Origin of the sequence: Hymenobacter amundsenii (assembly GCF_002204745.1) — a bacterium.
GTDB classification, from domain to species: domain Bacteria; phylum Bacteroidota; class Bacteroidia; order Cytophagales; family Hymenobacteraceae; genus Hymenobacter; species Hymenobacter amundsenii.
Window position 1 is genome coordinate 1 of sequence record NZ_NIRR01000019.1, and the last position, 56,943, is coordinate 56,943.

The 56,943-nt window shown below is 58.9% G+C and carries 54 protein-coding genes and 1 tRNA gene (1 of these 55 only partly in view); 27 read left to right on the forward strand and 28 right to left on the reverse strand.

Translation table 11 applies throughout. The annotated features are described in order from the left end of the window. Positions 1–104: 104 nt before the first annotated feature. Both CDA63_RS12025 and glmM read right to left on the reverse strand, forming a co-directional pair. On the reverse strand, positions 105–1,247 hold the full coding sequence (locus tag CDA63_RS12025) for a cysteine desulfurase family protein (RefSeq protein WP_088464707.1): 1,143 nt from the start codon (positions 1,245–1,247) through the stop codon (positions 105–107). Between the two features lie 122 nt (positions 1,248–1,369). Further along, positions 1,370–2,758, reverse strand: coding sequence for a phosphoglucosamine mutase (gene glmM / locus CDA63_RS12030; protein ID WP_088464777.1), 1,389 nt, complete (start codon positions 2,756–2,758; stop codon positions 1,370–1,372). Between the two features lie 169 nt (positions 2,759–2,927). Between glmM and mazG the strand changes: the two genes are divergently transcribed. The 9 genes from mazG (at position 2,928) to CDA63_RS12075 (ending at position 11,153) form a co-directional block, all read left to right on the forward strand. Next, entirely contained in the window at positions 2,928–3,767 is an 840-nt protein-coding gene (gene mazG / locus CDA63_RS12035) for a nucleoside triphosphate pyrophosphohydrolase (RefSeq protein ID WP_088464708.1), read from the forward strand. 299 nt (positions 3,768–4,066) lie between these two features. Then, a complete protein-coding gene (locus CDA63_RS12040) occupies positions 4,067–4,951 on the forward strand; it encodes a MotA/TolQ/ExbB proton channel family protein (RefSeq protein ID WP_088464778.1) in 885 nt (294 codons plus the stop codon). Positions 4,952–5,019: 68 nt separating this feature from the next. Next, positions 5,020–5,646, forward strand: a complete 627-nt coding sequence (locus CDA63_RS12045; RefSeq protein ID WP_088464709.1) for an ExbD/TolR family protein — start codon at positions 5,020–5,022, stop codon at positions 5,644–5,646. 14 nt (positions 5,647–5,660) lie between these two features. Beyond that, positions 5,661–6,182 (forward strand): ExbD/TolR family protein, encoded by a 522-nt coding sequence (locus tag CDA63_RS12050; protein WP_088464710.1) that lies wholly within the window; start codon positions 5,661–5,663, stop codon positions 6,180–6,182. Beyond that, a complete protein-coding gene (locus CDA63_RS12055) occupies positions 6,179–7,009 on the forward strand; it encodes an energy transducer TonB (RefSeq protein ID WP_242434655.1) in 831 nt (276 codons plus the stop codon). The genes CDA63_RS12050 and CDA63_RS12055 overlap by 4 nt, the downstream gene beginning before the upstream one ends. Before the next feature lie 227 nt (positions 7,010–7,236). Beyond that, a complete protein-coding gene (locus CDA63_RS12060; protein ID WP_088464712.1) occupies positions 7,237–8,073 on the forward strand; it encodes an energy transducer TonB in 837 nt (278 codons plus the stop codon). 208 nt (positions 8,074–8,281) lie between these two features. Further along, positions 8,282–8,545 (forward strand): hypothetical protein, encoded by a 264-nt coding sequence (locus CDA63_RS12065; RefSeq protein ID WP_126546842.1) that lies wholly within the window; start codon positions 8,282–8,284, stop codon positions 8,543–8,545. Then, a complete protein-coding gene (locus tag CDA63_RS12070) occupies positions 8,532–9,491 on the forward strand; it encodes a PstS family phosphate ABC transporter substrate-binding protein (RefSeq protein ID WP_088464779.1) in 960 nt (319 codons plus the stop codon). The genes CDA63_RS12065 and CDA63_RS12070 overlap by 14 nt, the downstream gene beginning before the upstream one ends. Before the next feature lie 42 nt (positions 9,492–9,533). Continuing rightward, positions 9,534–11,153: a tetratricopeptide repeat protein gene (locus tag CDA63_RS12075; RefSeq protein WP_088464714.1), complete on the forward strand. Its 1,620-nt coding sequence runs from the start codon at positions 9,534–9,536 to the stop codon at positions 11,151–11,153. A gap of 100 nt (positions 11,154–11,253) precedes the next feature. Here the strand turns inward: CDA63_RS12075 and CDA63_RS12080 are convergent, their stop codons facing one another. The 15 genes from CDA63_RS12080 to CDA63_RS12150 form a co-directional block, all read right to left on the reverse strand. Beyond that, the gene (locus tag CDA63_RS12080) at positions 11,254–12,396 is read right to left on the reverse strand and encodes an RluA family pseudouridine synthase (RefSeq protein ID WP_088464780.1); all 1,143 of its coding nucleotides are present in this window, start codon (positions 12,394–12,396) and stop codon (positions 11,254–11,256) included. 124 nt (positions 12,397–12,520) lie between these two features. Continuing rightward, entirely contained in the window at positions 12,521–13,141 is a 621-nt protein-coding gene (locus tag CDA63_RS12085) for an OmpH family outer membrane protein (protein ID WP_242434656.1), read from the reverse strand. A 45-nt stretch (positions 13,142–13,186) separates the two neighbouring features. Then, complete coding sequence (locus tag CDA63_RS12090; protein ID WP_088464716.1) at positions 13,187–13,879, reverse strand: OmpH family outer membrane protein; 693 nt, start codon at positions 13,877–13,879, stop codon at positions 13,187–13,189. A 49-nt stretch (positions 13,880–13,928) separates the two neighbouring features. Further along, positions 13,929–16,454 carry an outer membrane protein assembly factor BamA gene (gene bamA, locus CDA63_RS12095; protein WP_088464717.1) on the reverse strand — a complete coding sequence of 842 codons (2,526 nt, stop codon included), beginning with the start codon at positions 16,452–16,454 and terminating at the stop codon, positions 13,929–13,931. 9 nt (positions 16,455–16,463) lie between these two features. After that, positions 16,464–17,210: an isoprenyl transferase gene (locus CDA63_RS12100; RefSeq protein ID WP_088464718.1), complete on the reverse strand. Its 747-nt coding sequence runs from the start codon at positions 17,208–17,210 to the stop codon at positions 16,464–16,466. A 156-nt stretch (positions 17,211–17,366) separates the two neighbouring features. After that, a complete protein-coding gene (gene porG / locus CDA63_RS12105) occupies positions 17,367–18,128 on the reverse strand; it encodes a type IX secretion system protein PorG (RefSeq protein ID WP_088464719.1) in 762 nt (253 codons plus the stop codon). Positions 18,129–18,175: 47 nt separating this feature from the next. Next, complete coding sequence (locus CDA63_RS12110; RefSeq protein ID WP_088464720.1) at positions 18,176–19,057, reverse strand: DUF6089 family protein; 882 nt, start codon at positions 19,055–19,057, stop codon at positions 18,176–18,178. 126 nt (positions 19,058–19,183) lie between these two features. After that, positions 19,184–20,077, reverse strand: coding sequence for an NAD kinase (locus tag CDA63_RS12115; protein WP_088464721.1), 894 nt, complete (start codon positions 20,075–20,077; stop codon positions 19,184–19,186). 34 nt (positions 20,078–20,111) lie between these two features. Beyond that, positions 20,112–21,587, reverse strand: coding sequence for a POTRA domain-containing protein (locus CDA63_RS12120; RefSeq protein WP_165768285.1), 1,476 nt, complete (start codon positions 21,585–21,587; stop codon positions 20,112–20,114). A 14-nt stretch (positions 21,588–21,601) separates the two neighbouring features. Continuing rightward, the gene (locus tag CDA63_RS12125; protein ID WP_088464723.1) at positions 21,602–22,279 is read right to left on the reverse strand and encodes a CBS domain-containing protein; all 678 of its coding nucleotides are present in this window, start codon (positions 22,277–22,279) and stop codon (positions 21,602–21,604) included. 153 nt (positions 22,280–22,432) lie between these two features. Further along, entirely contained in the window at positions 22,433–23,209 is a 777-nt protein-coding gene (locus CDA63_RS12130; protein ID WP_088464724.1) for an alpha/beta fold hydrolase, read from the reverse strand. A gap of 5 nt (positions 23,210–23,214) precedes the next feature. Then, positions 23,215–23,832 (reverse strand): anthranilate synthase component II, encoded by a 618-nt coding sequence (locus tag CDA63_RS12135; protein ID WP_088464725.1) that lies wholly within the window; start codon positions 23,830–23,832, stop codon positions 23,215–23,217. A gap of 101 nt (positions 23,833–23,933) precedes the next feature. Then, positions 23,934–24,455 carry a CvpA family protein gene (locus tag CDA63_RS12140; RefSeq protein WP_088464726.1) on the reverse strand — a complete coding sequence of 174 codons (522 nt, stop codon included), beginning with the start codon at positions 24,453–24,455 and terminating at the stop codon, positions 23,934–23,936. 84 nt (positions 24,456–24,539) lie between these two features. Then, positions 24,540–25,004 (reverse strand): GatB/YqeY domain-containing protein, encoded by a 465-nt coding sequence (locus CDA63_RS12145; RefSeq protein ID WP_088464727.1) that lies wholly within the window; start codon positions 25,002–25,004, stop codon positions 24,540–24,542. Between the two features lie 27 nt (positions 25,005–25,031). Further along, positions 25,032–26,087: a hypothetical protein gene (locus tag CDA63_RS12150; RefSeq protein ID WP_088464728.1), complete on the reverse strand. Its 1,056-nt coding sequence runs from the start codon at positions 26,085–26,087 to the stop codon at positions 25,032–25,034. A gap of 81 nt (positions 26,088–26,168) precedes the next feature. Between CDA63_RS12150 and CDA63_RS12155 the strand changes: the two genes are divergently transcribed. From CDA63_RS12155 to CDA63_RS12185, 7 genes are all read left to right on the forward strand, one after another. After that, on the forward strand, positions 26,169–26,894 hold the full coding sequence (locus CDA63_RS12155; RefSeq protein WP_088464729.1) for a pyridoxine 5'-phosphate synthase: 726 nt from the start codon (positions 26,169–26,171) through the stop codon (positions 26,892–26,894). Between the two features lie 86 nt (positions 26,895–26,980). Next, positions 26,981–28,018, forward strand: coding sequence for a tRNA 2-selenouridine(34) synthase MnmH (mnmH, locus tag CDA63_RS12160; protein WP_088464730.1), 1,038 nt, complete (start codon positions 26,981–26,983; stop codon positions 28,016–28,018). A 73-nt stretch (positions 28,019–28,091) separates the two neighbouring features. After that, the gene (selD, locus tag CDA63_RS12165) at positions 28,092–29,141 is read left to right on the forward strand and encodes a selenide, water dikinase SelD (protein WP_088464731.1); all 1,050 of its coding nucleotides are present in this window, start codon (positions 28,092–28,094) and stop codon (positions 29,139–29,141) included. Positions 29,142–29,149: 8 nt separating this feature from the next. Further along, positions 29,150–29,743 (forward strand): hypothetical protein, encoded by a 594-nt coding sequence (locus CDA63_RS12170; RefSeq protein ID WP_088464732.1) that lies wholly within the window; start codon positions 29,150–29,152, stop codon positions 29,741–29,743. A gap of 191 nt (positions 29,744–29,934) precedes the next feature. Then, positions 29,935–31,824: a sensor histidine kinase gene (locus CDA63_RS12175; RefSeq protein ID WP_088464733.1), complete on the forward strand. Its 1,890-nt coding sequence runs from the start codon at positions 29,935–29,937 to the stop codon at positions 31,822–31,824. A gap of 43 nt (positions 31,825–31,867) precedes the next feature. Further along, the gene (locus CDA63_RS12180; RefSeq protein WP_088464734.1) at positions 31,868–32,647 is read left to right on the forward strand and encodes an alpha/beta fold hydrolase; all 780 of its coding nucleotides are present in this window, start codon (positions 31,868–31,870) and stop codon (positions 32,645–32,647) included. Between the two features lie 94 nt (positions 32,648–32,741). After that, entirely contained in the window at positions 32,742–33,449 is a 708-nt protein-coding gene (locus CDA63_RS12185) for an SAM-dependent methyltransferase (RefSeq protein WP_088464735.1), read from the forward strand. A 19-nt stretch (positions 33,450–33,468) separates the two neighbouring features. Here the strand turns inward: CDA63_RS12185 and feoB are convergent, their stop codons facing one another. After that, complete coding sequence (feoB, locus tag CDA63_RS12190; protein ID WP_088464736.1) at positions 33,469–35,652, reverse strand: ferrous iron transport protein B; 2,184 nt, start codon at positions 35,650–35,652, stop codon at positions 33,469–33,471. A gap of 11 nt (positions 35,653–35,663) precedes the next feature. Beyond that, positions 35,664–35,930, reverse strand: a complete 267-nt coding sequence (locus CDA63_RS12195) for a FeoA family protein (RefSeq protein WP_088464781.1) — start codon at positions 35,928–35,930, stop codon at positions 35,664–35,666. A 217-nt stretch (positions 35,931–36,147) separates the two neighbouring features. Between CDA63_RS12195 and CDA63_RS12200 the strand changes: the two genes are divergently transcribed. Next, entirely contained in the window at positions 36,148–37,047 is a 900-nt protein-coding gene (locus CDA63_RS12200; protein WP_088464737.1) for a carboxypeptidase-like regulatory domain-containing protein, read from the forward strand. 189 nt (positions 37,048–37,236) lie between these two features. Here the strand turns inward: CDA63_RS12200 and CDA63_RS12205 are convergent, their stop codons facing one another. After that, positions 37,237–37,866 carry an OmpA family protein gene (locus CDA63_RS12205; RefSeq protein ID WP_088464738.1) on the reverse strand — a complete coding sequence of 210 codons (630 nt, stop codon included), beginning with the start codon at positions 37,864–37,866 and terminating at the stop codon, positions 37,237–37,239. 88 nt (positions 37,867–37,954) lie between these two features. Continuing rightward, on the reverse strand, positions 37,955–40,459 hold the full coding sequence (locus tag CDA63_RS12210; RefSeq protein WP_088464739.1) for a bifunctional UDP-N-acetylmuramoyl-tripeptide:D-alanyl-D-alanine ligase/alanine racemase: 2,505 nt from the start codon (positions 40,457–40,459) through the stop codon (positions 37,955–37,957). Between the two features lie 179 nt (positions 40,460–40,638). On the opposite strand from CDA63_RS12210, the gene CDA63_RS12215 reads away from it, so the two are divergent. From CDA63_RS12215 to CDA63_RS12235, 5 genes are all read left to right on the forward strand, one after another. Then, the gene (locus CDA63_RS12215) at positions 40,639–43,245 is read left to right on the forward strand and encodes a YfhO family protein (RefSeq protein ID WP_088464740.1); all 2,607 of its coding nucleotides are present in this window, start codon (positions 40,639–40,641) and stop codon (positions 43,243–43,245) included. Positions 43,246–43,284: 39 nt separating this feature from the next. Further along, entirely contained in the window at positions 43,285–44,190 is a 906-nt protein-coding gene (locus CDA63_RS12220) for a 1-aminocyclopropane-1-carboxylate deaminase/D-cysteine desulfhydrase (protein ID WP_088464741.1), read from the forward strand. 102 nt (positions 44,191–44,292) lie between these two features. Continuing rightward, positions 44,293–44,922 carry a DUF4230 domain-containing protein gene (locus CDA63_RS12225; protein WP_088464742.1) on the forward strand — a complete coding sequence of 210 codons (630 nt, stop codon included), beginning with the start codon at positions 44,293–44,295 and terminating at the stop codon, positions 44,920–44,922. A 183-nt stretch (positions 44,923–45,105) separates the two neighbouring features. Next, a complete protein-coding gene (locus CDA63_RS12230) occupies positions 45,106–45,573 on the forward strand; it encodes a redoxin domain-containing protein (RefSeq protein WP_088464743.1) in 468 nt (155 codons plus the stop codon). Between the two features lie 3 nt (positions 45,574–45,576). Next, positions 45,577–46,104, forward strand: a complete 528-nt coding sequence (locus CDA63_RS12235; protein ID WP_088464744.1) for a DsbA family protein — start codon at positions 45,577–45,579, stop codon at positions 46,102–46,104. A gap of 69 nt (positions 46,105–46,173) precedes the next feature. Here CDA63_RS12235 and CDA63_RS12240 read toward each other — a convergent pair whose 3' ends face one another. Continuing rightward, the gene (locus CDA63_RS12240) at positions 46,174–46,680 is read right to left on the reverse strand and encodes a regulatory protein RecX (RefSeq protein ID WP_088464745.1); all 507 of its coding nucleotides are present in this window, start codon (positions 46,678–46,680) and stop codon (positions 46,174–46,176) included. A gap of 200 nt (positions 46,681–46,880) precedes the next feature. Between CDA63_RS12240 and CDA63_RS12245 the strand changes: the two genes are divergently transcribed. After that, entirely contained in the window at positions 46,881–49,526 is a 2,646-nt protein-coding gene (locus CDA63_RS12245) for a DUF5686 and carboxypeptidase regulatory-like domain-containing protein (protein WP_088464746.1), read from the forward strand. Positions 49,527–49,646: 120 nt separating this feature from the next. On the opposite strand, the gene CDA63_RS12250 is transcribed toward CDA63_RS12245, so the two are convergent. Next, positions 49,647–49,943 carry a DUF4834 family protein gene (locus CDA63_RS12250; RefSeq protein ID WP_088464747.1) on the reverse strand — a complete coding sequence of 99 codons (297 nt, stop codon included), beginning with the start codon at positions 49,941–49,943 and terminating at the stop codon, positions 49,647–49,649. Positions 49,944–49,966: 23 nt separating this feature from the next. Then, on the reverse strand, positions 49,967–50,725 hold the full coding sequence (locus tag CDA63_RS12255; protein ID WP_088464748.1) for an FkbM family methyltransferase: 759 nt from the start codon (positions 50,723–50,725) through the stop codon (positions 49,967–49,969). 134 nt (positions 50,726–50,859) lie between these two features. Here CDA63_RS12255 and CDA63_RS12260 point away from each other — a divergent pair. Further along, positions 50,860–50,932 (forward strand) — tRNA-Thr (locus tag CDA63_RS12260). Between the two features lie 284 nt (positions 50,933–51,216). Next, positions 51,217–51,825 carry a DUF4142 domain-containing protein gene (locus CDA63_RS12265; protein ID WP_088464749.1) on the forward strand — a complete coding sequence of 203 codons (609 nt, stop codon included), beginning with the start codon at positions 51,217–51,219 and terminating at the stop codon, positions 51,823–51,825. Between the two features lie 102 nt (positions 51,826–51,927). On the opposite strand, the gene CDA63_RS12270 is transcribed toward CDA63_RS12265, so the two are convergent. From CDA63_RS12270 to CDA63_RS12280, 3 genes are all read right to left on the reverse strand, one after another. Continuing rightward, complete coding sequence (locus CDA63_RS12270) at positions 51,928–52,752, reverse strand: OmpA/MotB family protein (RefSeq protein WP_088464782.1); 825 nt, start codon at positions 52,750–52,752, stop codon at positions 51,928–51,930. A gap of 153 nt (positions 52,753–52,905) precedes the next feature. Beyond that, complete coding sequence (locus tag CDA63_RS12275; protein ID WP_088464750.1) at positions 52,906–54,330, reverse strand: DUF389 domain-containing protein; 1,425 nt, start codon at positions 54,328–54,330, stop codon at positions 52,906–52,908. Positions 54,331–54,486: 156 nt separating this feature from the next. After that, positions 54,487–55,092 carry a hypothetical protein gene (locus CDA63_RS12280; RefSeq protein ID WP_088464751.1) on the reverse strand — a complete coding sequence of 202 codons (606 nt, stop codon included), beginning with the start codon at positions 55,090–55,092 and terminating at the stop codon, positions 54,487–54,489. A gap of 189 nt (positions 55,093–55,281) precedes the next feature. Between CDA63_RS12280 and CDA63_RS12285 the strand changes: the two genes are divergently transcribed. Next, on the forward strand, positions 55,282–56,040 hold the full coding sequence (locus CDA63_RS12285) for an SDR family NAD(P)-dependent oxidoreductase (protein ID WP_088464752.1): 759 nt from the start codon (positions 55,282–55,284) through the stop codon (positions 56,038–56,040). Positions 56,041–56,105: 65 nt separating this feature from the next. Here the strand turns inward: CDA63_RS12285 and CDA63_RS12290 are convergent, their stop codons facing one another. After that, entirely contained in the window at positions 56,106–56,465 is a 360-nt protein-coding gene (locus CDA63_RS12290) for a hypothetical protein (protein WP_088464753.1), read from the reverse strand. Between the two features lie 349 nt (positions 56,466–56,814). Between CDA63_RS12290 and CDA63_RS12295 the strand changes: the two genes are divergently transcribed. Next, a protein-coding gene (locus CDA63_RS12295) for a C40 family peptidase (RefSeq protein ID WP_242434657.1) crosses the window boundary here: on the forward strand, positions 56,815–56,943 show its 5' portion. It continues 438 nt past the right edge of the window; the window shows 129 of its 567 coding nt (coding positions 1–129); its start codon is at positions 56,815–56,817; its stop codon lies beyond the right edge, outside the window.

A 56,943-nucleotide genomic window follows, 5' to 3' on the forward strand; every position in this document is an offset into this window, starting at 1 on the left:
GAGCAAAAAGTCCCTGCCGCTTCTGCGGCAGGGACTTTTTGCTCTATGAAGGAGGGTTACGTCAGTTTTGCCTTACCATGATAGCACGACTCCCTGATTCACTTTTAGGCAGTCACCTTGCGGTACATTTTGGCGAGGTGCTCCACGGCGTAATCGACCTCCTCGGCGGTATTGTACTTGCTCATCGAGAAGCGGATGGTTCCGCGGTCGGGGTCGCAGCCCAAGGCGCTAAGCACGTGGGAGCCCGCATTGGCCCCGCTGGTGCAGGCCGAACCGCCCGACACCGAGATGTGGTTGATGTCGAGGTTGAAAAGCAGCATTTCGTTTAGTTCGGAAGGCGGCAGGCTCACACTCAGCACCGTGTACAGGCTCTGCCCCGTCTCCGCCGACGTCCCGTTAAACGCCACGCCCTCAATGTCAGCCTGCAGCTTCGTAATAAACCGGTCTTTGAGGCCCTGAATGTGCTGCTGGTGCTCGGCCATGCCCCGACAGGCAATTTCGAGGGCCTTAGCCATTCCCACGATACCGTACACGTTTTCGGTGCCCGCCCGCTGGTTGCGCTCCTGCGAGCCCCCATAAATCAAGGCATCCACCGTCTGTCCCGAGCGTCGGTAGAGGAAGCCAATACCTTTGGGCCCATGAAACTTGTGGGCCGAGCCCACCAAAAAGTCTACCGGCACTTGCTGTACGTCGTGCTTGTAGTGGCCCATGGTCTGCACCGTATCGGTATGGAACACGGCCTGATGCTGCCGGCAGATTTCGCTGATGGCCGCAATATCGTTGAGGTTGCCGATTTCATTGTTGGCATGCATCAGGCTCACAAACGTGCGCGGACTGCTGACCAGTAGTTCTTCTAGATGCTCCAGATCAAAGCGGCCTTGCTCATCGTGGCGCAGGTAGCTCAGCTCCAGATCATCGGCCTTGGCCAGCGCCTGCATGGGGTGTAGCACCGCGTGGTGCTCCAGCTTGGAAGTGATGCCGTGCTGGAGGCTTAGTGTTCGCACGCTGCCAAACGCGGCATAGTTGTCCGCCTCGGTGCCGCAGGAAGTGAATACGATTTCGGCCGGCGCGGCATTAATGAGGTGGGCTATCGTTTTGCGCGCGTTTTCGATGGCCGCCCGTACCTTCCGCCCGTGGCCGTGGATGCTGCTAGGGTTGCCATAATGGTTCTGCAAAAAAGGCAGCATGGCATCCAGCACCTCGGGGTCCAGCGGCGTAGTAGCGGCGTTATCGAAATACACGTTCATTTTGGAGAGCTGAGAGGTTAGATGCGAGAAGTGAGATGATAGAGCACACGGGGCAACTTGCCAACGGCCGGCAGATGCTGAGCCGCTCGTTCGTGTCACCTCTCACTTCTACTCCAGCAAAATTACTGATTGATAATTTCCTTGATGTCGCCGATGATTTTGTTGGCCAAATGGTCGGCCGTGGCGTTGGATTCCGATTCGGCATAAATGCGGATGATGGGCTCGGTATTCGACTTGCGCAGGTGTACCCACTCCTTATCGAACTCGATTTTCACGCCATCGATGGTATTTACCGGCTGCTTGGCGTAGCGCTTCTCCATCTCGGCCAACACCATATCGGTATCGATGTCGGGCGTCAGCTCAATCTTGTTCTTCGAGATGAAGTAGTTCGGGTACGAAGCCCGCAGGCGCGTCATGGTCAGGCCAGATTGGGCCAGATGGCTCAGAAATAGCGCAATGCCCACCAGCGAATCACGTCCGTAATGCAGCTCGGGATAGATGATACCGCCGTTGCCCTCGCCACCAATGATGGCGTTGGTTTCCTTCATCTTATTCACCACGTTCACCTCGCCCACAGCAGCGGCAGCGTATTGGCCCCCGTGCATTTCGGTTACGTCGCGCAAGGCGCGAGTGCTGCTCAGGTTGCTCACGGAATTGCCGCCGCCGTTCTGGCCCAACACGTAATCGGCCACTGCTACCAGGGTGTATTCCTCCCCGAACATGGTGCCATCCTCGTTCACCAGAGCCAAGCGGTCCACGTCGGGGTCAACTACAATTCCCAGGTCGAAAGAGCCCTTTTCGAGCACCCGGGCAATTTCGCGCAGGTTTTCGGGAAGTGGCTCGGGATTGTGAGCGAAGTCGCCGGTAGGCTCGCAGAACAGCTTCTCAATGGCTTCAACGCCTAACTGCTCCAGTAGCATCGGCACGGCGAAGCCCCCGCAGGAGTTCACAGCATCCACCACCACCCGGAAGTTCTTGGCCTTAATAGCCGCCTTATCAACCAACGGCAAGGCCAGAATAGCGTCGATGTGCTGCTGCAAAAACGAGTCGTCGGTGGTGTAGCTGCCCAGCTTGGTTACGGGGGCGAAGTCGAAGGCTTCGGAGTCGCCGAGGGCCAACACCTGCTTTCCGTCTTCATCCGAAATAAACTCGCCTTTGCTGTTGAGTAGCTTCAGCGCATTCCACTGCTTAGGGTTGTGCGAGGCCGTGAGAATGATACCGCCGCCGGCCTGCTTGGCGGGCACAGCCATTTCTACGGTGGGCGTGGTACTCAGGCCCAGGTCAATGACGTTAATGCCCAAGCCTTGCAGCGTAGCCGTTACCAGCCGGTTCACCATATCGCCCGAGATGCGGGCGTCGCGGCCAATAACGATGAGGTTGTTCTGGGTCTTGTCAAGCACCCAGGTCCCGAAGGCGGCGGCGTACTTCACAATATCGATGGGCGTCAGGCCGTCGCCGGCCGCGCCGCCAATGGTACCCCGGATGCCCGAGATGGATTTAATTAGAGCCACGATGAGGACTGGTAAAAAGTAGAAGGGCGAAATCACCCGCAACAGGCTGCAAAAGTAGCCAACCTAAGCTGGTTTCCTTACGCAGTAAACCAGCTTGCCAGCTGAAGCAATCCGCAATCTTGCTTTAGTCAGGTTCCTTCCCATTACCCGTTACTGTATATTTGGCCTGATGGAAACCACCGCTACCACCCGCCGAACTGAACAGTTAGCTGCCTTCGGCCGCCTGCTCGACGTACTTGACCGCCTGCGGGCCGAATGCCCCTGGGACCGGAAACAGACCTTCGAAAGCCTGCGCCATCTTACCATCGAGGAAACCTACGAGCTCAGCGACGCCATCATCCGTCACGACCTGCCCGATCTGCAAAAAGAGCTGGGCGACGTGATGTTGCACCTGACGTTTTACGCCAAAATTGCCAGCGAGCAAGGCGCGTTCGATATCGCCGACGTACTAAATGCCCAGTGTGAGAAGCTTATTTTTCGCCACCCCCACATTTACGGCGACGTGCAAGCTGACACCGAGGACGAGGTGAAACGCAACTGGGAGCAACTTAAACTGCGCGAAAAAGGCAACTCCTCGGTTCTGGGTGGCGTACCTGCTTCACTACCGGCCCTCATTAAGGCAATGCGCATTCAGGAAAAAGCCCGGGGCGCAGGCTTCGATTGGGACCAACCCGAGCAGGTATGGGCGAAAGTGCAGGAGGAGCTGGCCGAGTTTGGGGCCGAATTCAACCAGCCGCCACCTACAACCGCCGCCAACGATGAAGAGCGCGCTGAACGGGCCGCTGCTGAATTCGGCGACCTGCTCTTTTCCCTCATCAACTTTGCCCGGCACGCCAACATCAACCCGGAGGAAGCATTGGAGCGCACAAACCGTAAGTTCATTGGGCGTTTTCAGTACCTTGAAACGCGGGCGGCCCAGGATGGTCACCAATTATCCGATCTAACGTTGGCACAGATGGACGTTTATTGGGAAGAAGCCAAACGCATCGGAGCCTCCAAAATCAACTGATTTTTTCGAAGAAACCGCTTTTTTTTGCGGTTACTATGGGTTTAAAGCGTTTAAACCCATTTTTCTTTTGGTAGCAGTCAGCTTTTTTAACTAGGTTTGCCAAGGTTAGTCTAGTTTTCGCCGGCTTTTTTCGCTTCCACATCAACCTGTACTACTCCGGCCCCGGTGTCGGCAGCGTGCAGGAAAACAAGAAAAGTCAGAATATCAGACCCACCACTTCTTTCATTTTTTTTTTACAACTGCTCAACCTTTCACCAACAACCCACTAATTCTCCGGACCAATGGAACAAAAGAATGCTATGAATAAGCCCGCGGCCCGGCCCGCCGCTGCTGTTGCTGCGCCAAAAGGCGAATCCCGCGGCAGTGGCTCATCCGCTTTTGCCGTTATTGCCATCATCTCGGCATTCGTTGTGAGCGTGTTGCTCTTCATTTTTGTATTTGGTGACGGTAGCCACTTCCAAGGTGGCAACAACGAAAACAACCCCATCGCGGGCGACTACTTCGGTGTAGTGTACAAAGGTGGTCCGGTAGTACCGGTCCTGATGACCATGTTCCTGCTCGTTCTCATCTTCTCGATTGAGCGGGCCCTGACCCTGAGCCGCGCTAAAGGCTCGAAGAGCATCGAATCGTTTGTTCGTAACGTCCGTCAAAAGCTGAACGTGAATGACATCACGGGTGCTATTGCCGCCTGCGACCAGCAGAAAGGTTCGGTAGCTAACGTTGTTCGCGCCGGTCTGGTGAAATACCAGGAGATGTCGCGCGACCGTTACCTGGAGAAAGACCAGAAAGTATTGGCTATCCAGAAGGAAATCGAGGAATCGACTGCTTTGGAGCTGCCGATGCTGGAGAAAAACCTCGTTATCATCTCTACCTTGGCTTCTATTGCCACGCTGGTAGGTCTGATTGGTACGGTACTGGGTATGATCAAGGCCTTCTCGGCTCTGGCCCAGGGTGGTGCTCCTGACGCAGTTGGCTTGGCCAACGGTATTTCGGAAGCCCTCATCAACACGGCCCTCGGTATTACCGGTTCGGCCCTGGCTATCGTTGCCTACAACTTTTTCACCAGCAAAATTGACGAGCTGACCTACAGCATCGACGAAGCTGGCTTCAGCATCATTCAGACCTTCTCGGCCCAGCACGGCGCAACCGACCACTCGGCCCCGGTTACCACGACCACCATCTAGTTTTAGCGCCTTGCGCACTAAAACCGTGAGTTGTTCGTTTCTGAATCACGCGTTTAATTACACCAGCAATGCCTAAAGTAAAGCCTCACAGAACATCGCCGTCGTTGGATATGACTCCGATGGTAGACCTGGCCTTCCTGCTGGTGACTTTCTTCATGCTCACCACCAAGTTTGCCCCGGAAGAGGCCGTAGTGGTGGAAACGCCTTCCTCGACTTCCGAAATCCGGCTGCCCGATGCCCACGTGGTAACGGTTGCTATTGATAAGGACAAGCGTATATTCTTTGGTATCGGCGACGATGAAATCAAAGATGAGGTGCTTAAGCAGGTAGGCGCTAAGTATGGCATCAGCTTTACGCCTAAGCAGGTGCAGGCTTTTCGCGGTGCAGGTGCCAGCTTTGGTACTCCCATCGAGAAGCTGCCCGCTTTGCTTAACCTCGACCCCGAGAAGCGCAAGGAGGTAACCCAGGACGGTATTCCGGCCGACTCGACCAACAACCAGCTCATGGAGTGGGTAGTAACGGCCCGGTCGCTTAGCCAGAAGCAGTTCAACGCGGCTCCGTATATCGCCATTAAGGGCGATGGACAAGCCGATGTGCCGACGGTGAAGAAAGTCATCAAACTGATGCAGGAGAAGAACATTAACCGGTTCAATCTCATTACCGACCTCGAAACCAAACCGGTGGCCGGTAAGTAACCCGCACAGAGACCATGGCAGAAATACAACAAAATAGCGGCGGCGGCGGAAAAGGCGGCAAAAAGCGGGCGAAAAAGATGTCGACCAAAATCGATATGACCCCGATGGTTGACCTTGCCTTCCTGCTGCTGACCTTCTTCATGCTCACGACCACCTTCAGCAAACCCACCGTGATGCAAGTCACGATGCCGGTGAAGCCGAAGGACAAAACCGAACAGTCGGAGATCAAAGCATCCAATGCTTTCACCATTCTGCTCGGGGAGAACAACAAGGTTTATTATTACGACGGCCTACTATCGGCTGACACCAAGCCGGAACTGAAGCTGTCGAGCTACGATGCGAATGGCATCCGCAAGGAGCTACTCTCGCGCCGTAGCAATAAAGACCTTGTCGTGCTGATTAAGCCGGACGACAAGTCCAACTACAAAAACATGGTCGACATCCTCGACGAAATGAACATCACCGACCAGCGTAAATACGCCTTGGTGGATATTTCGAAGGCCGATGTAGACCTGATTAAATCCTCTGAATTATGATGGACAACGCACAGTTGGCCAACGCTTCGCTCGACGACATCGTCTTCGAGGGGCGTAATAAGGCCTACGGGGCTTATCTAATTCGGCGGGTATACGGCAAGCACGTAACTCGGGCAGTTCTGATTTCTATTGCCATTTTCGCTCTTCTGGTTGCGTTCCCACTTGTGGCGCGCATGCTGAAGAAAGACGAAGTGGTAGTGGAGGATCAGATGCTCAAGATCAACGAGCTGATGGAAGCCCCGCCATTGGATAAGGTAGCCCCTCCTCCGCCCCCGCCACCACCACCGGAGGCCCCGCCACCGCCACCACCGAAGCTCTCCACCATCAAGTTCACTCCACCCGTCGTGAAAAAGGACGAGGAGGTACGGAAGGAAGAAATTCCTGACCAGAAGGAGTTGGAGGAGAAAACGGTAGCTGCCGTGACGATTAAGGGCAATACTGACAACCCTGCCGACCTGAAAGGGCTGGAGCCCGGTGAGGGCACCAAGGCAGTGGAAGAAGTGGTGAAAGCAACGCCTTATACCTATGTGGAGCAGATGCCGGTTTTCCCCGGCGGACAGGAAGCATTGCTCAAGTACATTGGTAGCAATATCAAATACCCGGCAATGGCTTTGCGCAACCAGGTAGAAGGCCGCGTGTTTATCAAGTTCGTAGTGGGCCCCGATGGGTCGGTTTCGAATGTGGAAGTGCAGAAAGGTATTGGTGCCGGTTGCGACGAAGAGTCGGTCCGGGTTATCAAGAACCTGCCACGCTTCACGCCTGGTAAGCAGAATGGTCGGGCAGTATCCGTGTACTTCACGGTTCCCGTAACCTTCGCCATCAAGTAAATACCAGTTGGCCGATTTATTTTGGCTCACTGTAAACCCCGAATCAGACGCCCGTCTGGTTCGGGGTTTTATTTTGCGGTTTGAGGAAAGAAAATATAGTAGGCGTGCATACTACCGACCACGCTAAAAGCGTTGATACCCTGAAAGCCAGCGGGTAGGAGAAAGAGTGAGGGTAGCAGGGGCTTGGTAAGCGAACCGTATTTCCGTTCACCTTAACCCCATATACCATGACCACTACCGCTCCCATCTCCCTGCCTTCCCTCGATGATATCGTCTTCGAGGGGCGTAACAAAGCTTACGGAGCCTACGCCCTGCGCCAGCTCTATGGCCGTCATGTGCTTAAAGCCATTGGACTAGCTGGTGCCTTGCTTCTGTTGCTGGTTGCCTTACCTATCGTTGTTCGTACGCTGTGGCCGCCGCTGGTGGTAGCGGTGCCCATCGTACCCGACGGGCCGTATGTCATCATTATGCCACCGCCTACCTTCGTGCAGCCCCCGGTAACGCCGCCGCCCGCTAGCCAAGCGACCATCAGCCTGCGCACTAATGTTGATGATCTACCCCCTAAAGTGGTAAAAGATGAGTTGGTAGAACCTAAGCCAGAGCAGCCGGTAGTGGCTCCGCCCGCCGTTGATGGCCCAGTAGCACGAGGCGACATCAACCTCGACGGCACCGGTGGCCTCAGCACCACGTTAGGACCGAATAAGGGTGGCAACGACACAGCCGCCAGTTCGGCAGCCTCTACCGTAAGCAAGCCTTTCGCTTATGTGGAAGTGATGCCCGAATTCATGGGAGGCAACGCGGCTATGATGCAGTACCTGCAGCGCCACCTCAAGTACCCAACTCAGGCGCTAAAGGCTGGCGTGGAGGGCCGCGTATACATTGCTTTCACCGTAAACCCCGATGGCGCTATCAGTGATGTGGAAGTGCTCAAGGGCTTAGGCTATGGCACCGATGAGGAAGCCAGCCGGGTTATTCGCCAGATGCCGAACTGGAAACCCGGCTACCAGAACCACCGCGCCGTACCGGTGCGCTACAACCTGCCCATCACCTTTCACTATCAGTAACCCTTTCCAACTAGCCTTTTTCGGCCAGACAGCCGTATCTTAAGCTACCTTTCGTCAGCCAATGACCGGGGCAAACCGGCCATTGGCTGACTTTTTTTACGCATTTCCGTTCAGCTTACTAGCACCGCGAACCCTTCCGCCAATTCGTGCCTGAACAAAAACGCGCTATTTTTACGTTAGCCGACCCTACTGCCTTTTTCGCTTCTCTATGCCCGACCTCCCTCCTACCCACGAACGATTGGGCCAGCCTAACCGCCAGCCCGGCCTAATTCGCTACTTCACCCTGTTTATGTCAGTGCTGTATGTGGTGTTGGGCATCTACCTCTGGTTTGTGCCGGCTGGTACGCTGTCGTTGGGCGAAACGCCGCGCCAACTGCTGGCAGCCGTCTTCGTATTTTACGGAATCATTAGATTTGTTCGCACCTACCAATTACACTTCAGCAAGAACCGAGATGAAGATGATGCGCGCTAATTTCACGGGCCTAGTGGCCGGTTTGCTTGGGGCTGCTGCCTTGGCAGGCTGCAATGGCAACGACTCTGGCAGCAAGGCAGCCATCGATACGCCTACCAGCGGCACGATCAACATCGGGGTTGATGAAACGTTTGCGCCCATTCTTAAGTCGCAGGTCGATACGTTTCAAAAGCTCTACCCCACGGCTCACCTACAGGCCCAATATCGGCCCGAGCGCGAGGTGATACAGGCTTTCCTCGATGACAGTGTTAGGCTGGCCGTGGTATCGCGGAAGCTGACTACGGCCGAGCAGGCCCATTTCAAACGCCTGCAACTAGAGCCCCGCGCCATTCGCATCGGCGTAGATGGCGTAGCCATCATCCTACACCCCAGCAACCCCGACTCGCTGCTCACAACGGCCCAGCTACGTGGTATTTTCACGGGCCAACTCCAGCAGTGGAGCCAAGTGAGCCCGAGCAATAAGCGGGGGGAGATTACGGCCGTATTCGACAACAACAACTCCAGCACCGCCCGCTTCGTGCAGGATTCCATTACCCGGGGTGTGGCGCTGGCCAAGGGTATTTTCGCCTCCGAGTCGAACCCGGCACTGCTCGATTACGTTGCAACCCATCCGAACGCAGTGGGCGTAATAGGCGTTAACTGGATAAGTGACCGCGACGATGCGGGCGTGCAGAAGCTATTGCGGCGGGTACGGGTGGCAGGTATCAGTAGCAAGGCCACCGGCAACACTCCCGACGACTTCGTACAGCCCTACCAAGCCTACCTGGCGCAGAAGACTTATCCACTACGGCGGGAGCTTTACATTATCAGCCGCGAGGCGCGTGCAGGTCTTGGCACCGGTTTTGCATCCTTCGTAGCGGGCAACAAGGGTCAGCTCATCATGCTCAAGTCGGGTCTAATGCCCGCAACTGGCCAAGTACGCATCATTGAAGTGAAGCCCAAATAAGTTTTTCCCTTTCCTTTCAGATTTCCACTTAACCTTTTACCTATGAACCTCAAGCCCTGGAAGCTCACGCTCCTCGCTGCGTTGTCTGTTTCTGGCTCGGCCGCCCTGGCTCAAACTACGGGTGTGCAGAAAGCCCTTGAAATGGAGCGTTACAACGAAGCCCGTGCCACATTGCTCCGTCAGGGCCAGTCGAATGAAACCTCGTTCGAACTTGGCCGCCTGTACCAACTGCGCGGTATCAACGACTCGGCCGCGTATTATTTCAGCCGTATTCCCTTCGAGAAGAAGGATGCTCTGACCATGATTGCCGCTGGCCGTGCCGCGCTGGCTAAAGGCAATGCAACCGAAGCTCAGACCCAATTCGACGCCGCAGTAAAGGCCTCCAAGGGGAAAGACCTGAAGGTATTCGCCATGATTGCCCAGGCTTACGCCGAATCTGATGTTAAGGACATCACAAAGGCACTGGAGTATGTTAAGGAAGGTGAGGCCTTTGCCGCTAAAACCGGTAAAGACGATCCGACCCTGATGATTGCCCGTGGCGACCTTTATCAGAAGCGCGAAACTGGCGGCGGTGAGGCCATGAACAGCTACGAGCGTGCCAATACTGCCGATCCTAACAATGTGCAGTCCTATGTGCGCCGTGGCCAGTTGAGCTTGCGCTCCCGTGACTACAACCGGGCCAAAGAGAACTTCGAGAAGGCTATCAGCATCGACCCGAACTACGCGCCAGCCTATAACTCGCTGGCTGAGACCTATTACTTCGCTGGTCGTTACGATGAAGCGTTGGCCCAGTTCCAGAAGTATATGTCGCTGGCCGAGAAATCACCCGAAACGGTGATTAAGAACGCCTCTTTCCTCTATCTGACGGGGAAGTACCCGGAGGCGATGGTGGAAATTGACAAGGTGCTTGCCAATGACCCCAACAATCTGACCATGAATCGGTTGAAGGCTTACTCGCTCTACGAGATGGGCCAGAATGATCAGGCTCTTGCTGCCATGCAGCAGTACATGACCGTAGCCAAAGCCCAGGGTAAGTCGATTCCGGAAGACAACGTGTACTACGGTAAGATGCTTATTAAGGGTGGCAAAACGGCCGAGGGCGCAGCACTTGTGCAGGATGCCATTAAGGCTGACCCTAAGAAAGCTGCTGAACTGCGCAAGGAGTTGGCCAAAGCCTATATGTCGGCTAAGGACTACCCCAAAGCCATTTCCACTTACCGGGCCATGATGAAGGCCAGCGAAGGTGGTGAACTCACCGATAAGGTGTACCTCGCCCGGGCCTACGAGATGAATGAGCAGTACATGCCTGCTGACAGTCTCTACGGCGTATTGCTGAAGGAGCGCCCCGAGTATGTACCCGGCTACCAGATGCGCGCTCGTGCCAACGCCAACCTCGACCCCGATTCCAAGAAGGGTCTGGCGAAGCCTTACTACGAGGAGTACATCAAGATGGCCAACGCCTCCGACAAGCCCGACAGCTACAAATCGGGACTGGTAGAAGCCAACAAGTACCTTGGCTACTATTACTACCAGAAAGGCGATAAGAATGCCTCGTTGCCTTACTGGCAGCAGGCGCTAGTGCTGAACCCAGAAGATGAGCAGGCTAAAACGGCTGTAGAAGCCATTACCAAGCCTACCAAAGCACCAGCCCGTCGTAAGTAAGAGTTGCGCTTCGGCGTCATAAATAAAGGCCCGCTACCATACTGGTAGCGGGCCTTTTTGCTGGTTGCTGTTTTTGCTTGAGGCTTGCCGCCTTACATATTTATTGTCCGCTCTGAGCATATTCTTCCCACATGGCCAGCACTGTCGCGAAATCGGCTGGTAGCTCAACTTCAAACTGCAGGTGTTCGAGGGTAGTAGGATGCTCGAAGCCAAGTGAGCGGGCGTGCAGGGCTTGCCGGGGCAATAGCGCCAGAGCCTTTTCAGCGAAAGCCTTGTAAGCACCGGTTCGCTGCCCGTACACTACCCGGTCGCCGCCATAGGTGGCGTCGCCGAACAACGGGTGGCCGATGTGCTTCATGTGCACCCGGATCTGGTGGGTACGACCGGTTTCAAGGTTGCACTGCACCAGCGCCACCTTCCCGAGCGACTGCAGCACCCGGTAATGCGTCACGGCGTGCTTGCCTAGCTCCTCGCCCTCGGGGAAAACCGCCTGCACCTTGCGGTCTTTGAGGCTGCGCCCAATATTGGTGCGAATGGTACCCGATTCTTCGGCTGGCACGCCCCAAACCAGCGCCAGATAGGTACGCTCGATGGTGTGGTGGAAAAACTGGTTCGAAAGATGGGTCATGGCGTACTCCGACTTACCAATAACCAGCAGTCCCGACGTGTCTTTATCGATGCGGTGGACCAGACCGGGGCGGACCTCGCCGTTGCGGCCGGTGGGTAAATCCTTTAGGTGATGGGCCAACCCATTCACCAACGTCCCCTCCCAGTGCCCGAAAGCCGGATGCACGACCAGCCCGGCCGGCTTATTAACGAGCAGCAATTCGGAGTCCTCGTAGCGGATATCAAGGTCCATCGGCTCGGGACCCACCTTAAACTCGCGGGGCGGTTCGGGCAGCGTCACCGTGATAATGTCGAGGGGCTTGACCCGGTAGTTCGACTTCACCGCCCGATCGTTTACCTGCACTGCTCCGGCCGTGATGGCATGCTGAACGCGCGTGCGCGAGGTTTTTTGAAGACGATTGAGCAGAAACTTATCCAACCTCAACAGCTCCTGCTTGCGGTTGGCCTGAAAGCGGTGGTGCTCGTAGAGCTCGTCGCCACCTTCGCTATCATCGTCGTCGTCCTCTTCTTCTGCGTAGGTTACAGCGTCCAGTACGGAAGGCGCCGCCGGGTGGGGCAACTGCTGCGGGTTGAGGGCCTGATCGGCTGGTTCTGGTGCTTTTTCCAGCTCTGCCATAGAGAAAGTAATTACGTACTGGTAGGGCCGCACCTAGGTAGAAATGACCCGGAAATAAAACAGCAGCAGCCGGAGCAAAAGCCCCGGCTGCGCAGGTGGTTCAGTAAAACAACAGCCGAAGCGGTTACTTCTTGGTCTTGGTTTTGGTTTTGGAAGCGGCCGGTACTACCGACGGAGCAGGAGCGGCTGGCGTAGCGACTTTCGTGTTGTTGGCACCAGGCGTAATGCCCATCTTCTTTAAAATCAGGTCCGATACGTCCCCTTCCTTAGGGCCGTGGAGCAGCACCGGGCTAGCCCCATCAGAATTGAGGATGTAGGTATAGCCGTTTTCCATAGCTACAGCGTCGATGTTTTGCTGGAGCTTATCGAGGGCCGGCTTGAGCAAGGTCTGCTGCTTCTGCTGCAGCGACGTTTCGGCGCTCTGCTGAAACTCCTGAATCGACTGTTGCAGGTTCTGCAGCTCCTTCTGCTTGTCGGCCCGGACGGGGTCGGGCATGGTAGCGGCACCCTTCTGGAAGGCTTCGCCCTTAGTTTGGTATTCGGTGTACTTGGTATCGAGCTGGTTTTTAAGCTGAGTGCTGTAGTCTTTCAGCTGCGACTCAATCTGCTTGCTTTCGGGCATCTGGCTCAGCACATACTCCACGCTGGTGTACCCGATTTTCAGCGGCGCGGTCTGGGCTACCGAAACAGTAGCCGTAGTGAAAGTGAGGGCAGCAGCGGCCAGGGCAACGCGGAATTTGTTCATGGTGGTCATTAAAAAGGGAATTATCAGAGGGTTAGATGCACAAAGTTACTTCTTTCGGCTTGCCGGGCGCGGAGTGCTCCGGGTAGCCGGACGAGCTGGGGCGGGTTCCTCGTCGTCGGTGGCCGATAAAGCCTCGCCGGCAACGGGCGTAGTAGGCGGCGTGACGGTTTTCACCGGCCCCTTCTGGCCAGGCTGGTTGCGCTCGGGCGATGCCAGACCCAACTCCTCAAGTACGAATTCGGTGTAGTCGTGCACGGGGTTGGTGTAGAGCATCGTCAGGTCGCCGGCCTTATCGAACACAATGGCTAGCTGCTTTTTCTTGGCCACTTTAGCAATGGCTTCAAACACCAAGTCCTGCACCGGCTTGGTCAGTTCCTGCCGTTTGCGGAACAGTTGGCCTTCGTAGCCAAAAATTTTGTTGGTGTAGGTCTTGAGCTCCTGTTCCTTGGTCAGAATCTCATCCTGACGCTTTTTCTTCATCGACTCTGTCAGAACCACTTCTTCGGCCTGATAATTCCGATGTAGCTTATCAACGTCTTGCTTCTGAGTTTCAAGATCACGCTGCCAGTTGGCCGACAGCGTATTGAGTTCCTGCTGGGCCTGCGTGTAGGCCGGCATCTTACTCATAATGAACTCCGAATCGACGTAGCCAAACTTCTGGGCCGCTGCCAGCTTAGGGCTGAAGGCCCCAACTACCAGTGCCAGCACGGCGACTACTCGTAAAATCCGGTTGCTCATACGATTTATCTGCAGGGAGAGAAGATGTCGGGCTGCCACGCCGCCGGAGTTAGCGGATTTGCTGACCAATGATGAAGTGGAAGATGCCGGATTTTTGATCAGACCCCGCTACACGCGGAACCTGGTCGAAACCCCAACCGTAGTCGAACCCTAGCAAACCGAATGCCGACATGAAAATCCGGGCTCCAAGGCCGGCCGAACGGTAGAGCTTGTACGGGTTGTAGTTGGTATACTGGTCGAATGAGTTGCCAGCTTCCGCGAAACCCAGCACGTACACCGTAGCCGCCGGGTTAAGGCTAACCGGATAACGCATCTCCATCACGAATTTATTGTACACGACGCCGCCGGCCGCGTTCTGGCGGGAATCTGGTAGCGAGTTGGTATCGTTGGGGTCGGCGTAGCCGCGCAGGCCAATGTACTCGGTGCCCGCAATAAAGTTAGATGAGCCTCCATAGCCCAGGCCAGCGCCACCCAGCTTAAACCGCTCGAACGGCCCGATTGGCCGGCCGCTGTTGTAGCTGCCAATAAAGCCGAAATGAGCCCGGGTGTTGAGCACCAGTTTGCCGATAACCGGCGTAAAAAAGGAAGCATCGAACATCCACTTATGGAATTCAATCCACTCCGTTACGCTCGGGTGGCCGAACAGGGAGTAAGGTGGCGTCAGGTTAACGCTGAGTGCCAGCGAGGAGCCGCGCCGCGTGAAGGTGGGGTTATCGATGCTGTTGCGGGCCAGCGTGGTGTTGAAGGTAATGTTGGTAGCGTTACCGCTGCCGGTCGGGAAAAATTCGCGGCCCAGGTTGCCGTAGTTATTGAGTTTGTACTGGGTCACCGACAGCGCGTTGCTGAGCGTAAAATAGTCGTCGGGCCAGCGGAGGCGACGGCCCAGGCTTATGCTGGCGCCGTTTGTTTTGAGCGAACCCGAATTCACATCGAGGCTGCTACCGTTGCGGTAAATGGTTTTGGTGAGGCTTACCGAAAGCGAGTTAGGCTTGCGCCCGCCCAGCCAAGGCTCCGTAAAAGAGAACGAGTACGCCTGATATTGTAGGCCGTTGGCCTGCACGTTCAGCGCCAAGCGCTGGCCGTCGCCGGATGGCACGGGCGTCCAGTTGTGGAAATCACCCGCCTTACGTAGCGAGAAGTTATTGAACACCAGGCCTACCGTGCCAATAAAGCCGGCGTAGCCACCCCAGCCGCCCGAAAGCGTAATCTGGTCGGACGGCTTCTCCTCTACCGTGTAGTTGATATCGACGGTACCGTCGGCCTGATTAGGGACGGGATTGAGACCGATTTTCTCGGGGTCGAAGTAGCCCAGCGTAGCCAGTTCGCGCTGGCTACGGATCAGGTTTTCGCGGCTGAATTTGTCGCCTGGCAGCGTGTAAAGTGCCCGGCGTACCACGTGGTCAGATGTTTTGGTGTTGCCCGCGACATTCACGTCTTTCACCCGGGCCTGTACGCCCTCACTTACGCGCATCTCAATATCAATTGAGTCGCCTTCCACTCGCGTTTCCACCGGCTCAATCTGGAAGAACAGGTAACCGTCGTTCATGTAGAGCGACGTTACATCCTGGCCGGTGGGGTTATAGTTGAGGCGCTTGTCGAGCGTTTCTTTGCTGTACACGCTACCCTCCTTGATGGCTAGCACCGAAGCCAGTGTCTTATCATCGTAGAGGTAGTTGCCCTTCCAGCTAATGTTGCGGAAGTAGTACTTCGGACCCTCATCCACGCGCACTGTCAGGCGCAGGCCGTCGTCGAAGCGAGCCAGCGAATCCGACACAATGGTAGCGTCGCGGTAGCCCTGGGCGTTGTAGAAGTCGAGTAGCAGTTGTTTGTCGTCGGCAAACTCTTTGGCCTGATATTTTCCCGAGTTGAATAACTTCGGAAACTTCTTCTCCTTGGTCTTCTTGAATTTGCCCTTCAGCTTTCCATCAGTGAAGGCCTCGTTGCCCTCAAACACGATTTCGCGGATTTTCACCTTTGAGCCCCGGTCAACGTTGATGGCCAGCACCACACTGTTGGAAAGCGACGAGTCGGGCTTCTGAGTGATACTGACCTTAGTATCGAGATATCCCTTATTGGTATAAAACTTACGTACCTGAGTCCGTGTGTTGCTCAGCAACGCGTCGGTCACCACCTTGCCCCGGATGAGTTTAATTTTGTTGCGCAACTCCTCCGATTGCCCCTTGCCTATACCCTCGAATACAAACTTCGACAAGCGCGGACGCTCTTTAAGGTTGAAATCGAGGAAAACCTTGCTGCCTTCCACGCGAGCAATGCTTACGCTCACGTCGCCCAGAATACCTTGGTCCCAGAGCTTGCGAATAGCCTGTCCGATTTCCTCACCCGGAATGGTGATAGGGTCGCCGATTTTCAGGCCCGAGAGCCCAATCAGCGTGTTGGGGTCGAGGTAACGGGCTCCACTGATGGTGATACCCCCAAGCGTGTAACGCTGGGGCTCATCGGCAGCGGCCAAATTGGCCGGGGTTTGTACCTGTCCGAAAACCGGGACCAATGGAGCAACTCCCAACGTCAGGGCTAGGGCGGCTACCGGAATAAGCTTATGGTAGGAAGAACTCATGTTCTGCGGTTACGAAACGGTTAGCTGCTCACTGGTTTTCCCGAACCGACGCTCCCGCTGCTGATAGGCACGCAAGGCATCGTACAAATGCTCACGCCGGAAGTCCGGCCAAAGCAAGTCGGTAATAAACAGTTCCGTGTAGGCTAATTGCCACAACAAAAAATTACTGATGCGCTGTTCGCCGCTGGTCCGGATCAACAGCTCGGGATCGGGCATACCAGCCGTCGACAGGAACCCTGCAAGGGTAGCTTCCGTAACCTGCTCGGGTTGGAGCCGCCCAGCAGCCACTTCGGTAGCTACGCGCCGAGCAGCCTGCGCCAAATCCCAGCGGCCACTGTAGCTGAGGGCGAGTACGAGCGTCATACGGGAGCCGTTTTTGGTCAGCTCCATGGCTTCCGCCAGCTCCTTTTGGCAGGAAGTCGGCAAGTTCTCGATCTGCCCAATGGCCTCCAAGCGGATGCTGTTTTTTAGCAGGGTCGGAGTCTCCTTGCGGATAGTGTGCACCAGCAGCTGCATCAGCGCCATTACCTCGTGGGCCGGGCGGGCCCAGTTTTCGGTGGAGAAGGCATAGAGCGTCAGGTAGCGTACGCCGGCTTCGGCAGCACCCTCCACCGTCTCCCGAACCGCCGTAATGGCGCTCTGGTGGCCGAAGATGCGTAAGCCGCCTTTCTGCTTGGCCCAGCGCCCATTGCCATCCATGATGATAGCGACGTGCGCGGGAATATTCTGGGAGTCAATTTCGGACCGGACGGCCATTGGCGCTTTTTGCGTAAAGAGGCCGCAAGTTACGTAAATGGTTGCATTCCGGCCGGTCCAATTACCCTATCCCACCAACTACCTGTACGCCCGCGCCCCCGCTACATTCTTAACGAGGGCGCGGAGGCAAGCTCAGCTATAGCTATCAAGTGGAAATTACCGTTTCTGTTTACCAGTTTCCTGCCCCGTATCCGGACACAGAATTTTATAAAAGGTGTAAGAAACGCTCAGACCGTTGTAGAAATACCAATCTTGGTCGTGTGGGTTGCCCAACAGATCATTCTGCCCCCGGCTTTTACCGTCGATGTGGTCCAGATCGTCAGTAATAGTTTTACGAGCGCCAGCTTCAAACCCCAGGTTCCAGTGCGTGGAAAGAGCATACTTAAAGCCAACTGCCACCGGAATAGCCAAACTAAGTACGCTCCCACTCTTATCGAGTGCTGGAAATGCACTGCTGGCAACCTTTGTGTTAGCATAGAAGCCAGCCAGCCCCACAAATACGTAAGGTGTAAAATGCACCTTATCGTGACGGTCATGATAGTCGAAGAAATTATATTCCATTCCGCCCGACACCTCTAACAACCCGCCCTTGAGATGAGCATCGCGGTATTGGGCCAGAGGTGAGTTGTTGCCATTGAGCCCCTTTACATTCCGGTCATCAGCCCGCAGCATCCCGGCCGTAATACCTGCACGCAATGTAATGGGGGCCGAAATATCCTTACGGTAAAAGCCTGTAATAGCCGGCCGGTTGTTGCGAAACTGGTAGTTTGGCGACAACTCGCCTTTGTAGACAAGCCCGCCAATTCCTAAGCCCACTTCACTAGTGGTCTGGGCAACAGAGGCGAGAGGGGCAAAAAAAACGCTCCCTACCGGCAATAAACCGATAAAGAGCGTTTTGAAAGAGAAATGCTGGGTCATTGAACTTGACTGGCAGTTGAAATTAAATCAGCAGTCAAGAGATTTGACTACCGGAATTTAGGGTTGCGTACACGGGGAGCAAGAATATAGTTGACCGAGACACCCAAAGTAGTGTACCAGTCCTTCTCATTACTCTTGCCGCGCATCTCGCCGCCCTGCTGAGCCTTGGTGTAGGTGCCAGGGAATTCACGGGTTATGTCCCAGCCAAAATACTGAGCATCGCCGGCGGCTAGTACACTACGGTTAGCAACGTAATTGCCGCTCACGTCATCGAGGTAGTCGGTAAAAGTTTTCCGGAAACCGAGCTCCAGACCGATATCAAAGGCTTTGTTGAGTTTGTAACGAGCACCCGCGCCAAAAGGAATGACGAATTGAGTTAGGTTGTAACCACTCGACTGTCCTTCCGTCCTTAACGGTTGCAGGTTTACAATATTGCCACTAGCATTTTCACCCTTAGGGTTGTGATGCATAACAGCAACACCACCAAAGAGATAAGGAACGAAGTCAGGACGTTTGATATAGTTGTTGCGGTTCTCAACTAAATCAAACATACCAACCACAGCAAGTTCAACAATATCATTCCGGAAATTCATGTTCCGGTTATACCGGAACTTATAGTCCTGATCGTTCTGGTCGGCTGCTTTCGAGTCGTCGCCGGTGATGCGGCCATACGACAGGGAAGCGCGACCGGAGATGCGGGGGGCGAAACGATGAGTAATGTTCAACCCTACGTTAGGGCGGCTAGCGCCGGCCCGGAAGCTCGGAATGCTAGGCTTGGGCGTGATGTCGCCAAAGTAGCTCATCGCGTTCAGCGATACACCTACTGAGTTGTACTGCTTACGCTTGCTGAACTGCTGGGCATCAGCTTCCGAAGCCAACAGCGAGAAGGCGAGCAGAGGGGCTACGGCAAGGGTGAAGAATTGCTTCATATTCAAGCGAAATTATGGATATCGGGCTGAAGAAAAGACTGAAAACTAAAAAAAGTACAGTTACAGTCGGATGACAAAAGTACGCGTTGTGAGGAACTAAAAAAAAGAAATATCAAAAAAAGCATGTCAAACTGGAGTACTAACCGGATTTCTTCGGTCGAGCCCCCAATTGAGTTTACTGCGCAAGGTACTCAGGAAGTTAACCTGATTGAGCTTAACTAGCCGAACACGGAAGTTTTCCCGACGAATGGCTATCTGAATTCCGGCTTCAACGGTCCGGGAGCGGGAATCGAGCGAGAGCAAAAAATTATTGCTGCGTCCCTCAATTTCAAAAGAAATCACGCTCCGGTCGGGTACAATGAGTGGCCGGACGTTCAGATTGTGTGGGCATACGGGAGCGATAACAAAATTGTTTGTCTGCGGTAACATTACTGGGCCGCCGCAGCTCAATGAGTAACCGGTTGAGCCAGTTGGCGTGGCAACTATCAGGCCATCGGCCCAGTAGGAATTCAGGTATTCCCCATCAATATAGGTGTGCACCACAATCATCGATGAGGTATCGCGCTTGAGAATGCTGAATTCGTTTAGGCCAAAATTGAGGTCACCAAACGTGTCGGGGTCAGTGTCTACCCGAATCAGGCTGCGGTCTTCGAGCACAAAATGGCCTTTGAAGAGCGCATCAATGGCTGGCGCAATATTTTGGGGCGAGATGGTAGCCAGAAAGCCGAGCCGGCCGGTATTGATGCCCAGAATAGGAATCTCCAGGGCACCGACGTAGGTGACGGTATCGAGCAGAGTACCGTCGCCGCCTATGCTGAGCACGAAACGGTTACCAGCTAGGGAATCGTCGCGGGTAAACGTGGCAAAGGCCTTGGGAAGGTCGAAATGGCGACCAAGGAACTCATAAAAGGTTTGTTCGATGCTAACTTCGGCCTGCCGGTACAGTAAGTCGTCGAGCAGGGCTTGCAGCACCGGCTTCTGCGCTTCATCGAAGGGCTTACCCAGAATGGCAATTTTCATAGTAAAAACGTAACGCGCCCCCAGCCAGCGTGGCTCAAATGGGAAATTGCGTGCGAAAGAAAAAACCACCCTGTCGCTCCCGAGTATGGGCATACTCAAGAGTAAATACCCAATCGTAGTAGGTGACTAAATGCAGACCCAGGCCAGTAGAAGCCAGCAGACGGTTAGGCAACCGATTGGAGGCCGGTGTAGTCCGCTGGCCAACGTAGCCAACATCGGCAAAGGTATTTAAATAAAATACCAGCGGAATATTATTGAAGCGGCTGCCGCCCACCCCACTTAGCCGAAGCTTGCCCAGATCGAAGATGCGGTAGCTTAGGCCCTGCCGCACCAAGGCCAGCTGGCGACCCTCCACCACATAGGCATCGTAGCCGCGCACGAGCAGGTCGTAGCCCAGGGCCCGGCGGTCGGGGTAGGCCAGGGCGCGGGCTACACGTAACTGGCCGGTGGCTCCAACAGCGTAGTACAATGTTCCCCCCAGGGCTACGTAGCGGGCGTATTCGGCCCGTACAGTAAGGTTGTTGGGGGTGCGGTTGCCCACGAAGGCCCGATAGCCGACGAATAACCGAGCGTACTGGCCGGTGAGCGGGTAGGCAAACGTGTTGCGTTGGTTGAGGGTGCTGGTCAGGCTGAACTCCAGAAACTCGCGCCGGGGGCCGTTGAGAAAGTAGCCGGGGTTGTAGTACAGTACGGAATCGGATACCCGCTCGTAGTGGTAAGCCGCGTCGAGGGCCGCCAGGAAACGTACGGTACGCCGCCAGCGCAGGCCTACGGTGGCATATTGGCGCTCAATAGGAAAGGCATCATCCTGGCGCAGGTTGCGCAGGCGGTCATCGACGGTGGCATAGTCGAGGGCGTGGCTGCGGTAGTAAGAGTAGCCGGCCCCGAACCCGACGCGGCGGCGGCGGCCGTAGCCAGGAGCCTCGTAGAACAGTTCGTATTTGCGGTTGAAACCTAACTGCAGATTGCCTAGCAGTTGCTCGTTGCGTCCCCGAAAGTTGCGGCGAACTATGTGCAGTCCATAGTCAACCCGCTTCCAGCGGTCGGGTCGGTCGAGCCACGACTGGAAGTTGCGGTCGGCCAGCGAGAAAATGGGGATGGGGAAAGTGTACCAGCGTTCCTGGAAGCTATAGAGTACGGTCAACTCCCCATCGCGGCACACGGCCTGCACCAGCACCTGATTGAAGAGCTGGAGGTTGAAAAGGCGGAGGCGGTTAGCTTCGAGACGGCGGCCCAGCGTGGCAGCGGCCAGCGTATCGCCCTCCTGCAAATCCAGCTCGGCCCGGAGCACCGTTTCCTTGGTTACCTGATTGCCAACGAACAACACCTGCCTCACGCGCAGCCGCACGTAGCCGGGACATTGTGCCTGCACCAGGCTATCGGGGCCGGTGCGCGTCAAGGTGTCAGGAAGGGTGGCGGCCGATACCAGCTGCTCCGGCCCGGGCACAGCGGCGGGCGCAGCAACCGGAGCGGGCAGCCAGCTCAGCAGAAACGTCAGCAGCGTAATCAACACCCCCTACTGGCTCAGACGTTGAGGTAGCGTAGCAACGCGTCGTAACGCTCCTGTTCGTCCTCGCTGGGCTCGCCGACTCCGCTGAACTGGGCCGTAATGGAGTAGTTGAACCGTTCCAGGGTGGCAATGACGCGGGCGATGTTAGGCGTATTGAGTTTCAGGGTGAGCCGGATGCGGTAGGGGTCGTGCTCGTCCTGGGCCACGTGGGCACTCAGGATTTTAGCATCATTTTCTTCTACGTACCGGCTGATCTGGGTGAGCGAATAGTCGCGTTCCTCCATCGTAAGCACGATGATACCATACTGGCCGCTGGCCACCGGAATTTTACCGAACGCGGCCAGCGTGTCGCTCACCGTGACCACGCCCAAATATTCGTGCTGGTCGTCGAGCACGGGCACGAGCTGGATGTTGTTCTGGACGGCCAACTCGATGATGTTATAGAAGTGCTGGTTGTGCTGCACGTGTACGTCGGCGTACTGGAGCTGGAGGCTACCGAGCAGGCGCCCCTCCCCTTCCTGGTCGATCAGGTCGGCTTCCGTAACGAGGCCCCGGTAAAGGCGGTCGTCGAGTACCGGCAACTGGCCGACATGGAACTCCTCCAGCCAGCGGGCAGCCTTCTCCGTGGAGTCCGTCACCTTCAGCGGCGGCACCATCTGGTTCAGTAAATCTTCGGCGAGGATGGAATTCATCAGGATTCGGGCAGAAAAGCGGGCGGATACCCGGAAGCTTTAGTAAGCGGGCGACCCGGCAGAAGGTTTAAGCACCAATCAGCATTGCATAGGGAGTTCCTGAACCAGAGAGCCCGACGACAACCGGGGGGTTGCACCCAAGTTTCTGGAAGTTTACGAAGCCACGGGCCCCGCAGTTTGGTTCAGGAACTCAGTTAATAGCGCATTGAACTCGGCGGAGCGCTCCATCATAGGGGCGTGGCCGCAGTGGTCGAGGAAACGCAACGTGGAATTCGGCAGCAGCCGATGAAACTCGTGGGCTACAATGGGCGGCGTAATGGTGTCGTTGAGGCCCCAAACGAGGAGCGTAGGCACGGTTATCTTGCCCAGCTCCTTGGCCAGATTGTGGCGCTGGGCCGAACGGGCGATGCTGATGATGCGCAGACACTTGACATTGGAATTCGTGACGCTGAACACTTCATCGACCAGCTCCTGGGTAGCCACGGCGGGGTCGTAGAAGGTGTAAGCCACCCGCTCCTGCACGTAGGTGTAGTTGCCGCGCTTCGGAAACGACCCCCCCATACCGTCCTCGAACAGGCCGCTGCTGCCAGTGAGCACCAGCCGCGCCACCCGGGTTGGGTTCTGGAGCGTGTACACCAGCGCAATGTGGCCTCCTAAAGAGTTGCCTAGCACCGTGCAAGGCTCCGTGAGGCCGATTTCAGCCACGAAATCCTCCACGAAGCTCATGAGGCCGGGCACGCTGGCCCGTAGCAGGGGCATATCGTAGATGGGCAGCAGCGGGATAATAACCCGGTAGCGGGGGCGGAATTCGGCAATAACATCCTCCCAGTTGCTGAGCGCGCCGAACAGGCCATGCAGCAGTAGCAGCACCTCGCCGGAACCTTCATCTACATACCGAAAATTGTTCTTTTCCTGAATCTGCAACGCCATCTTCGCTATAAAATAAGCCGGCCGGCCGGGGCTGCCGGGGCGGTGTCTGCAATGATACAACTCTTGACCCAATTGCCGAGCAGCGCCAGGCCCTGGGGCGTGAGCAGGGCTTCGGGATGAAACTGCACCCCGTGCAAAGGTAGCGTGCGGTGGCGGAGGGCCATAATTTCGGCCGACGCGTCGGCCGTGACGGCCAGCGTTTCCAGCTCCGGCGGCAGGTCGCGCAGCACCAGCGAGTGGTAGCGCGTAACGGACATGCGGGCCGGCAGGCCCTGCCAGAGCATATCGGGCACCGTCCAGGCTATTTCCGACACCTTGCCGTGCATGGGCCGCTGCCCGCGCCCCACTTCGGCCCCAAAAAACTCGCCCAGCGCCTGGTGGCCCAGGCATACGCCCAGCATCGGGAGCCGCGCCTGAAACGCCCCGATAACGGCCAGCAGATTGCCCGCCCCCGCCGGCGTGCCTGGCCCCGGCGACAATACCACCGCCTCGGGCTTTAGGGCCCGCAACTCGTCCAGCGGCGCATCGTTGCGGCGCACGATTACCTCGCACCCCAGCTGCCGCAAATAGTCGAGCAGGTTGTAGGTAAAGGAATCGAAGTTGTCGAGCAGCAGCAGGCGCATTTTTCAGGGCTTAGGAACTTATGATTTAGGGGTTGTCAAGTAAGAGTAGAGTATGAGTCCTGTTAACCTGATTCTCAAACTAAAAATCCCTGACTCTTACCCTAAAACACTTCCCGTACCCGGGTCAGCAGGGTGCTGGCAAAGGGCATAACGAAGCCCACCACGCGCAGAGCAACGGGCGTGGCCTGCCGCACAAAGGGTAGTACCTGCGAACCGGAGGCCAATTGGGGCGAAATCAGGGGGATGCTGGTCGATTCGATGCCGTAGAGCAGCAGGCTCAGGCCCAGCACCCACTTGAGCATTCCGCCCACGGCCCCGCCCACATTATCCAGAAAGCCCAGCGGGGTGAGATGGACGGCCGTTTTGAGCAGCCCGCTGAGCAGGTGTACGCCCCAGCCGATAACGGCAAACACGAGCACAAACGATACCAGCGGCAGCAGCCCAAACGCTTCGCCCACGTACTGCCGCACTAGCGGAATAGCGTCGTTGAGCAGGGCCAGCCCGCCCACCACGCCCAGCACGAAGGCCAGCAGCGTAGCCACCTCCAGCACCAACCCCCGCCGGTAGCCCTGCACGGCCCCGATACCCAACGGAATCAGCAGCAGTAAGTCGAAGGTGGTCATGGCAATTAGTAGAACTGGCGTTTAAGAAGTTGGGGGAGTGGGTTAACGCACGGTCAGCCCACTCCCCCAATTCCATCACCCGTATTAGATATTCGTGTTGTTGAGCAGGTTGCTGACGGTCTGGGAAATCAGGCGGCCATCGGCCAGGCCGGCCAGCTCGCGGGCGGCCACGCCCATTACCTTGCCCAGGTCGGAGGGGCCAGTAGCGCCCACCCGCTGGATGATGTGAACCAGCTTTTCGACCAAAGCCGCTTCGCTGAGCTGCTGGGGCAAGTATTCCTCGATGATGGCCAGCTCGTTGAGCTCCACTTCTTCGAGGTCGGAGCGGAACTGCTTGTTGTAGGTTTCGGCGGCCTCGCGGCGCTGCTTGGCCTGCTTGGTCAGGAGCTTCATTTCGGCATCCGACGTAAGGGCCTCGCCGTGCTGCCCCTCAGCCGTTTCGGCCAGCAGAATCTGCGACTTGATGCTGCGTAGGGTGGTCAGGCGCAGCTTGTCCTTGGCCAGCATGGCTTTCTTGATATCGGCGTCGATGGTTTCTTTCAGAGACATAACTCAGGGGAAAAGGAAGAAGTAAAATTACGCGTTATTCCCGGATGCCGGACCGCTGGCCGCTGAAGCCCATTGCGCCAGGGCCAGCTGCAAGCCTTTGGGGTCGTCGAGGTAAAGGGCCAGCTGCTGTACGCGCTGGGGAAATCCGTAGGGGCCGCGGGCCATGCGTGGCTCCCGGAGCGTAAGCAGCAGGTTGGGTGGGGTAAGCAGCAGCCGGGCCGCATTCACGAGGCCGGGCGCGGCAGGAGGGGCGTCGTTGATGGATAGAGAGGCGGTAATATCTGCGGCGGGCAGGCGCAGCTCCCATAAAAATCCCACCCGCACGACCAGCTCGCCGGTTTCAGTGACCCGAACCGGCCGCAACCGCACGGCCCGCAGGTGGGCCAGCAGCAGCAGCAGGCCGTAGGTGTGCGCCGCCGCAACCCACAGCGCCACGGTGGGGCTCCAGCGTACCAGCAGCAGGTGGACCACCCCGATTTCCACCACCGACAGCAGCCCCACTGTGGCCAGGTAGGCCGTGAAGGCTGAGTCGCGGTAGGCGGTAAAGACCTGGTCGGCGGGGCGGATTTCGGGGCGGGCGCGCCAGCTGAGCAGGGCGTAGTAGAACAGGCTTATTTCGCTGACGAGGGGCGTGAGCGGCCGGCCGAAAACGGTCTGGCAGGCCGCTTGCAGGTTGGCTACCACATCGGGGGTCTGTTCGGCCGCCACCCGGTAGGCCCGGCGCAGGCGGCGCAGATTCAGCAGCGCCAGCGTGAAGGTGAGAGCCTCTGCAGCCACCAAGCCGTACTTGGTCCAGTGCAGGTAGGTTTGCTGAGCGGGCGGCAGCAGCCAGAACGCCAGCGCCACGGCCGCCGTGAAAGCCGCCACCACAGTGCTTACCGGCAGGCGGTAGGGCCGCACCACCAGAAAATAGAACAGCACCGGCAGGCCCACCAGCACATCGAAGCTTACGGCGGCGGGCAACGCGGGCCGGAAGGTAAAATCGGGCTGCTGAATAACCAGGAACTCAACCCCCACCACGGCCAGCAGCAACAGGGCAAACCACAGGGCAAAGCGGTAACGGGTAAGCGGCGCGACAACCATCAGCGTCAACTAAAAGGCCCCCGGGCTGTTCGGGCTACGTATCTTTACGACACGTACTTTCCCTTCAGCCCGCCCCCAGGTATGACGAAGCTTAGCGTAAACATAAATAAAATAGCCACCCTGCGGAATGCCCGCGGTCACAACCGTCCCAATTTGCTGCAAGCTGCCCGCGACATTGAGCGGTTCGGGGCCCAGGGTATCACGGTGCACCCCCGGCCCGATGAGCGCCACATTCGTTACCAGGACGTGCGCGACCTCAAAGCGGTGGTCACGACCGAGCTCAACGTGGAAGGCAACCCGACGCCCGATTTCCTGGACCTCGTGCGCGAGGTGCGGCCCGAGCAGGTAACGCTGGTGCCCGACGCGCCCGACGCTATTACCTCCAATGCCGGCTGGAACACGGTGCAACACCAGGATTATCTGCGCGGCATCGTGGCCGAGCTCAAAGCGTTGGGTTGCCGCGTAAGTATCTTCCTCGACCCTGTGGCAGAACTGGTGCACGCCGCCGCGACCACCGGCACCGACCGCATCGAGCTCTACACCGAAGACTACGCCCGCCGCTACCACGCCAGCCCCGAAGCGGCCCTGCGCCCCTACCACGAGGCTGCCCTGGTAGCCCAGCAGTTGGGCCTGGGCCTGAATGCCGGCCACGACCTCGACCTCGATAACCTGGCTTATATGCACCAGCACCTGCCCGGTCTGGCCGAAGTCAGCATCGGCCACGCCCTAGTTTGCGACGCGCTGTATCTGGGCTTGGAAAACACCGTGCAGCTGTACCGGCGCTGCCTCTCAGGAGTGAAGAATTAAAAGGTAAAAGCAGGCGTTCTGTTGCTCGTAATCAGCCGTGCTAAAAAGTCATTCTTGCTTTTCCCCTTCGATTTCCAAGTCAACCTATGCCCCGTCTCGCCCTCCCCGATTTCTTGCAAAACCCCACCGCCGTACCGATTCTCGATGTGCGGGCACCGGTAGAATACGCGCAGGGGCATATTCCGGGGGCCATGAGCTTCCCCTTGTTTACCGATGAGGAGCGGGCGCGTATCGGCACCACGTACAAGCAGCAGAGCCAGGACAAGGCCGTGCTGCTGGGCCTCGATTATTTTGGGCCCCGCATGAGCAAAATGGTGAAAGCCGCCCGCAAAGCGGCCCCTGACAAACGCGTACGGGTGCATTGTTGGCGGGGCGGGATGCGCTCGGGAGCGGTGCAGTGGCTGCTGGAATTAGCGGGCTTCGAGGTGCAGCTCCTCGACCACGGCTACAAGGACTACCGCCGCTGGGCCCTGGCCGAATTTGCCCGGCCCCGGCCGTTGTGGGTGTTGGGCGGCCTCACCGGCTCGGGCAAAACCGACGTGCTGCACGCGCTGGCCGCCAATCAGCAACCGCTGCTCGACCTCGAAGGGCTGGCCGCCCACAAGGGCTCGGCCTTCGGCAGCATCGGCCAGCCCGAGCAGCCTACGCAGGAACAATTTGAGAACGAGCTGGCCCTTTTGCTAGCCGCTTTGCCCACCAAAACGCCCGCTTGGGTCGAGGATGAAAGCCGGAGCATCGGGCGGATTTCGGTACCGGGCGGGTTGTTCGAACAGATGCGGACGGCTCCGCTGGTGGTGCTCGAAATTCCGCGCGAAGTACGGGTGCGCAAGCTGGCCGATGAGTACGGCCGCGAAGATCCGGCCGCGCTGGCTGCTTCTATTCTGCGCATCCGCAAGCGCCTGGGCGGGCTGGCCACCACCGAGGCCCTCACGGCCATCGGCAACGCCGACATGGAAAAAATGGTGAGCCTCGTGCTCGATTACTACGACAAAACTTACTCCCACGGCCTCGAAGACCGGCCGTTTGTATCCGTACCTTCCGACACCTGCAACCCAGCCGTTAATGCCGACCTGGTGCTGCGGGCGGCGCACAAAGCATTTCCCGCCAAGGTTTCTATAGGATAACAGCAAGGCCTGTTTTTAACCTTTGCACATCTCTCCGCGCTCCTCTGCGGGAACCCAATCAGAATAGAAAACCATGACTGAAAATACCGACCAGATCCGCCTTACCCAATACAGTCACGGCGCAGGCTGCGGCTGCAAAATCGCACCTAAGGTGCTCGACCAGATTCTGCACACCAGCCTGCCCCAGCCCGCACACGACAAGTTGCTAGTAGGCAACGCCTCCCGCGACGACGCGGCCGTGTACGACATCGGCGGCGGGCAGGCCATCATCAGTACCACCGACTTCTTCATGCCCATCGTCGATGATGCCTACGATTTCGGGCGCATTGCCTCGGCCAACGCCATTTCCGACGTGTACGCCATGGGCGGCCGGCCGGTAATGGCCATTGCCGTGCTGGGCTGGCCCATCGATAAACTGTCGCCCGAGGTGGCCCGCCGCGTGATTGAGGGCAGCCGTAGCATCTGCGCCGAGGCGGGCATTCCGCTGGCCGGGGGCCATAGCATCGATTCGCCAGAGCCCATTTTCGGGTTGGCCGTAACGGGTTTGCTCGATATCAAGAACCTCAAGCAGAACGACACCGCCACTGCCGGCTGCGAGCTGTACCTGACCAAGCCCCTGGGCGTGGGCATGCTGACGACGGCCCAGAAAAAAGGCATTCTGCGGCCCGAGGACGAACAGTTGGCTCCCCAGAGCATGATGCGCCTCAACAAAATTGGGGCTGAGCTAGGCCCACTCGAAGCCGTGCGCGCCATGACCGACATAACGGGTTTCGGCCTACTTGGTCACCTCTCGGAAGTGTGCGAGGGTAGCGGCCTCACTGCCGAAATCGAGTTCAGCAAGGTACCCCTGATGCCAGAGGCCGCCGCGTACTACGCCCAAAATTCCATTCCGGGCGGCACGGTGCGCAACTGGGATTCGTACGGCCATAAAGTGGGCGACGTAACCGACGAACAGCGCGCCTGGCTCTGCGACCCCCAGACTTCGGGCGGCCTGCTCGTGTGCGTAGATCCAGCCGGCCGCGACGCTGTGCGGGCCGTGTTCGAGCAGCACGGACTTGCCCTGGAGCCTTTCGGTACGCTGCGCGAGCACCAAGCCGATGAACCCTGGATTCTGGTGCGTTAGCCGGCCGCATGAAACTAGTTTCCTTGCTGCGGCCGCTGCTGGAGGCGGCGGCGCTGGTGGCCGTAGTGGTGCTCGCGTTGCGGCTGCTTACGGGGCTGTTCAGCCGCCGTAGCACCGTGTACCGGCTTGGCTTCGGGCGGCAGCTGCGCCTGCTGTTCTGGCCGCTGCTGTGCCTGGGGGTGGGGCTGCCGTTTCTGGGGGCGTTTTTTTATGCCGATACGCTGGCTTCGCACGAGCTCGTGCTGCTGGTGCTACTGGCGGCCGTGGTGCTAGGCTTTTCGGGACCCGCTTTGCTGCTACACCTGCGTTATTCCGTCGTCAATCTTAATACAACCCTCGTTTTCGAGCCGAAGCAAAATGTGCTGGAAGTATACGAAGGCGAAATCAGGGTACCATTTGACAAGCGCGACTTACTGCGGGTCGAGCGCGTAACCTGTCGCTCGAAGCGCCTGTTCTGGAGCCCTTATAACTACCTGCGGCTGCACCTGCGCAACGGCCAGGCCGTTACGCTTACCGCTCTGCTCACCGACCTCGATCCGGTGACAGAATTCCTGCGCAATACCCCGCTTGAGTACCGCAAGGTTGGAATATGCTGGACGTAATATATAGAAGCGATAAGCTCAGCAGTGTGCGCCCAACAACAGATTTCACCCGATCAATCGACTGATTTGCCAGGTGGTTCATAGTGGCAGGCGCCTATATTTGTTTGTTGCTGATGGCAATGAAAAAAATAACACTTAATTAACATCCCATTATTCTCGCGTTCAACTTACGAGTACCCTGCTCCTATCTAATGCGGCGTATCCTGCTATTCGCGGTACTACTGGGCAGCCTCTTGGGCGGCCGGGCCGGTTATGCGGATACGGTAGACGCGCTGCTGGCTCAATTACGCACCCAGCCCCCCGATACGGGCCGCGTACGGCGCCTCAACCAGCTCACGTACCTGCTGCACGACGATGAGCCCACCCGCGGGCTGCTTTATGGCGAGCAAAGCGTTGCCCTAGCCCGCCAGTTACCCGACCAATCCGGGCTTATGGACGGCCTGCTCGCGCTGGCCAGTTGCTACGCCAATCTGTCCGACGACCCCCATGCCCTGCAGTTGCAGCAGGAAGCGCTGCTACTGGCCCGGCAGCTGCGCTCCGTTGAGGGGCAGGTGCGCAGCTACGTGGGCATGGGCAGTGTGTACCACGAGCGCAACGATACCGCGGCGGCCCTGCGCAACTACCTCCGGGCGCTCGAATTTGCCTATCGGCCCGGCGTGAGCATTGGCACCCAGGTATTGCTGTTTGGCAATTTGGGCAACCTATATTTCACGACCGGCAACCGGCCGCAGGGCCTAGTGTTTACGCGCCGGGCCCTGCAACTGGCCCGCCGTAGCGGCGACCAGGTTGGCGAGTCGCTGTACTTGGCCAACTTGGGGTCATACTACCTGCAGATGAACCAGCTGAGCACGGCCGAGGGGCTACTGCGCAAAGCAGTGAGCCTGCTCGAACCGCTTGGTAACCAGCGTTTCCAGTCTGGGCACTTGGAGCTACTGGCCAACATCCTGCTGCTGCGTAACGAAATCGATGAGGCCGATAACCTTACCCGCCAGGCCTTGCAGCAGGCCCGCCGCCTTGGCTACCAGGAGCGGGTGCTCGATGCTTACAACCTGCTGGCCGCCATCAGTGCCCGCCGCAACGATTACGAGCAGGCATTTGACTGGCAGAACCGTTTTCGGGTTCTAAACGACAGCATCAACAGCCGCTCGCGCCAACAAACGCTGCTGGCCTTGCAAACCCGCTATGAGACGGCCGACAAGGAGCAACAGATTCAGCAACTTATTGACCGCGAGGGCACCATGCAGCAGCGCAGCCAGGCATTGGGGGGTGCTACGGTAGCCCTGCTGCTCGGGTTGGGTGGCGTGGGCCTGCTCTATGTGCAGCTGCGGCGCAGCCGGGCGGCCCTGGCGACCAATAATCAGGCTTTAAGCGAGGCAACTCAGGAATTGCGCCAGCTCGCTGCGTCCAAAGACCGCCTGTATGCCATCGTCGCCCACGATTTACGCGGGCCGGTTACCTCGTTTGCCAGCGTCACCGAGCTAATCGATTTCTACCTCAAGCAGGGCGACGAGGCCGGACTGCGCCGGTTGCCCGAGCTCGTGCGTCAGTCGGCCCAGCAGCTCAACCATTTGCTCGACAATCTGCTCAACTGGGCTGTGAGCCAGACTGGTGAGCTGGCTTTCCGGCCCCAGGTTTTGGCCGTTGATGAATTGCTGGAAGGCGCGCACCACCTCTACGCCAATGCCTTGGAGGCCAAGCAAATCACACTGAAATTCGACTCTCCGGCCGGGCTAACGGTATGGGCCGACGCGCACATGAGCCAGACAGTGCTGCGTAACTTAATGGGCAACGCGCTCAAGTTTACGCCCGCCGGGGGCTGCATTGTGCTCGGGGCCGTTCCCGAACCTGACCACCACATCACGTTGCGCGTGCAGGATACGGGCCCGGGCATCGAACCTGGGCAAATAGCTGCTTTGCTTTCTTCGGCCGCGCTGGCCCCGCCCTTGCACGGCCCCCGTTCGGGCACCGGCCTGGGCCTGCTGCTATGCCGGGCTTTTACGGCCCGGCAGTCGGGCATTCTGCGCATCGATAGCACGCCTGGGCAAGGCACCACGGTGTCCGTTACGCTGCCGGCTGCTTAGCAAACCTGTTCCCCGTTGCTCGTTTCGTTACTTTTGCCTTACTATGCTGCAACTCCATTACCGCGAAGTAGGGCAAGGCGCTCCGTTGGTTGTCCTGCACGGGCTGTTCGGAACCCTCGATAACTGGCAGACGCTGGCCCGCCGCTGGGCGGAGGCCGGCTACCGCGTTATTTCGGCCGATTTACGCAACCACGGCCGTTCGCCCCACTCGCCCGAGCACACTTATACGGCTATGGCAGAAGACGTACTGGGCCTCTTCGACCAGCTTGGTCTGGGCCCCGACACCACACTGCTTGGCCATAGCATGGGTGGCAAAGTGGCCATGCGCTTCGCCCTCGACTACCCCGACCGCCTGGGCAAGCTCATTGTGGTTGATATTGCGCCCCGCGCCTCGGATATGCGCCACCAGGATGAGATTCTGGACGGCCTCAACGCCGTGGATTTCACGCAGTGCGATGGCCGCCAGGCCGCCGACGATGCCCTGGCCCGCCACATTTCCAGCTTCGGGGTGCGGCAGTTCCTGCTCAAAAACCTGTATCGCCAAGACGATAACTCGTTTGCCTGGCGCATCAACCTGCCGGTGCTCACGGCCGAAATGGCGGCCATTGGAACCGAGATAACGGGTGCCCAGCCCTTCCTCAAGCCCGCCCTGTTCATCAACGGCGGCATGTCCGATTACATCGATGCTACCGACAAGCTCCACGGTATCCCGGCCCTGTTTCCGAACTCGCAGGTAGCCACCATACTCGACGCCGGCCACTGGGTGCATTCCGAAAAACCCGATGAGGTATTCGGGCTGGTGCAGGCATTCGTTGGGCAGTGAGTGGGGAATTCAGGAGAGTCATGCTCAGCATGACTCTCCTATTTCTATCGTTCACTCACTCATTCACCCACCCACTCAATAACTCATCTGCCTCATGCTCGGCACACTTTACCTGATTCCGACTATTCTGGCCGACGATACGGAGGCGCAGGTGTTGCCGCCGCAGGTGGCGGCGCGGGTGGCGGCGCTGTCGTGTTTTCTGGTCGAAAATGCCCGTACGGCCCGGCGCTTTATTAAGCGGGTGGCCCCGGAGCACGTCATCGAGCAACTAAAAATCAGCGTAATTGACAAGGACAGCACCGAGGCCCAGGTGCAGGCCGCGCTGCAACCGGTGCTGAGTGGCCAGGATGCGGGCGTGATTTCGGAAGCTGGCTGCCCCGGCATTGCCGACCCGGGGGCCGAACTGGCCCGCCGGGCCCACCAGTTGGGCATTCGGGTGGTGCCACTGGTAGGGCCGTCGTCGTTGCTACTGGCCCTGATGGCTTCAGGCATGAACGGGCAGAGCTTCGCGTTTCACGGCTATTTGCCCATTGAGCGCGGCCCTAGGCTAGCAGCCATCAAGAAGCTGGAGTTGCAAGCGTTACAGCTGCACCAGACTCAGCTGTTCATCGAAACACCCTACCGCAACCTGCCTTTACTGGAAGATTTGCTCGCCGGCCTGCACCCCGGCACCCGCCTGTGCGTGGCGGCCAGCCTCACGGCTCCCAACGAGTTCATTATCACCGATACCGTAGCCGGCTGGAAAAAGCGCCCCCGCCCCGACATCCACAAGCAGCCCGCCGTTTTCCTAATCGGGCAGTAAGAGGGCGTTGCCCGCGCGCTTACTTCATCAACTGGTACACGGCCAGCGAGGCGAAATAGGCCAGGCCGGTCATGTATACCAGTTGCAGGATGGGCCACTTCCAGCCCTTGGTTTCGCGGTAAGTGGCAGCCAGCGTGCTCATGCACTGCATGGCGAATACGTAGAATACAAGCAACGAAAAGGCCCGCGCCGGGGTGAAGAAGGGCTGGCCATAAATGTCCTTCTCGGCGGCCAGTTTCTGCTGCACCGTCAGCTCGTCGGCGCCCTGGCCCACGCTGTAAATCGTGCTCATTGTGCCCACGAATACCTCACGAGCGGCGAAGGAGGTAATAAGCGAAATGCCGATTTTCCAGTCGAAGCCCAACGGGCGAATGGCCGGCTCCAGCACGTGGCCGAACATGCCGGCGTAGGAGTTTTCGAGCCGCTCGGAGGCTACGCGAGCATCGGTTTGCTCGGGGCCCAGATTTTGGGCGGCGGCCGTGGTGCGGGCCTGGGCTTCGACGCGCTCCAGGCGGCCGGGCGGGCCGTAAGTGGCCAGTACCCACAGAATGATGGAAATGGCCAGGATAACCTTACCGGCCTGAAACACGAAGGCCTTCACTTTCTCCAGAATAGTCAGGCCCACATTTTTCCAGCGCGGCCAGCGGTACACCGGAAACTCCATGATGAAGTAGCTCCGCTCCCGGGTTTTGAGCAGCAGTTTCATGGCCCAGGCCGAGAAGATAGCCGCGAAAAAACCCAGCAAATACAGCCCCATCAGCGCAAAGCCGCGCAGGTTGAAGACGCCCAGCACCGGCTCGTCGGGCACTACCAACCCGATAAGCACGGTATACACCGGAATCCGGGCCGAGCATGACATGAGCGGGGTCACGAAGATGGTGATAAGCCGGTCTTTGCGGTTTTCGATGGTGCGGGCGCTCATAATGGCTGGCACGGCGCATGCCACGCCCGAAATCAAGGGCACAATGCTCTTGCCATTCAGCCCGAAGCGCCGCATGATGCGGTCCATCATGAACGTGACGCGGGCCATGTAGCCGGTTTCCTCCAGCACCGCGATGAAGGCGAAGAGCAGCGCAATCTGGGGAATGAAAATCAGCACCCCGCCCAGGCCCGCCAGCACGCCCTCGGTGAGCAGGCTGATGAGTGGGCCATCGAAGTTGGTCTGGATAAGACTATTGATCCAGGCCACGCCTTGGTCGATGAGCTCCATGGGGTAGCTGGCCCAGGCAAACACGGCCTGGAACATCATAAATAGCACCCCGAAGAAAATAGCATAACCCCATATTTTGTGGGTCAGCACCTTGTCGAGGCGGTTGCTATAGGGCTCGTTTTTCTCGGTGCGCGTTACCGTCACGCAATTCAGCAGAATCTCGTTGATGCGGCCGTAGCGGGCAATGGTTTCCTGGGCTTGGCGGGCGGTGGGCCGGAAATCGTACTGCTCGGTCAGTTCCTGCACGTAAGCCCGGTCATCGGGCGTCAGGAAGCTGATGTGGCGGTACTGGTGGGCGTAGTGCAGCGCCAGGTAGTCGTTGTGCAGGTTGAAGTAGTAGCGGATCTGCCGGATCATGGGCAGCAGTTCCTCTTCGGGCTCATAGAAACCCACTGTGGGCGCCCCGAGCATCTGGGCCATCAGGATTTTGAGGGCTGCGATGCCCACGCCTTTGCGGGCATTCATGGGCACCACCGGCACGCCCAACTCCTGCTGCAATGCTGCCACATCGATGTGCACGCCGTGCTGGTCGGCCGTGTCCATCATATTGAGGGCCAGAATAGTGGGCAGACCCATGTCGGCCAGCTGGGTGAACAGCAGCAGGTTGCGGCGCAGGTTGCTGGCGTCCACCGTCACGACCACGAAATCGGGGTACTGGGAACTGGTGCGGTCGTAGAACAGGTCGGTGATGACCTTCTCATCGAGGCTCTTGGGGTAGAGCGAATAGGTGCCCGGCAGGTCGATGATTTCGGCCCGCATTTGGGGCGTGAGCTGACTGATGCCGCTTTTGCGGTCGACCGTTACGCCCGGAAAGTTGCCCACCTTTTGGTTTAGGCCAGTGAGCTGATTGAACAGCGACGACTTGCCCGAGTTGGGGTTGCCCACCAGCGCAATGCGCGTGAGCGGGCCGGGGTGGCGTACTGCGGCCGCTTCCAGCCGACTCGCCGATTCGGGCGCTCCGGCCCGGCCCATTACTGCTGGCTCACCCCTCATCAACCCGGAAATTACTTCAGAAGAATGGTGGCTGCCTCGCTCACCCGCAGCGATAAGGTATAGTCGGCCATGTCGCCCACCACCAGCGTAATGGGGCAGCCCAGCGGCGCGCGGCTATTGAGCCGGACCTGCACCCCCGGAATGCAACCCATTTCCAACAGCTTGAGGGCCATTTCAGGGTCCTCAAGGCAGCAGATCGTGCCCGCCTCGCCCAACTGAAGGTCTTTGACGCTGCGGCGGGCGGCCGGCGAAGCGGCAGGAGAGGGACGATTGGACACGGGCAGGGGGCTATTTAGATTCACTACAAACAAAGGTACCACCCTTTTATGTTTCGGCCAAAATTGCGGCTTCTCCTTGGCCATGGTGACAACCAGATAAATACCGGCCCTATAATTATTCCCAAGTGAAATTGCACTAATATAAATATTCTTTGAAGTAATACCGTAAGTGCCTATTTTCATTGTAGTTTTGGCATATAACCTAGTCCGACTGCTCATGTTCCAACGTTTACTTACTCTCCTTTGTCTGCTGCTCGCACTCCCGCTGCTGAGCGTTGCCCAGGACGCTAAAATCACCGGCCGCATCGTCGATGAAAAGACGAAAGAGCCCATTCCCTTCGCCTCTATTGGCCTGAAAGAAGAGCAGACCGGCGCCCTCACCAACGAGTACGGCTTTTTTCAGATGGCCATGCCCCAAAAGAATCCGCAAGACTCCTTGATGGTAGTGGCGCTGGGTTACAAGCGCAAATCAGTGCTCGTCAAGCCCGGCATCAAGGTGCAGGACATGATTGTGGAGGTAACCAAACTGGCCGTCGAACTGAAAAACGTGCAGGTAACCAGCAGCGCCAAAATCAAGAACCTCGACCTGGGTTCGCGCTCTAGCACGCCCGGCGAGGGCATGATTCAGGGCATGCCCGGCAGCCAGTATGCCTTCTTCGTAAAGAACGAGAAGGCCAAAACGCTCGGTAACGTGCGAACCGTATCGTTCTATATTGGCGAAAACGGATTTCCCCGCGAGCCGTTTCGGGTACGCCTCTACAAGGCCGATGGCAACTACAACTCGCCCAACACTGACCTACTAACCGAAAACATCGTGGTATCGGCTCCGAAAGGCGGCGAGTGGTACACCATCGACCTGACCGAATACAACATTGAAGCCCCTAAAGAAGGGTTCTTCGTGGCCATGGAGTGGATTGTGAGTGGCGACAACTTCTACTCGGTCAATTTCATGGACAACTACACGCCCTACGGCCAGATTCTGAAGCCCACCTTCGAGTACAAAGAGGCCCTGACCTGGAACTACACCATGGGCCGCGGCTGGAGCCTCATCACGCTGGCTAACGACGGCAAGCGCTACAACGCCATGATCCGCGCCGAAGTCGACCAGATCAAATAGAATCACAGATGGTGCAGATGATTAGATGCCACTGATGCAGGCGTCATCAACGAAGCAACCCCAGCAAAAAAGAAGAGCCCGGCTAATCAGCCGGGCTCTTCTTTTTTGTATCCAACAAAGTTTGGTTGATGATGGGTACAAGCTGACGCCTGCATCAGTGATATCCAATCATCTGCACCATCTGTGATTCTATTTGAGCACGGCGATTTCGACGCGGCGGTTTTGCTGGCGGCCGGCGGCGGTGGCGTTGGTGGCTACGGGGTTTTTCTCACCCATCGACTCGATACTTACCATATCCGCCTTCATCATGCCTTTGCTTACGAGCCAGTTCTGCACAGCCATTGCCCGCTCCCGGGCCAGTTCCATGTTGTAGTCTTTGGTGCCCCGCGAGTCGGCAAAGCCCAGTACGCGTACCTGCTTAGCAGGATAGCGACGGTTGATAGAGGCGCTAATTTCGGAGAGGGCCCGCGTAGCCGAAGGCTTAATGACCGCTTTGTCGGTTTCGAAGAGGACTTCCTCATCCATACCGTACAGGTTGAGGCGGTCGTTTTCGCGCACCTTAATTTCGGGCAGGTCGATTTCGTCTAGTTGGGCGTCGCGCATATCGGCGTCGTTCACCGTGAAAACATCTTCGACAGCGTTTTCGGTGGCATTGGCAGCCGAATTGGCCATCCCCTCGGCCGTCCGGCCGTTATCGAATACCACCGCCGTGTCGGCAGTAGCTTCGGAAGCTTCGTTTACCTCCGACGGGTTCTTAAGATCGGAGCAGGAAGCCAGCAGGGCAATGGCAGCAAGAGCGGGAAGGAATATCTTTTTCATGGAAAGGGAGGTGTAGGGGTAGAAAATCAGTACAGTCCGCTTACGGCTATATTCTTCGGAGGTTATATTGGGCCAGCTAAACGGGCTACTATTCCGCCACGAAAATGCGTTTTACCCGCTCGCTTACATTGGTCAGCAACTCGTAGGCGATGGTGCCAATGCGGGTGGCCAACTCAATAAGCGGTAGCCCTTCGCCGAACAGCACGACTTCATCGCCGGCCCGGGCAGCGGCGATATTCGTTACGTCCACCATGCACATATCCATGCACACGTTGCCCACCAACGGCGCGCGCTGCCCCCGGACGAGTACCTCCCCTACCCCGTTACCGAAGCGCCGGTCGTAGCCATCGGCGTAACCGATGGCCAGCGTGGCGATGCGGCGGTCGTGGGCGGTAGCCTCGCCGCGGCGGCCGTAGCCCACGGTGTGGCCGGCGGGCAGGGTTTTCACCTGCGAGATGGTGGTGCGCAACGTGCTGACGGGCCGCAACGCGTCGGGCTCCTGGCCGCTGGCTTCCACGCCATACAGGCCGATGCCCAGGCGCACCATATCGGGCTGGGCCTCGGGGAAGCGCACGATGCCGGCCGAATTGAGCGCGTGGCGCAAAATCGGGTAGCCCAGCGCGTATTCCAGCCGGGGCACCATGCGGGCGAAGGCAGCCAGCTGCCCCCGCGAGAAGGCATCGTGGCCGGGCTCGTCGGCGCTGGCCAGGTGGGTGAGGGCGCTGGCGACGGGCAGCAGGGCGGCGTTGGCGTGCAGCAACGCCCCGAGCTCGGGCACATCTTCTTCACCGAAACCTAAACGGCGCATGCCGGTATCGAGCTTGAGGTGAACGGGCGGCAGCGGGGCCTGGCGGGCGGCGGCCAGGCAGGCGTGCAGCAGCTCGAAGGAGTAAATTTCGGGCTCTAAGTGATACTGGCGCAGGGTGTCGAACGAGTCGGGAGCTGGGTTCATCACCATAATAGGCAGGCTGATGCCCTGGCGGCGCAGATCCACGCCCTCGTCGGCGTAGGCCACGGCCAGGTAATCGACGCGGTGAAACTGGAGCAGGTTGGCCACTTCCATCGAGGAGCTGCCGTAGGCGAAGGCCTTCACCATCACCATCAGCTTCACGCCGGGTTGCAGGCGGCGGCGGTAGAAGTTGAGGTTGTGCACCAGCGCATCCAGGTTCACTTCGAGCACCGTGCCGTGGATTTTCTGCTGGAGTGCGGCCACAATGCGCTCGAAGCCGTAGCGGCGGGCGCCCTTCACCAGCAGCAGCTCGCGCCGGAAATCGTCGGGCCGGAAAGCAGCCAGAAAGGCGGGCGTATCGGGGTAAAACTGCGTTTGAAGGCCCGCGAATGCTTGGTGGTGGGCACTGATGCCGGGACCAATACCGATGAGGCGCGCCACTCCGGAAGCAGGCAGCAGCGCGGCCACCCGGGCGTAGAGGTCGGCCTCGGGCAGGCCCGATTCGAGCACGTCGGAGAGGATGAGCGTGCGCGGCAGGCGACGGGGCTGGCGGGCCAGCGCGTCGAGGGCCAGGCGCAGGCCGGCCAGATCGTTGTTGTAGGTGTCGTCGAGTACGTAACACTCGTTGAGGGCCTGCTTCATTTCCAGGCGCATGGCCACGGGCTGCAGCCGCGCCAGCCGGCGCTGAATTTCGGCCGGCTCCAGGGCCGGCCAGCTCAGCAGCACGGCCAGGCAGTGCAGGGCGTTTTCTACGGAGGGCGCATCGGCGAAGGGCAGCGTGAAGGTGTGGGGCGGGGCCGCCGCTTCCTCCATCCGCAGCACGGTGCGGTCGGCGGAGCTTTCTTCAATCGAAACCAGCCACCGGGCCTCGCCGGCCGCGTAAGTAGCTCGGTGGCGGGTCCAGGCGGCGCGGGCGGCGGGCGGCAGCTGCTGGGCGGCTGCCGCGTGCACCAGCGGGTGGTCGGCGCAGTAGAAGACCGTATCGACGTGCTCGAACAGGCGCATCTTCTCGGCTACCTTCTCTTCGGAAGAGGCAAAGCCGGCGTCGTGGGCGGTGCCCAGGTTGGTGAAGATGCCCAGCGTGGGCTGGATGACCTCGGCCAGCCGCACCATTTCGCCGGGCTCCGAGATACCGGCCTCGAAGATGCCCAGCGTGTGCCGCCCGCTCAGCTCCCACACGCTTAATGGTACGCCCACCTGCGAGTTGTAGGAGCGCGGACTCTTGCACACCAGCTCGTCGGGGCTCAGCAGCTGGGCCAGCCACTCCTTGACAATGGTTTTGCCATTCGAGCCCGTAATGCCGAATACGGGCAGCCTGAACTGCCGGCGGTGGTGGGCAGCCAGGGTTTGCAGGGTCGCCAGCACGTCGTCAACAACCAGAAAACCGGCTTCCGGGTAAGCGGCCAGCCCGCCGGGCGGCGCCGCGCCGGCTTCCACCACAAACTGCCGCACCCCGGCCCTGTACAGCTCGGGCAGGTAACGGTGGCCGTCGTGCTGAGGGCCGCGCAAGGCGAAAAACAGGCTGGCGGCGGGCGTTTCGACGCGGCGGCTATCGAGCAGCAACCGCTCAATGGCCACGGCCACGGCGGGTTGCTGCGGCGAAATACCACCGATGAGGGCGGGCAGGTCGGAGAACTGGAGCATAGACAAAAGTAGGGCGAAGCGGCGCTTCGCTCGCGCTAAACCAGCCGGCCGGCCGGCTGGTTGCCGGCTTGGCGTGAGAATCGGTCTTTCATGCTTCCGCCGGCGGCTGGGGCCGAAGCGGCGCTTCGGCCGACATTCTGTTACCTTCGGCCTTCGAATCCGACTTCCTTTCAAGCCGAATGACTACTCCTACTTCTCCCCGCCAGGCCGAGGCGCCGCTGTGGCGCCGGATGCTGCCGCACCTGCTGGCCGTACTGTTTTTCCTGGTTTTGGCCAGCGTGTACTTCGCCCCCATCCTGTTCGACGACAAAACCCTGGCCCAGCACGACATCGTGCAGTTCAACGGAGGCTCCCACGAGGCGGCCCAGTTCCGCGAGGCCACCGGCGAGGAGGCGCTCTGGACCAACTCCATGTTCTCGGGCATGCCCACCTACCTCATTAGCACCCGCTTTCCGGGCGACTTGAGCCAATACCTGCACAAAGTTTTCACGCTGGACCTGCCGGCCGTGGTGGCCAACCTGTTTCTGGCCCTGGTCTGTGGCTACGTGCTGGGGCTGGCGTTGGGCCTTTCGCCGGTGGTAAGCGTGGTGGGGGCCGTGGCGCTGGGTTTCACGAGCTATAACCTTATTATTCTGGCTGCCGGCCACAACACCAAGAGCCTGGCCCTGGCCTACGCCCCGCTGGTGCTGGCGGGTTTGCTGGTAGCCTTCCGGCGCAATAAGTGGCTGGGCACGGCGCTGTTTGCCCTGGGCCTGACCATGAACATCCGTTCCAACCACCTCCAGATAACTTACTACCTGCTGCTGTTGGTGCTCGTATTTGGGGTGGTAGAGCTGTTTTTTGCATTCCGCGAAAAGCGGCTGCCCGATTTTTTCGCCCGCACGGCCCTGCTGGGCGTGGCCGCGCTGCTAGCGGCCGGTGTGAGCTTCGGCCGCCTCTACACGACGCTGGAGTACAGCAAGTACAGCATCCGGGGAAAGTCGGAGCTGAAAACGGCGCCGCCCGCCGCCCCCGGCCAGAGCCAGGACCCGGTGGAAAGCGGCTCGGGCCTCAACCGCGAGTACGCCTTCAGCTACAGCTACGGCATCGGCGAAACGGCCACGCTGCTTATTCCCAACTTCTACGGGGGCGCTTCGCAGATGAAGCTGAGCGACAACTCGGAAACCGCCAAGGCCCTGACCGCCGCCGGCGTGCCGCCCGCTCAACTCACCGACTACCTGGCCCAGATGCCCACCTACTGGGGCGACCAACCCATCACGAGCGGGCCGGTGTACGTGGGCGCGGTGGTGTTTTTCCTGTTTGTGCTGGGTTTGCTGGTGGCCGACCGCCGTACCCGCATCTGGCTGCTGACGGGTACTTTGCTCTCCATTGTGCTGGCCTGGGGCAAGAATCTCGAAACGTTTAACTACTTGGTATTCGATTACTTCCCGGGCTACAACAAGTTTCGGGCAGTGAGCATGGCCCTGGTAATTGCCCAGCTGGCCATGCCGGTGCTGGCCGTGCTGGCCCTGGCTCGGGTACTACGGGGCCGGCCCGGCTTTACCGCCCCGGCCGCCGTCAGCACCCACCCCAGCCTGGCCGCCCTGGCCGGCCGCCCCACCGACGATGCGGATACCGCCTACCTGAAAAAGCACGTGTTGCGGGCGCTGGTCATTACGGCCGGTCTGTGTGCGCTGGCGTTCCTGGCGGGATTGGTGGCCGATTTCGCCTCGCCCGTCGATGCCCAGCTCCAGCAGAGCGGCTTCCCGCTCGACGCCATTCGGGCCGACCGGGCTTCTTTGCTCCGCTCCGACGTGTTCCGGTCGTTGCTGTTCGTGGCCCTGGCGGCCGGAGTGCTGTGGTTTTTCTTGCAACGCAAGCTCTCGGTAGCCATGTCCGCCGCCTTGGTGGGCCTGCTTACGCTCGTGGATTTGTGGGGCGTGGATAAGCGCTACCTCAATGATGGCAACTTCCAGCGCGAAACTGTGGCCGAACAGTTCGTGCCCTCCCCTGCCGACCAGCAGATTCTGCAGGACAAGGACCTGAGCTACCGGGTGCTGAATATGGCCAACCCGTTCAACGACGCCCAGACCTCCTACTACCACAAGAGCATCGGGGGCTACCACGGGGCCAAGCTGCGCCGCTACCAGGATTTGATTGAGCGGCAGATTTCGCCCCAGCTCCAACGCATCTACTCCGAGAACCGGCCCGATGCGGCCCCGGTGCTCAACATGCTTAATACCCGCTACCTCATCACGCCGCCCGCCGAGAAGCAGCCCGCCCAAGCCATCCGCAACCCCGGAGCCCTGGGCAACGCCTGGTACGTGAGCAATGTGCAGCCCGTGCAGAACCCCGACCAGGAAATCCAGGCTTTGGGCACGCTCGACCCCGGTACCACGGCCGTCGTGGATGTCTCGAAGTTTCCGGGCCTCAAAACTGAGTACGCCGCCGAGGGCTCTACTATTGCCCTAACCAAGTACTCGCCCAACGCCCTTACCTACCGTACCACCGCCGTGCAGGACGGGCTGGTCGTGTTCTCGGAAATCTACTACGCCGACGGCTGGCAGGCCTACCTTGATGGCAAGCCGGTGGCGCATTTGCGGGCCGATTACGTGCTGCGCGCTCTGCCGGTACCCCGGGGCACGCACACCATCGAGTTCAAATTCGAGCCGACCCAGTACGCGCTGGGCAACACGGTGTCGCTGGTGGCGTCGGTGCTGCTGATCATCGCCATGCTGGCCGCGCTCTACTACGCCTTCCAGCACCGCCCCACGCCCCACACCGTTTCCGACACGCTGCTGGCCTGAGGTAGGATGCTATCAGCATAGCGGCATGTCCGGCAGCGCATGAACTCACCAACCCACCAACTCGCTATTTCCCCGCTCGAAGAGCGGCGGGGTGTGCGGGTGCTGCTGGCCCGCGACGAGCTGACCCACCCCGAGTTGCCGGGCAACAAGTGGCGCAAGCTCAAGTACAATCTGCGCGAAGCCGACCGCCTGGGCCACAACACGCTGCTTACGTTCGGCGGAGCTTACTCGAATCACTTGGCGGCCGTGGCGGCGGTGGGCCGCCTGACCGGCTGCCGCACGGTGGGCGTGGTGCGGGGTGAGGAGTTGGCCCACCGCCCTCTCAACCCCACCCTGGCCCGCGCCCGCGCCGACGGCATGGAGCTGCGTTTCATTGACCGCGCCACCTACCGCCGCCAGCACGAGCCCGAGGTGCTGGCCGACCTAGTGCGCGAAACCGGCCCGGCCTATGTGCTGCCCGAGGGCGGCTCAAACGCCCTGGCCCTGCCCGGCTGCGCCGAACTGGTAGCCGAAGTGCGGGCTCTCACCGATTTCGACGTGCTGGCCGTGTCCTGCGGTACCGGCGGCACGTTGGCGGGCCTGCTCACTGGCCTGGCTGGCCAGCAGCAGGCCCTGGGCTTTGCCGCCCTCCAAAGCGCCGATTTTCTGCGGGCCGATATCGACCAGCTCACCCAACAGGCCACCGGTCGCACCTATGCCAACTGGGAGTTGCGCACCGACTACGCCGCTGGCGGCTACGCCCGCCTGCCCCCCCAGTTACGCCAGTTCATTGGCGAGTTCCGCCACCGCCATAGCATCTTACTCGACCCGATTTACACCGGCAAGATGCTGGCCGGGCTGTTTGATCTGGTGGAAAAAGGGCATTTCACCCGGGGCACTACGGTGGTAGCCGTGCACACCGGCGGCCTTCAGGCTTGGGGTGGGTTTGGCGGCGAACCAGTTTGAACTACCCGGTGGGGGCTCCGCAGGCCCTTCAGGCCGGCTCATCGAAAAAGCTGGTTTTCCCGTATCCAATGGCGTAGCTACCGTTCCGCTTTCCCCTTCCCCATGCCCTACCTGCTCCGCCGCCTGCTGCCCCTGCTGTTTCTGGTGGGCCTCGGGTGGTTTCTCTGGACCAAAGTGCGCCCCGCGCTGGCCGACTTCGAAAACCCGCTTAACCTCGCACCGCGCGTCACGGTCACCCACAATACGGTATTGCAAAAGGTGGAGGCCCTGGGCCGCATGGAGCTGGTGCGCTATGAATTCCGCGACGTAGTGGAATATAAAAAGAGTACCTACCGCTTCCTGCCCGACGCCAAAGTAGCCCTCATCGTGGCGGGCAACGCCATTGGCTGCCTCGACCTGCGCAAGCTGCGTCCCCAGGATGTGGTGCTCGAAGGCGACTCCGTTGTGCGCGTGGCCCTGCCGGCCCCCGAGCTCTGCGTTTGGCAGATCGACCACAGCAAGAGCAAGGTGTACAGCATCGAGAACGGCTTTTTTCAGGATGCCGAACTGGTCGACGCCGGCTATAAGTACGCCGAACAAAACGTGCGCCGCGCCGCCCTCAACTCCGGTATCCTGGCCCAAACCGACCAGAACGCCCAGAAAATTTTGCGGCCCATGCTCGAAACCATGACCGGCCGCCGCGTCATTCTGAGCCGGCAGCTGCAGAACCCAACCCGGCCGGCCCGCCAGTAGCCGCCAGCCGGCCGCGCTGGCACAACGGAAACAGTTGGCGAAAGTCAATATCATCGGCAGGCCGCAAGCCCCCCGGACAACCGCTGGGTAAAGCGCGTCGTAAGAAAATACCCCGCGCCCAGACCGACTAATCGCTCTGGTCTGCTTGGTCACTATCCGTATCACTTACGCACCTTCTATACCATGCTGGAAGCCAATACGCCCGCCCCCGATTTCGAACTTAACTCAACCCCCGACCAAACGCTGGCCTTGCACGATTTGCAGGGCAAACGGGTAATTCTGGCCTTTTACCCTGCCGACTGGAGCCCGGTATGCGGCGATCAGATGTCGCTTTACAACGAAACCAATAAGCTATTTTCCAAGCACAACGCCCAAGTAATCGGCATTTCGGTAGACAGCAAGTGGAGCCATCTGGCGTTCAGCAAGGACCGTAACCTGCATTTTCCGCTGCTGGCCGATTTCGAGCCGAAGGGGGCCGTAGCCCAGCAATACGGGGTGTACGACGAGAAAACCGGCGAAGCCAAACGGGCTTTGTTTGTACTTGATGAAAAAGGCGTTATCCAGTGGAGCTACCTGTCGCCCGCCGGCATCAACCCCGGAGCCGACGGCATCCTGGAAGCGCTCGAAGAACTCGATAAATCAAATTCCTGAGCCATGAGCAACCAACTGAAACCGGCCGTCGATGGCCAGGACCACTCTCAGGGCGCACAGGGTGCCCCGCTTGTGTTAGTAGAATACGGCGACTACCAGTGCAGCTACTGCGGCGAGGCCTACCCAGCCATAAAGGCGGCCCAGCAGGAGTTAGGCGATAAACTGCAGTTCGTGTTCCGCAATTTTCCGCTGGCCGAGGCGCACCCTAACGCCCAACAAGCCGCCCTGGCTGCCGAGGCAGCGGCCCAGCAAGGCAAGTTCTGGGAAATGCACGATGCCCTCTACGAGCACCAAAATCAGCTCGATTCCGCGCAATTGGCGCAACACGCCCAGCAGGTGGGCCTCGATGTCGACCAATTCAAAAGCGACCTGCAGGCCAAAGCCGGGGCCGACAAGGTGGAAGCCGACTTTGAAAGTGGGGTGCGGAGCGGCGTAAACGGTACGCCCGCCTTCTTTGTGAACGGGCAGCTATATAACGGTAACTGGCAGGATGGTGAGTTGCTGAGCTTCCTGCAAAGCCAGCTACAATAAGTAACTCAACCTGCTGACTACCTCTGGCCAACTGCTAAAAGCCGTGTTTCCGCCCCGGGAACACGGCTTTTATTCGTCAGCATCATCAACTGGCTCCTTGCCTAGGTCGTCCATGGCCATTTTAATCAGGTCTTGCTCGTAGCCTTTGGCCATGAGGAAGACCTGGATTTTCTGGCGGCGCTTGCCGGGGTGGCGCTCCTTTTCCTGGCGGTCTTTCTTCTCGAGTAAATCTACCAGGTTCTGGTAATACTGGTCGCCGTCGATTTCCTTCATCCCCGACTTAATGCAGTAGTCGGAAATACCCTTTTGCTTGAGTTCCTGCATAATGCGGCGGCGGCCCCACTTTTTCTGGTTGTAGTGGCCCCGCACGTAGGCCTGCGCGAAGCGCTCCTCGTCCAGCAGCTTTTCGCGGCTCAGGCGAATGATGATTTCGCCCGCCTCGTCCTCGTTCAGGCCGTAGCTGCGCAGCTTGGCTTCCACCTCTTTTTGGTTGCGCTCCTGGTAGGCGCAGAACTCGGCAATTTTGCGCAGTGCTTCGGTGGGCGTGTAGAACTTGGGGGCGGCGGGCTTGAACATGGGCAGAACACAAAGTGGTGAGGCAAGATAAGCGGAAACCAGCCTGAGGGCCGTTTTCCTGGTCAGTAACAGCGCCGCAATCGTAATAACTCCCCGGCGGCCAGGCAGGCTAGAAAAATAAGCTTCCCCCCTACCGCCGCTCAGGCAACGCAAAGCCGTCGGATTTCCTCTTACTTTCACATCCTTATCGATTATCGTGTATGCTGTTGCCATTCCTGCGCTCCGGAGTTCTCTTTTTCCTGCTATTAGCGGGTGGCATTAGTCCGGTTTGGGCGGGCGTGGTGCGGGGCCGCATCAGCGACCCCAAGGGCGAGGCCCTGGCCTTTGCCAACGTGGCCGTACGCGGCACCACCACCAGCACGGCCTCCAACGAGCAGGGCGACTACCAGCTACGGCTGGCGGCGGGCACCTACGAGCTCGTATTTCAGTATGTGGGCTTCAAGCCCAGCCCGCAGACCGTGCGCGTGGCCGGCGGCGACACGGCCACGGTACTCAACGTGACGCTCACGGCCGAGAACTACCAGCTACGCGAAGTGGTAGTCCGCGGCACCGACAAGGACCCCGCCTACGCCATTGTGCAGCAGGCCATGCAGTGGCGGCGCTACCACGAGCGCGAGGTGGCCGCCTTCAAGGCCCGCACCTACGTGAAAGTGCTGGCTCGTTTTTCCGACGTGCCGGGCAAGCTTCTGGGCCTTGTGAAAGTGGGCCCCGACTTCAAGCCAGGCATCTTTTACCTCTCCGAATCGGTATCGGAGATGAGCTTCCGCCAGCCCAACGTGGTGCAGGAGCGCATGATTTCCTCGCGGGTGAGCGGCGACGCCAAGGGTTTGAGCTTCAATCGGGCCAGCGCCGGCCGGGGGCTCAACTTCTACCAGAACTTACTAAAAAGCGGCTTTTCGGAGCGCGGCTTCGTCTCGCCGATTGCCTCCAATGCTTTCCTGTTCTACCGCTACGAGTTGGCCGGCAGCAGCCAGCAGGGCGGGCTGCTCATTCATAAGATTAAGGTGACGCCCCGCCGCGCCTCCGACCCGGTTTTCAGGGGCTATATCTACGTCGTGGACGGTACCTGGCGGCTGCATTCGGTGTCGCTCGACCTCACCAAGGACGCCCAGATTGACTACGTCGACAACCTGCACATCGAGCAGCTGTTCGCCCCTGCCCCGGGGCCGTCGGATGTGTGGGTGATGCAGTCGCAGAAAATCACGGTCAACTTCACGGCCTTCGGCTTCAAGGGCAGCGGCTACACCACGGTTGTGCTCTCCAACTACCGCGTTACGCCCACCTACCCCAACCGGCCCGCCCCCACCGTAGCGCCGCCCGCCACCGGCCCCGCCGATGCGCCGGTTACCCGCGAAACGGCGGCCGACATCCGGAAGCAGAAGCCCGACCTAAGCGGCCTGACCCAAGCCGTGCGCCGCCAGGTGAAGCAGGCCGAAAAAGCCGCCGCCCGCGACACCAGCGGCGTGGGTAAGCTCCGCAAGGGCGAGGTGATGCTGGTGGAAAAGGATGCCAATGAGCGCGATACGACTTACTGGGCCACCATCCGTCCCATGCCCCTCACCGACGAGGAGCAGCTGGACTACCACGTTAAGGACAGCACCGAGGTGCTACGCAAGTCGCAGCCCTACCAGGATTCGCTGGACCGTAAGCGCAACGAGTTTGGGGCGGGCAAGCTGCTGCTAACGGGCTACACCTATAACAATACGTTTGCGAAGCGGCAGTGGTACGTGGCCCCGGTCTTCAACATCCTCAACTACAACACCGTGGAAGGCGTGGTGCTCAACCCCGAGGTCACCTTCACCCAGCGCACCGACGACCGTCGTACCTGGTCCGTCACGCCAAGCCTACGCTACGGCTTCAGCAACGAGCTGCTGAGCCCGAGCGTGGCGGCCAGCTGGCAAATCCACCCCGTGAAGCTGGCCCGGCTGAGCGCCCGCGTGGGCCGCACCATCGAGAATTTCGACCCTAACAGTCAGCTCACGCCCTTCATCAACACTTACTATACCCTGCTCGAAAACCGTAACTACGCCAAGCTCTACCGCCGCGACGGGGCAGCGCTGGGCTACCAGTGGGAGCCGCTCAACGGCCTCACAGTAGAAGCCCGGGCCAGCTACGATGTGCGCCACCAGCTGTTCAATACCACCGGCAAGCTCCTCAACGACTTCGCTGGCCGCACTTTTACGCCCAATGCCCCGGTGGTGGCCGAGCTACCCGGGGGCACCGGTATCGGCCGCAGTGAGGCCCTGACCACTTCGCTCTCCGCCTCGTTTCGGCCCGGCCAGCGCTACATTACCCGGCCCGACGGCAAGTTCAACATGGGCTCTAAATACCCGACTTTCTCATTGGCCTGGCGACAGGGCTTGAGCGGCGTACTGGGCTCCGATGTGCGCTACACGCTGCTCGAAGCCGGGGTGCGCCACTCCGTGAGCCTGGGTCTATTCGGCACGAGCAGCTACCGGGTGGCGGCCGGCTTCTTCCCCGGCTCGCCGCAATTATCGTTCATGGATTTCCGCCACTTCAGCGGTAACCGCACCTACTTGGCCGCCGACTTCAACCAGTTTCAACTGCTCGACTACTACCGCTTCAGCACCGCCGACCAGTTCGTGGAGGCGCACTACAACCACCATTTCAACGGGTTTCTGCTGAATAAAATCCCGCTGCTGCGCCGCCTGAAGTGGCAGGAAGTGGCTTCGCTCAACTACCTCACCACCCCCGCCGCCGGCCACTACCTGGAGCTGGGCGCGGGCATCGAGCACATCTTCAAAGTGATGCGCGTAGATTTCTACACCAGCCTGCAGTCGGGCACCCGCGCCGGCACCGGGGTGCGCGTGGGCATTGGGTTCTAGGCTAAGCACGAAGCCCCCGCTACTTGATTTGGTAGCTGGGGCTTTAGGTATTTACGGTGCTCATTCGCCTTGGATAGATTGAAGGCCAACGGCTCTCAGCTGGTGGCTAACAGCTCGAACCTACTTTACTTCCTCAAAATCCACGTACTCGCCACCCTTAAACTCCTGGGGCTTACCCGGGTCCTGGGGTGGCACGTAATCAACATGGACTTCGCCGGAAGCAGTGCGCGAGGAGGAGGAGGAAGCAGCTCGGGGCTCGGGGCGGGGCGGTTGGGCGAAGGGGTTTTGCCCGAATTGCTGCCCGAATTTTTGCGCTTGTTTCTTAACTAACATGCCTACGACCAACCGCATGACCACGGGCAGGATGTAGCGCGTGACGAGCCAGATAACGAGCAGGATAAGCAGAAATTTTGCCATTGAACGAAGCCCAATCAGGGAGCTTAGGAAACGGTTTGAAAGTAAAAATCGGCCGTGACGGCACTTAGCAGCTGCTCCTCGGAGCAGGGCACAAGTTCAGAACGCGCCGAAAGCACAAATGGTTTGTAGCCAAGCCCAGCCAACAACGCAACTACCGTTTGCCGGTTTTCGAGGCCATTGAGTTCCGTCTGAATCAGGGGCCGGAAGCGGCGTAGCGTGCCCAGCAGGTTCTCAAACACCACCGACTCGAAGCCCTCGACGTCGCACTTCACAAAATCGAGGCGGCTGAGGTCGAGGTCGGTGAGCAGTTCGTCGGGCACGCGCATGGGCACTTCGTAGGTGCGGGCGTAGGTTTCGGAGGGGCTGCTGGCCGCCACTTTGGTCATGCCGTGGTGGAGTAGGCCGGCGCGCTCGGGCGTGCCCATTTGCACCGTGGTGTTCTCACTGCCCAGCGCGTAGGGCAGCAGCGTGAGGTTGTTGTGGCCGCTGAGGCGCACGTTGTCGCGCCAGATGGCCTGGAAATCGGGAATTGGCTCCACGGCCAGTACTTTGCCCGTAGGCCCTACCAGCCGCGAGAGGGCCACCGAGTAGTAGCCTAGATTGGCCCCGATATCGAGGCAGACGAAGCCGGGCCGGATAATCTTCTCCAGAAAAAAGAGCTCGGGGTACTTCGTGCGGCCCCAGCCGGCTCCCACCAGCCGCAGGTACACGCGGCTCACGAACCGGATGTAGCGCTCGAAGCCCAGGGTACGGACCAGCAGTTTGCGAAGCGTTTTTATCATGATGCCAGCAAAGATGCCCCAAACCGCCCGAACCTCATAAACCCGCCCCCCGAAAAAAAACCCCGGCCCGCTTGCGCGTTGTGAACCAGGCTCTCTATATTTGCACCCCCGGCGGGTCCGCTGCCGGGTCAAGTGCCTCTTTAGCTCAGCTGGTAGAGCAGCTCATTCGTAATGAGCAGGTCGTTGGTTCGAGTCCAATAAGAGGCTCACACAAGTAAACCCGCAAACCCGTGATTCTGGTAACAGAAGCGGATTTGCGGGTTTTTACGTTTACGGCCTCTGGCCAAAATTGGCCTTTCCAACAACGCCAATATGGTGGCTTCTTAGCCAGCTTGTTCGGGTAGCAAGAGTGGGTGGGTGGTATGCCAGTCTGAACCGACTCCCCCCTACCCCGTATAGATTAGGGAGATGCCTATCGAAAAACAACTAGCAATTTATCAATGCTTTCGGCAGCCAAATGTCTCTTTTTTTTAATCTAGAACCCATCTTACATGAATAAGTCCCTTAACCGTCTGTTCACCGTTTTTGCCATCAGTAGCCTCTCGTTGTGGGGTACCACCAAAGCCCAGGCCCAGCGCCGCTCGGTGAAGGAGGCCAACAAAATCAACGAAAAACGAAACGACGTCAAATCTGATATGTCGGGTATCAATGACAGTAAACTTGACTATGACTCCGAGTTCGTAGTAGCGGCGGCCAGCAGTAACATGCTTGAAATTGCCCTCGGCCAACTAGCCCAGCAAAAAGGCCTCGTGACCGAAGTGAAGGAATGGGGCAAAAAGATGGAGCAGGACCACGGTATGGCCGAACAGCAACTGCGCGAAATTGCCTTCCGCGACCAGATTACCTTACCCGGCATGATGAGTAAGGATGGCCGCGATATGTACGACGACGTAGACGACCGCAAGTACCTGGGCTTCGATAAAAAGTACTTACGTACGCTCAAAGACCTGCACGAGCAAGACCTCAAGCGTTACGCCGAAGCCGCTACCAAGCTGCGCAACCCCGACCTGCAACGCTACGCCACTCAGATGCTCCTTCAGCTGCGCGAGCACGAAACAATGGTTGACCAGCTTTACCAGCGGGCCAACGACCGGAAGTAATTACCCAAACGCCAGGAGTTTCCTCATTGAGCCTGCAAACGCACCACGGCCCGCCCCCGAACAGGGAGCGGCGTGGTGCGTTTGCCGAAGCCGGCAGCCGGCTTAGTTGGCGTTCAGAATCGAGAACAATTCGTCGAGCTTAGGCGTCAGAATGATATCGGTGCGGCGGTTGAGGGCCTTGTTGGCAGGCGAATCGTTGGTGACGACGGGCAGGTACTTGCCGCGGCCTGAGGGCGTCACTTTGGTCGGATCGAGGCCGGCAGTGGTTAAGATACGGGTGATTTCGGTGGCCCGCAGTACGCTCAAGTCCCAGTTATCCTTGGCCCCGTTCACTACGCCTTTAAGGGGCACGTCATCGGTGTGGCCCTCCACGAGCACGTTCACGTCGGAGTTGCCCTTGAGGGCGGTAGCCAGTTTCCGGAGCGCATCCTGGCCCTTAGGGTCAACCTGGGTCGAGCCCGACTTAAAGAGCAGCTGCTCGGAAAGCGAGACGTACACCTTACCGTCCTTCACGTTCACCTGCAAATCCTGGGCATTGAAACCGAGCAGGGCGTCGGCCACGCGCTTACGCAGGGCCGTAGTGGCGGCTTCCTTCTGGTCGAGCACCCGCTGAAGCTCCATGATACGGGCATTTTTGGTGGCCAGGTCCTGTTCAGCCGTGCCGAGTTGTCCATCCTTATCGCGCAACTCGCCGCGCAACTGGGCCTCGTTGCGTTCCTTGGCGGCGGCCAAGGCAGCCTTTTCGCTGGCTAATTCGGCTTTGTCGCTGGCAAGGGCATCTTTCTCCAATTGCAGCTGCTGGCGCTCCTGGGCCAGTTGAGCGTTCTGGCCTTGCAGCACGCCAATGGTTTTTTTGTTGCAGGCGGGTAACGCAAGCAGCGAAGCGCTCAGCAGGACAGGAGCAAAATAACGGGTCAGGTAATTCATAAGCAGCATGAAATGGGTTGAAGAGTAAAACGGCCGCCTGGCACAGCCTATTCGGAGCCAGCGGCGGAGCAGCAGCCGAGCCTCAGGCCAAACTACCGCTGTTGAGTTATACGGGCCGCCTGAAAGTTGGGAGGAAAAATGTTCCCGCCGCCTTCAATCGGGCTGGCTGGCGCCTCGGGCTAAGCCGTTTTTGGCCGGTCTTATCTTTTTGGCAGTTGGGGTGGCCACATCGGCGAGCAGACGCACGGCCCACCGGCCGCCGGTGCGTTGCTGCAGCCAATCGGCAAGACGAACCTTTTCGGGTGCGCTCAGGGGCCGGTAGCTGGTTACGCTCGCTACCACCGTCGTATCGGCCAGTAGCGAGTCGGTGGCGGGCCGAACGAGGCGATTAAGGGCTAGTTGGCGGACGGCTGGGTTCCACACTCGGGCTTCGCGCAGCAGGGCCGAGGCAGCGGGCATACTATCCGCAATGGACCGGCGGCGCATCATCCGCTGCAACTGGCTGAAACGCTCGTCGTAGCGGGCCAACACCTGCTGGCTGCGGCGGGCGGCATCGGAGAGCAGCCCATTCCGAAACGCCTGAATATCCGCCGAATCGAGTTGGGCGATACCCTGGCGCACCGTTAGGTGCGCTCCGGCCAGCTTGTAGGCCGCAAGCTGGGCCTGGATGGAGTCGAGGCGGCGTACTGACAGCTGCTGGCCGGCTAGCAGCACGTTGATGGTGTTGGTCTGGGCATCGAAGCGGCTCGTAATCACTGCCGCACCATCGGTATCGATTTGCTCCTCTACGAACTGGGCTGCGTTGTGCTCGAAGGTAGTTTTGCGCACGATGCCCACGGCCAGGTACACGCTCGGTACGGCCGTGAGCACCGCTACGCCCCAAATGGCGAGCTTCACGCGCCGGGCTTGCTGCTTATCCACGAATGCGTGCTGGGGCAAGGGCAGAATCCGGATTACCAGAAACGTGGCCAAACTGATAAACACAGTGTTGATAGAAAATAGGTAGAGCGCCCCAATCATGAAGTCCCACTGAGCGGTAGCCAGCCCGTAGCCGGCTGTGCAGATGGGCGGCATCAGGGCCGTGGCAATGGCCACGCCCGGAATCACGTTGCCCCGCTCGCAGCGGGTGGTGCCCACGGCCCCGGCAGCTCCCCCAAACAGGGCAATGAGAACGTCCCAGGTCGAGGGGGCCGTGCGGGCGAGCAGTTCCGTGCCGGCGTCGGTGAGCGGCGTCAGGAAAAAATACGTCGCCGACACGCCTAGGCTGATAACGGTGGCCGTAAGCAGGCTTTTCAGCCCTCGCTTAATCAGCTCTACTTCCATTGTGGCCGCGCCGTAGCCAATGCCCACAATCGGGCCCATGAGCGGCGAAATAAGCATGGCGCCTATTACAACGGCCGCCGAATTCACGTTCAGGCCCACCGAGGCAATAAGGATGGCAAATACCAGCACCCAGAGGTTGGCACTACCGAAGGCAATGCCGTTTTCCACGTCAGCCTGGATTTCCTGGGGGCTGGCCATGTCGTGGGCCATGCTGAAACGCTGCCGTAGCAGCCGCAGCAACGGATAAATGCTCATCTAAAAACAGAAAAAAGTAAAATCACGCAACTACGACCGGGCCTGCACCGGGCCTGGTCGCCCCAGCCATACATTGTACTAAAGACAACGGGGCCACCGAAAAACCGGCGGCCCCGTTGGCCTTATGCAGTCCTCAGACCGACTGCGAAAGAATGGCTAGTAAGCCGAATCGGTGTCCTGCTGCTGGCTGATACCAGCGTTGTTGCGGGTGGTTGCGCCACGGTACACCGACTCGCTGCTGCGCTGCCAGGTATCATCGTCGCTGTCCTGGAAGTTACCCGCGCTGCCGCGGTAGGGCTGGCCTTTCGCGCTGCTTTTCGAGCGCAGGGCCAACCAGCTCAGTCCCGTTACCAACACGGCTCCGCCCAGTACCTTTTGGCGGGTCGAAAGCCGGTTCACCTGCTCTACTGCCTTAGTGCCGAATTCCTTGGCTTTCGTGCTCAAGTCTTTGGCCTGCTTAGAAAGCTGATTTACATCCACGTTCTGCAGCCACTGCTGCTGGTTGATCCAGGATTTGGCAGCTTCCGGCAAACCTTCGATGGTACTTACAACCCCGCTAGCTTCCTGAGCGGCCGGCTGGCGGCCGGTGGTTGATGATGAAGAGGACGAGGAAGAGGATGTTTTGGCGGCTGGATCACTATCAGCCGACTGGCTCCGGCTATCGGTAGTATCGGCGGCGCGGCTGTTCGCTTCGCTGGCTGGCGTGAACGAAACGTGTTTGTGGGCGGCTTCGCCGGGCTGGTTTGATTTCTGATTGCTCATATAGAAAGGTCGTTTAGAGTGAAAGGAACCAGGCCGCCGTAGTGCGGGCTGGTTTTATACTATTATTATTCGTGAGAAAGGGCCGGAAAGTTGCCGCCGGCTCAGGCTCCGGGCACCCGGCAACCAAACATCTGGCCGCTAGGTGCGTTGGGGTACTGTTCCGTTGTTTTTATAAAGCTCCCCTCCCTTATGCCCTTCACGCCCGTTGCCGATCCGGCTCGCCGTTTTCAGGATAAAGTCTGTTTCGTAACTGGTTCTACCTCTGGCATTGGCCGCGCCGTAGCCGTGCGCCTGGGCCGCGAGGGAGGCCGGGTGGTCGTCATCGGGCGCACCGCCGACGAAGGCAAAGAATCGGTTGAGCTAGTGAAGCAGGCCGGCGGGCAGGCCCTGTACATCCGTTGCGACGTGAGCAAAGACGGCGACCTGAAGCACGCCGTAGAACGCACTATTAAGGAGTGGGGCCGCATCGACGTACTCGTCAGCAACGCCGCCATGATGACCTTCGAGCCCATCGTGGAGCTCGAACCCAAATCCTGGGACCAGCTCATGCACGTCAACCTGCGCCCCCTCTTCCGGCTCACCCAACTATGCCTGCCCCACATGAAGCAGGGAGCCATTGTGGCAGTCAGCTCCGTGCACTCCTTCCAGACCACGCCCAACGTAGTGTCGTACGCCACCAGCAAGGGCGCCATTGATGCCTTCGTGCGGGGAATGAGCCAGGAAATCCCGCACACCCACGCCCGCGTTAACTCGGTGGCCCCCGGCGCCGTCGATACGCCCATGCTCTGGAGCAACCCCAACGTGAAGAGTGGCAAGGAGAAAATTACCGGCCAAGTGGGTACTCCTGAAGAAATAGCCGCCGCCATTTGCTTCATTGCCTCTCACGAGGCCAGTTTCATCAACGGTACTACGCTGGTCGTCGACGGCGGCCGTTTGGCGGCGCTTTAGGCAATGAAGTGACTTGGTGAATGAGCGAATGGGTGGAAAGCAGCATCACCGAGTCACTCATTCACTTACTGGCCAGCGCCACGGTGGCGCTCGGCGGCGGTGGGCAGAGGGCGGCCCTGGGCGTAGAGGTGGGCGTCGCGCTCAGCAGCGGCGCGGGCTTCTATTTCGAAAGGAATCTGGTAATAGCCGTGCCGGGCCCAATCGCGCAGGTAACGGACCAGAAAACCGAGCCGGCCGTGGCGGGCAAACTGCCGGATATGTTCCATCTCGTGGGCTATCCAGAACGGGTCGCGGAGAAATTGCTCGCGCGAAACACCGCTTAAATGGATGCTATTGCCCAGCACCATTGCCACATTTGGGGCGGCCAGTTTAAGGCGGGCCAAGCGAGCCAGCGGTGAGTTTTCGACGATACGGGGCAACTCCATAGAAGAGGGACAAAAAGGGGCGTTGTACGTAATAAGATTCGGGCAAGTTTACATTATTTCATGATTTTTCTTTAAATTAATTACACTATCGCAAGTTTATTCTATTCATTGCTATCAAAAGCTTGGCGCTTCGGGAATTTTGGACCTAGCTTTACCCTACGGTTGGTCGCCTGCCCGGCAGGTATTGGCCCCCGTTAAGGTCTTAATTTATTCGCTTTTGTCATCCGGATTTGCCGGTTGCCTATCGATCAACGAACCCCGCCCACACTGCCCGCTAACCCCGGCCGTGCCTCAGCCCCCCCGACGGACAATGAAAAACAGCTTACTGTATTGCCTCGCCGCGGCCTCCATGGTCCTTTCCTTTTTCTTTGAGCAGGCACCGGCTACTTCCGACCGCTTGTTAGTCGCTTCCTCCCAGCAAGCCTCCTTTTTAAGTGGCTTGCTCCCTTCAGAGGCCGGCGACGAGCCCCGGGTACTG

Coding starts and splice junctions, on each gene's coding strand:
- CDA63_RS12025 (WP_088464707.1), bottom strand. CDS start 1,247: ATGAACGTGTATTTCGATAACGCCGCTACTACGCCGCTGGACCCCGAG.
- mazG (WP_088464708.1), top strand. CDS start 2,928: ATGGAAACCACCGCTACCACCCGCCGAACTGAACAGTTAGCTGCCTTC.
- CDA63_RS12040 (WP_088464778.1), top strand. CDS start 4,067: ATGAATAAGCCCGCGGCCCGGCCCGCCGCTGCTGTTGCTGCGCCAAAA.
- CDA63_RS12045 (WP_088464709.1), top strand. CDS start 5,020: ATGCCTAAAGTAAAGCCTCACAGAACATCGCCGTCGTTGGATATGACT.
- CDA63_RS12050 (WP_088464710.1), top strand. CDS start 5,661: ATGGCAGAAATACAACAAAATAGCGGCGGCGGCGGAAAAGGCGGCAAA.
- CDA63_RS12055 (WP_242434655.1), top strand. CDS start 6,179: ATGATGGACAACGCACAGTTGGCCAACGCTTCGCTCGACGACATCGTC.
- CDA63_RS12060 (WP_088464712.1), top strand. CDS start 7,237: ATGACCACTACCGCTCCCATCTCCCTGCCTTCCCTCGATGATATCGTC.
- CDA63_RS12065 (WP_126546842.1), top strand. CDS start 8,282: ATGCCCGACCTCCCTCCTACCCACGAACGATTGGGCCAGCCTAACCGC.
- CDA63_RS12070 (WP_088464779.1), top strand. CDS start 8,532: ATGATGCGCGCTAATTTCACGGGCCTAGTGGCCGGTTTGCTTGGGGCT.
- CDA63_RS12075 (WP_088464714.1), top strand. CDS start 9,534: ATGAACCTCAAGCCCTGGAAGCTCACGCTCCTCGCTGCGTTGTCTGTT.
- CDA63_RS12080 (WP_088464780.1), bottom strand. CDS start 12,396: ATGGCAGAGCTGGAAAAAGCACCAGAACCAGCCGATCAGGCCCTCAAC.
- CDA63_RS12085 (WP_242434656.1), bottom strand. CDS start 13,141: ATGAACAAATTCCGCGTTGCCCTGGCCGCTGCTGCCCTCACTTTCACT.
- CDA63_RS12090 (WP_088464716.1), bottom strand. CDS start 13,879: ATGAGCAACCGGATTTTACGAGTAGTCGCCGTGCTGGCACTGGTAGTT.
- bamA (WP_088464717.1), bottom strand. CDS start 16,454: ATGAGTTCTTCCTACCATAAGCTTATTCCGGTAGCCGCCCTAGCCCTG.
- CDA63_RS12100 (WP_088464718.1), bottom strand. CDS start 17,210: ATGGCCGTCCGGTCCGAAATTGACTCCCAGAATATTCCCGCGCACGTC.
- porG (WP_088464719.1), bottom strand. CDS start 18,128: ATGACCCAGCATTTCTCTTTCAAAACGCTCTTTATCGGTTTATTGCCG.
- CDA63_RS12110 (WP_088464720.1), bottom strand. CDS start 19,057: ATGAAGCAATTCTTCACCCTTGCCGTAGCCCCTCTGCTCGCCTTCTCG.
- CDA63_RS12115 (WP_088464721.1), bottom strand. CDS start 20,077: ATGAAAATTGCCATTCTGGGTAAGCCCTTCGATGAAGCGCAGAAGCCG.
- CDA63_RS12125 (WP_088464723.1), bottom strand. CDS start 22,279: ATGAATTCCATCCTCGCCGAAGATTTACTGAACCAGATGGTGCCGCCG.
- CDA63_RS12130 (WP_088464724.1), bottom strand. CDS start 23,209: ATGGCGTTGCAGATTCAGGAAAAGAACAATTTTCGGTATGTAGATGAA.
- CDA63_RS12135 (WP_088464725.1), bottom strand. CDS start 23,832: ATGCGCCTGCTGCTGCTCGACAACTTCGATTCCTTTACCTACAACCTG.
- CDA63_RS12140 (WP_088464726.1), bottom strand. CDS start 24,455: ATGACCACCTTCGACTTACTGCTGCTGATTCCGTTGGGTATCGGGGCC.
- CDA63_RS12145 (WP_088464727.1), bottom strand. CDS start 25,004: ATGTCTCTGAAAGAAACCATCGACGCCGATATCAAGAAAGCCATGCTG.
- CDA63_RS12150 (WP_088464728.1), bottom strand. CDS start 26,087: ATGGTTGTCGCGCCGCTTACCCGTTACCGCTTTGCCCTGTGGTTTGCC.
- CDA63_RS12155 (WP_088464729.1), top strand. CDS start 26,169: ATGACGAAGCTTAGCGTAAACATAAATAAAATAGCCACCCTGCGGAAT.
- mnmH (WP_088464730.1), top strand. CDS start 26,981: ATGCCCCGTCTCGCCCTCCCCGATTTCTTGCAAAACCCCACCGCCGTA.
- selD (WP_088464731.1), top strand. CDS start 28,092: ATGACTGAAAATACCGACCAGATCCGCCTTACCCAATACAGTCACGGC.
- CDA63_RS12170 (WP_088464732.1), top strand. CDS start 29,150: ATGAAACTAGTTTCCTTGCTGCGGCCGCTGCTGGAGGCGGCGGCGCTG.
- CDA63_RS12175 (WP_088464733.1), top strand. CDS start 29,935: ATGCGGCGTATCCTGCTATTCGCGGTACTACTGGGCAGCCTCTTGGGC.
- CDA63_RS12180 (WP_088464734.1), top strand. CDS start 31,868: ATGCTGCAACTCCATTACCGCGAAGTAGGGCAAGGCGCTCCGTTGGTT.
- CDA63_RS12185 (WP_088464735.1), top strand. CDS start 32,742: ATGCTCGGCACACTTTACCTGATTCCGACTATTCTGGCCGACGATACG.
- feoB (WP_088464736.1), bottom strand. CDS start 35,652: ATGAGGGGTGAGCCAGCAGTAATGGGCCGGGCCGGAGCGCCCGAATCG.
- CDA63_RS12200 (WP_088464737.1), top strand. CDS start 36,148: ATGTTCCAACGTTTACTTACTCTCCTTTGTCTGCTGCTCGCACTCCCG.
- CDA63_RS12205 (WP_088464738.1), bottom strand. CDS start 37,866: ATGAAAAAGATATTCCTTCCCGCTCTTGCTGCCATTGCCCTGCTGGCT.
- CDA63_RS12210 (WP_088464739.1), bottom strand. CDS start 40,459: ATGCTCCAGTTCTCCGACCTGCCCGCCCTCATCGGTGGTATTTCGCCG.
- CDA63_RS12215 (WP_088464740.1), top strand. CDS start 40,639: ATGACTACTCCTACTTCTCCCCGCCAGGCCGAGGCGCCGCTGTGGCGC.
- CDA63_RS12220 (WP_088464741.1), top strand. CDS start 43,285: ATGAACTCACCAACCCACCAACTCGCTATTTCCCCGCTCGAAGAGCGG.
- CDA63_RS12225 (WP_088464742.1), top strand. CDS start 44,293: ATGCCCTACCTGCTCCGCCGCCTGCTGCCCCTGCTGTTTCTGGTGGGC.
- CDA63_RS12230 (WP_088464743.1), top strand. CDS start 45,106: ATGCTGGAAGCCAATACGCCCGCCCCCGATTTCGAACTTAACTCAACC.
- CDA63_RS12235 (WP_088464744.1), top strand. CDS start 45,577: ATGAGCAACCAACTGAAACCGGCCGTCGATGGCCAGGACCACTCTCAG.
- CDA63_RS12240 (WP_088464745.1), bottom strand. CDS start 46,680: ATGTTCAAGCCCGCCGCCCCCAAGTTCTACACGCCCACCGAAGCACTG.
- CDA63_RS12245 (WP_088464746.1), top strand. CDS start 46,881: ATGCTGTTGCCATTCCTGCGCTCCGGAGTTCTCTTTTTCCTGCTATTA.
- CDA63_RS12250 (WP_088464747.1), bottom strand. CDS start 49,943: ATGGCAAAATTTCTGCTTATCCTGCTCGTTATCTGGCTCGTCACGCGC.
- CDA63_RS12255 (WP_088464748.1), bottom strand. CDS start 50,725: ATGATAAAAACGCTTCGCAAACTGCTGGTCCGTACCCTGGGCTTCGAG.
- CDA63_RS12265 (WP_088464749.1), top strand. CDS start 51,217: ATGAATAAGTCCCTTAACCGTCTGTTCACCGTTTTTGCCATCAGTAGC.
- CDA63_RS12270 (WP_088464782.1), bottom strand. CDS start 52,752: ATGAATTACCTGACCCGTTATTTTGCTCCTGTCCTGCTGAGCGCTTCG.
- CDA63_RS12275 (WP_088464750.1), bottom strand. CDS start 54,330: ATGAGCATTTATCCGTTGCTGCGGCTGCTACGGCAGCGTTTCAGCATG.
- CDA63_RS12280 (WP_088464751.1), bottom strand. CDS start 55,092: ATGAGCAATCAGAAATCAAACCAGCCCGGCGAAGCCGCCCACAAACAC.
- CDA63_RS12285 (WP_088464752.1), top strand. CDS start 55,282: ATGCCCTTCACGCCCGTTGCCGATCCGGCTCGCCGTTTTCAGGATAAA.
- CDA63_RS12290 (WP_088464753.1), bottom strand. CDS start 56,465: ATGGAGTTGCCCCGTATCGTCGAAAACTCACCGCTGGCTCGCTTGGCC.